The 56,041-nt window shown below is 69.9% G+C and carries 53 protein-coding genes and 2 pseudogenes (2 of these 55 cut by a window edge); 31 read left to right on the forward strand and 24 right to left on the reverse strand.

Annotation, left to right across the window (positions count from 1 at the left end; translation table 11 throughout):
* A protein-coding gene (locus tag ACQEU1_RS38410; protein ID WP_433213425.1) for a hypothetical protein crosses the window boundary here: on the reverse strand, positions 1-40 show its 5' end (the start). It extends 248 nt beyond the left edge of the window; 40 of the gene's 288 nt are visible here — the first part of the coding sequence; the start codon lies at positions 38-40; its stop codon lies off the left edge, out of view.
* A 121-nt stretch (positions 41-161) separates the two neighbouring features.
* On the opposite strand from ACQEU1_RS38410, the gene aspS reads away from it, so the two are divergent.
* The 3 genes from aspS to ACQEU1_RS38425 all read left to right on the forward strand — a co-directional run bounded on the left by aspS (position 162) and on the right by ACQEU1_RS38425 (position 4,498).
* A complete protein-coding gene (gene aspS, locus ACQEU1_RS38415) occupies positions 162-1,961 on the forward strand; it encodes an aspartate--tRNA ligase (protein ID WP_433213428.1) in 1,800 nt (599 codons plus the stop codon).
* A 465-nt stretch (positions 1,962-2,426) separates the two neighbouring features.
* Positions 2,427-3,602 carry a hypothetical protein gene (locus ACQEU1_RS38420; protein WP_433213431.1) on the forward strand — a complete coding sequence of 392 codons (1,176 nt, stop codon included), beginning with the start codon at positions 2,427-2,429 and terminating at the stop codon, positions 3,600-3,602.
* Between the two features lie 53 nt (positions 3,603-3,655).
* A complete protein-coding gene (locus tag ACQEU1_RS38425; protein WP_433213434.1) occupies positions 3,656-4,498 on the forward strand; it encodes an SGNH/GDSL hydrolase family protein in 843 nt (280 codons plus the stop codon).
* Positions 4,499-4,531: 33 nt separating this feature from the next.
* Here ACQEU1_RS38425 and ACQEU1_RS38430 read toward each other — a convergent pair whose 3' ends face one another.
* The 4 genes and pseudogenes from ACQEU1_RS38430 to ACQEU1_RS38445 all read right to left on the reverse strand — a co-directional run bounded on the left by ACQEU1_RS38430 (position 4,532) and on the right by ACQEU1_RS38445 (position 10,163).
* Positions 4,532-6,331, reverse strand: coding sequence for an ArnT family glycosyltransferase (locus ACQEU1_RS38430; RefSeq protein ID WP_433213437.1), 1,800 nt, complete (start codon positions 6,329-6,331; stop codon positions 4,532-4,534).
* Positions 6,328-8,047, reverse strand: a pseudogene (locus tag ACQEU1_RS38435) (ArnT family glycosyltransferase). The gene ACQEU1_RS38430 and the pseudogene ACQEU1_RS38435 overlap by 4 nt, the downstream one beginning before the upstream one ends.
* A gap of 18 nt (positions 8,048-8,065) precedes the next feature.
* A complete protein-coding gene (locus ACQEU1_RS38440) occupies positions 8,066-9,460 on the reverse strand; it encodes a sensor histidine kinase (protein WP_433213440.1) in 1,395 nt (464 codons plus the stop codon).
* Positions 9,438-10,163, reverse strand: coding sequence for a response regulator transcription factor (locus tag ACQEU1_RS38445; RefSeq protein WP_433213443.1), 726 nt, complete (start codon positions 10,161-10,163; stop codon positions 9,438-9,440). The genes ACQEU1_RS38440 and ACQEU1_RS38445 overlap by 23 nt, the downstream gene beginning before the upstream one ends.
* 109 nt (positions 10,164-10,272) lie before the next feature.
* On the opposite strand from ACQEU1_RS38445, the gene ACQEU1_RS38450 reads away from it, so the two are divergent.
* The 4 genes from ACQEU1_RS38450 to ACQEU1_RS38465 all read left to right on the forward strand — a co-directional run bounded on the left by ACQEU1_RS38450 (position 10,273) and on the right by ACQEU1_RS38465 (position 13,358).
* Positions 10,273-10,776 (forward strand): hypothetical protein, encoded by a 504-nt coding sequence (locus ACQEU1_RS38450; protein ID WP_433213446.1) that lies wholly within the window; start codon positions 10,273-10,275, stop codon positions 10,774-10,776.
* Between the two features lie 86 nt (positions 10,777-10,862).
* Positions 10,863-12,515 (forward strand): bifunctional metallophosphatase/5'-nucleotidase, encoded by a 1,653-nt coding sequence (locus ACQEU1_RS38455; RefSeq protein ID WP_433213448.1) that lies wholly within the window; start codon positions 10,863-10,865, stop codon positions 12,513-12,515.
* 74 nt (positions 12,516-12,589) lie between these two features.
* Complete coding sequence (locus tag ACQEU1_RS38460) at positions 12,590-13,039, forward strand: hypothetical protein (RefSeq protein WP_433213451.1); 450 nt, start codon at positions 12,590-12,592, stop codon at positions 13,037-13,039.
* Between the two features lie 10 nt (positions 13,040-13,049).
* Positions 13,050-13,358: a sunset domain-containing protein gene (locus tag ACQEU1_RS38465; protein WP_433213454.1), complete on the forward strand. Its 309-nt coding sequence runs from the start codon at positions 13,050-13,052 to the stop codon at positions 13,356-13,358.
* A 12-nt stretch (positions 13,359-13,370) separates the two neighbouring features.
* Here the strand turns inward: ACQEU1_RS38465 and ACQEU1_RS38470 are convergent, their stop codons facing one another.
* Both ACQEU1_RS38470 and ACQEU1_RS38475 read right to left on the reverse strand, forming a co-directional pair.
* Complete coding sequence (locus ACQEU1_RS38470; RefSeq protein WP_433213457.1) at positions 13,371-13,808, reverse strand: HAD domain-containing protein; 438 nt, start codon at positions 13,806-13,808, stop codon at positions 13,371-13,373.
* A complete protein-coding gene (locus ACQEU1_RS38475) occupies positions 13,805-14,248 on the reverse strand; it encodes a hypothetical protein (RefSeq protein ID WP_433213460.1) in 444 nt (147 codons plus the stop codon). The genes ACQEU1_RS38470 and ACQEU1_RS38475 overlap by 4 nt, the downstream gene beginning before the upstream one ends.
* Positions 14,249-14,286: 38 nt before the next feature.
* Between ACQEU1_RS38475 and mug the strand changes: the two genes are divergently transcribed.
* Both mug and ACQEU1_RS38485 read left to right on the forward strand, forming a co-directional pair.
* Positions 14,287-14,781 (forward strand): G/U mismatch-specific DNA glycosylase, encoded by a 495-nt coding sequence (gene mug, locus ACQEU1_RS38480; protein ID WP_433213463.1) that lies wholly within the window; start codon positions 14,287-14,289, stop codon positions 14,779-14,781.
* A 192-nt stretch (positions 14,782-14,973) separates the two neighbouring features.
* Positions 14,974-17,808 carry a BTAD domain-containing putative transcriptional regulator gene (locus ACQEU1_RS38485; protein WP_433213466.1) on the forward strand — a complete coding sequence of 945 codons (2,835 nt, stop codon included), beginning with the start codon at positions 14,974-14,976 and terminating at the stop codon, positions 17,806-17,808.
* On the opposite strand, the gene ACQEU1_RS38490 is transcribed toward ACQEU1_RS38485, so the two are convergent.
* A complete protein-coding gene (locus ACQEU1_RS38490) occupies positions 17,798-18,346 on the reverse strand; it encodes a hypothetical protein (RefSeq protein ID WP_433213469.1) in 549 nt (182 codons plus the stop codon). The genes ACQEU1_RS38485 and ACQEU1_RS38490 overlap by 11 nt on opposite strands.
* Positions 18,347-18,485: 139 nt before the next feature.
* Between ACQEU1_RS38490 and ACQEU1_RS38495 the strand changes: the two genes are divergently transcribed.
* From ACQEU1_RS38495 to ACQEU1_RS38525, 7 genes and pseudogenes are all read left to right on the forward strand, one after another.
* A complete protein-coding gene (locus tag ACQEU1_RS38495; protein WP_433213472.1) occupies positions 18,486-18,956 on the forward strand; it encodes a hypothetical protein in 471 nt (156 codons plus the stop codon).
* 53 nt (positions 18,957-19,009) lie between these two features.
* Positions 19,010-19,768: an LLM class flavin-dependent oxidoreductase gene (locus tag ACQEU1_RS38500; protein WP_433213475.1), complete on the forward strand. Its 759-nt coding sequence runs from the start codon at positions 19,010-19,012 to the stop codon at positions 19,766-19,768.
* 75 nt (positions 19,769-19,843) lie between these two features.
* Positions 19,844-20,473, forward strand: coding sequence for a DUF4041 domain-containing protein (locus tag ACQEU1_RS38505; RefSeq protein WP_433213478.1), 630 nt, complete (start codon positions 19,844-19,846; stop codon positions 20,471-20,473).
* Positions 20,474-20,897: 424 nt separating this feature from the next.
* Positions 20,898-21,404 (forward strand): annotated as a pseudogene (locus tag ACQEU1_RS38510) (ATP-binding cassette domain-containing protein); the annotation flags it as partial.
* Positions 21,405-21,628: 224 nt separating this feature from the next.
* Complete coding sequence (locus ACQEU1_RS38515; protein ID WP_433213481.1) at positions 21,629-22,600, forward strand: ABC transporter permease; 972 nt, start codon at positions 21,629-21,631, stop codon at positions 22,598-22,600.
* A 31-nt stretch (positions 22,601-22,631) separates the two neighbouring features.
* Entirely contained in the window at positions 22,632-23,009 is a 378-nt protein-coding gene (locus ACQEU1_RS38520) for a GntR family transcriptional regulator (RefSeq protein ID WP_382440614.1), read from the forward strand.
* Positions 23,010-23,034: 25 nt separating this feature from the next.
* Complete coding sequence (locus ACQEU1_RS38525) at positions 23,035-23,904, forward strand: ABC transporter ATP-binding protein (protein WP_433213486.1); 870 nt, start codon at positions 23,035-23,037, stop codon at positions 23,902-23,904.
* Here the strand turns inward: ACQEU1_RS38525 and ACQEU1_RS38530 are convergent.
* The gene (locus tag ACQEU1_RS38530) at positions 23,898-25,436 is read right to left on the reverse strand and encodes a phytoene desaturase family protein (RefSeq protein ID WP_433213489.1); all 1,539 of its coding nucleotides are present in this window, start codon (positions 25,434-25,436) and stop codon (positions 23,898-23,900) included. The genes ACQEU1_RS38525 and ACQEU1_RS38530 overlap by 7 nt on opposite strands.
* A 265-nt stretch (positions 25,437-25,701) precedes the next feature.
* Between ACQEU1_RS38530 and ACQEU1_RS38535 the strand changes: the two genes are divergently transcribed.
* Positions 25,702-26,940, forward strand: coding sequence for an ABC transporter substrate-binding protein (locus ACQEU1_RS38535; protein WP_433213492.1), 1,239 nt, complete (start codon positions 25,702-25,704; stop codon positions 26,938-26,940).
* 137 nt (positions 26,941-27,077) lie between these two features.
* Here the strand turns inward: ACQEU1_RS38535 and ACQEU1_RS38540 are convergent, their stop codons facing one another.
* Positions 27,078-29,408 (reverse strand): Tex family protein, encoded by a 2,331-nt coding sequence (locus ACQEU1_RS38540; RefSeq protein WP_433213495.1) that lies wholly within the window; start codon positions 29,406-29,408, stop codon positions 27,078-27,080.
* A 49-nt stretch (positions 29,409-29,457) separates the two neighbouring features.
* Here ACQEU1_RS38540 and ACQEU1_RS38545 point away from each other — a divergent pair, with 49 nt between their 5' ends.
* The 4 genes from ACQEU1_RS38545 (at position 29,458) to ACQEU1_RS38560 (ending at position 35,648) form a co-directional block, all read left to right on the forward strand.
* Positions 29,458-30,555 (forward strand): alkaline phosphatase family protein, encoded by a 1,098-nt coding sequence (locus ACQEU1_RS38545; RefSeq protein WP_433213498.1) that lies wholly within the window; start codon positions 29,458-29,460, stop codon positions 30,553-30,555.
* 45 nt (positions 30,556-30,600) lie between these two features.
* Complete coding sequence (locus ACQEU1_RS38550; RefSeq protein WP_433213501.1) at positions 30,601-31,461, forward strand: patatin-like phospholipase family protein; 861 nt, start codon at positions 30,601-30,603, stop codon at positions 31,459-31,461.
* A 132-nt stretch (positions 31,462-31,593) separates the two neighbouring features.
* A complete protein-coding gene (locus ACQEU1_RS38555; protein ID WP_433213504.1) occupies positions 31,594-33,771 on the forward strand; it encodes a hypothetical protein in 2,178 nt (725 codons plus the stop codon).
* Positions 33,772-33,980: 209 nt separating this feature from the next.
* The gene (locus ACQEU1_RS38560; protein ID WP_433213507.1) at positions 33,981-35,648 is read left to right on the forward strand and encodes a discoidin domain-containing protein; all 1,668 of its coding nucleotides are present in this window, start codon (positions 33,981-33,983) and stop codon (positions 35,646-35,648) included.
* Here ACQEU1_RS38560 and ACQEU1_RS38565 read toward each other — a convergent pair.
* Complete coding sequence (locus ACQEU1_RS38565) at positions 35,645-36,547, reverse strand: phosphotransferase family protein (protein WP_433213510.1); 903 nt, start codon at positions 36,545-36,547, stop codon at positions 35,645-35,647. The genes ACQEU1_RS38560 and ACQEU1_RS38565 overlap by 4 nt on opposite strands.
* 71 nt (positions 36,548-36,618) lie before the next feature.
* Between ACQEU1_RS38565 and ACQEU1_RS38570 the strand changes: the two genes are divergently transcribed.
* From ACQEU1_RS38570 to ACQEU1_RS38580, 3 genes are read left to right on the forward strand one after another with little or no spacing between them, the layout of a single operon-like run.
* The gene (locus ACQEU1_RS38570) at positions 36,619-37,197 is read left to right on the forward strand and encodes an RNA polymerase sigma factor (RefSeq protein WP_433213513.1); all 579 of its coding nucleotides are present in this window, start codon (positions 36,619-36,621) and stop codon (positions 37,195-37,197) included.
* Complete coding sequence (locus tag ACQEU1_RS38575; RefSeq protein WP_433213516.1) at positions 37,194-38,033, forward strand: hypothetical protein; 840 nt, start codon at positions 37,194-37,196, stop codon at positions 38,031-38,033. Before ACQEU1_RS38570 ends, ACQEU1_RS38575 begins: the two co-directional genes overlap by 4 nt.
* A 43-nt stretch (positions 38,034-38,076) precedes the next feature.
* Complete coding sequence (locus ACQEU1_RS38580) at positions 38,077-38,991, forward strand: alpha/beta fold hydrolase (RefSeq protein WP_433213519.1); 915 nt, start codon at positions 38,077-38,079, stop codon at positions 38,989-38,991.
* On the opposite strand, the gene ACQEU1_RS38585 is transcribed toward ACQEU1_RS38580, so the two are convergent.
* Together ACQEU1_RS38585 and ACQEU1_RS38590 are read right to left on the reverse strand one after the other, a co-directional pair.
* Positions 38,901-39,407 (reverse strand): hypothetical protein, encoded by a 507-nt coding sequence (locus ACQEU1_RS38585; protein WP_433213522.1) that lies wholly within the window; start codon positions 39,405-39,407, stop codon positions 38,901-38,903. The genes ACQEU1_RS38580 and ACQEU1_RS38585 overlap by 91 nt on opposite strands.
* Before the next feature lie 47 nt (positions 39,408-39,454).
* Positions 39,455-40,993 (reverse strand): WS/DGAT/MGAT family O-acyltransferase, encoded by a 1,539-nt coding sequence (locus ACQEU1_RS38590; RefSeq protein ID WP_433213525.1) that lies wholly within the window; start codon positions 40,991-40,993, stop codon positions 39,455-39,457.
* Between the two features lie 222 nt (positions 40,994-41,215).
* Between ACQEU1_RS38590 and ACQEU1_RS38595 the strand changes: the two genes are divergently transcribed.
* Positions 41,216-42,034 carry an esterase/lipase family protein gene (locus tag ACQEU1_RS38595; RefSeq protein WP_433213528.1) on the forward strand — a complete coding sequence of 273 codons (819 nt, stop codon included), beginning with the start codon at positions 41,216-41,218 and terminating at the stop codon, positions 42,032-42,034.
* On the opposite strand, the gene ACQEU1_RS38600 is transcribed toward ACQEU1_RS38595, so the two are convergent.
* The 3 genes from ACQEU1_RS38600 to ACQEU1_RS38610 all read right to left on the reverse strand — a co-directional run bounded on the left by ACQEU1_RS38600 (position 42,031) and on the right by ACQEU1_RS38610 (position 45,355).
* Entirely contained in the window at positions 42,031-43,389 is a 1,359-nt protein-coding gene (locus tag ACQEU1_RS38600; protein WP_433213531.1) for a glycoside hydrolase family 28 protein, read from the reverse strand. The two genes, ACQEU1_RS38595 and ACQEU1_RS38600, sit on opposite strands and share 4 nt — an antisense overlap.
* Before the next feature lie 65 nt (positions 43,390-43,454).
* Positions 43,455-44,372 (reverse strand): hypothetical protein, encoded by a 918-nt coding sequence (locus ACQEU1_RS38605; RefSeq protein ID WP_433213534.1) that lies wholly within the window; start codon positions 44,370-44,372, stop codon positions 43,455-43,457.
* An 11-nt stretch (positions 44,373-44,383) separates the two neighbouring features.
* Positions 44,384-45,355 carry a DUF2332 family protein gene (locus ACQEU1_RS38610; protein ID WP_433213537.1) on the reverse strand — a complete coding sequence of 324 codons (972 nt, stop codon included), beginning with the start codon at positions 45,353-45,355 and terminating at the stop codon, positions 44,384-44,386.
* Between the two features lie 103 nt (positions 45,356-45,458).
* Between ACQEU1_RS38610 and ACQEU1_RS38615 the strand changes: the two genes are divergently transcribed.
* Complete coding sequence (locus ACQEU1_RS38615) at positions 45,459-46,217, forward strand: enoyl-CoA hydratase/isomerase family protein (RefSeq protein ID WP_433213540.1); 759 nt, start codon at positions 45,459-45,461, stop codon at positions 46,215-46,217.
* A gap of 6 nt (positions 46,218-46,223) precedes the next feature.
* Here the strand turns inward: ACQEU1_RS38615 and ACQEU1_RS38620 are convergent, their stop codons facing one another.
* The 8 genes from ACQEU1_RS38620 to trxA all read right to left on the reverse strand — a co-directional run bounded on the left by ACQEU1_RS38620 (position 46,224) and on the right by trxA (position 50,823).
* Positions 46,224-46,823 carry an MBL fold metallo-hydrolase gene (locus ACQEU1_RS38620; RefSeq protein WP_433213543.1) on the reverse strand — a complete coding sequence of 200 codons (600 nt, stop codon included), beginning with the start codon at positions 46,821-46,823 and terminating at the stop codon, positions 46,224-46,226.
* The gene (locus ACQEU1_RS38625; RefSeq protein ID WP_433213546.1) at positions 46,823-47,911 is read right to left on the reverse strand and encodes an S-(hydroxymethyl)mycothiol dehydrogenase; all 1,089 of its coding nucleotides are present in this window, start codon (positions 47,909-47,911) and stop codon (positions 46,823-46,825) included. The genes ACQEU1_RS38620 and ACQEU1_RS38625 overlap by 1 nt, the downstream gene beginning before the upstream one ends.
* Positions 47,912-47,924: 13 nt before the next feature.
* Positions 47,925-48,443, reverse strand: a complete 519-nt coding sequence (locus ACQEU1_RS38630; RefSeq protein WP_433213549.1) for a VOC family protein — start codon at positions 48,441-48,443, stop codon at positions 47,925-47,927.
* A 39-nt stretch (positions 48,444-48,482) separates the two neighbouring features.
* The gene (locus tag ACQEU1_RS38635; protein ID WP_433216991.1) at positions 48,483-49,322 is read right to left on the reverse strand and encodes a hypothetical protein; all 840 of its coding nucleotides are present in this window, start codon (positions 49,320-49,322) and stop codon (positions 48,483-48,485) included.
* Positions 49,323-49,403: 81 nt separating this feature from the next.
* Positions 49,404-49,673: a DUF4235 domain-containing protein gene (locus ACQEU1_RS38640; protein WP_090101560.1), complete on the reverse strand. Its 270-nt coding sequence runs from the start codon at positions 49,671-49,673 to the stop codon at positions 49,404-49,406.
* On the reverse strand, positions 49,670-50,023 hold the full coding sequence (locus ACQEU1_RS38645) for a DUF3618 domain-containing protein (RefSeq protein ID WP_433213553.1): 354 nt from the start codon (positions 50,021-50,023) through the stop codon (positions 49,670-49,672). Before ACQEU1_RS38645 ends, ACQEU1_RS38640 begins: the two co-directional genes overlap by 4 nt.
* Complete coding sequence (locus ACQEU1_RS38650) at positions 50,020-50,409, reverse strand: phage holin family protein (protein WP_433213556.1); 390 nt, start codon at positions 50,407-50,409, stop codon at positions 50,020-50,022. Before ACQEU1_RS38650 ends, ACQEU1_RS38645 begins: the two co-directional genes overlap by 4 nt.
* 33 nt (positions 50,410-50,442) lie before the next feature.
* On the reverse strand, positions 50,443-50,823 hold the full coding sequence (gene trxA, locus ACQEU1_RS38655; RefSeq protein WP_382440647.1) for a thioredoxin: 381 nt from the start codon (positions 50,821-50,823) through the stop codon (positions 50,443-50,445).
* Positions 50,824-51,679: 856 nt separating this feature from the next.
* Between trxA and ACQEU1_RS38660 the strand changes: the two genes are divergently transcribed.
* The 5 genes in view from ACQEU1_RS38660 to ACQEU1_RS38680 are tightly spaced (at most 22 nt apart) and all read left to right on the forward strand, a layout consistent with a single transcriptional unit that may run on beyond the window.
* On the forward strand, positions 51,680-52,582 hold the full coding sequence (locus ACQEU1_RS38660; RefSeq protein WP_433213559.1) for an ABC transporter substrate-binding protein: 903 nt from the start codon (positions 51,680-51,682) through the stop codon (positions 52,580-52,582).
* Positions 52,572-53,378, forward strand: a complete 807-nt coding sequence (locus ACQEU1_RS38665; RefSeq protein WP_433213562.1) for an amino acid ABC transporter permease — start codon at positions 52,572-52,574, stop codon at positions 53,376-53,378. The genes ACQEU1_RS38660 and ACQEU1_RS38665 overlap by 11 nt, the downstream gene beginning before the upstream one ends.
* The gene (locus tag ACQEU1_RS38670) at positions 53,365-54,123 is read left to right on the forward strand and encodes an amino acid ABC transporter ATP-binding protein (protein ID WP_433213565.1); all 759 of its coding nucleotides are present in this window, start codon (positions 53,365-53,367) and stop codon (positions 54,121-54,123) included. The genes ACQEU1_RS38665 and ACQEU1_RS38670 overlap by 14 nt, the downstream gene beginning before the upstream one ends.
* 1 nt (position 54,124) lies before the next feature.
* Positions 54,125-55,789 (forward strand): aminotransferase class V-fold PLP-dependent enzyme, encoded by a 1,665-nt coding sequence (locus ACQEU1_RS38675; RefSeq protein ID WP_433213568.1) that lies wholly within the window; start codon positions 54,125-54,127, stop codon positions 55,787-55,789.
* Positions 55,790-55,811: 22 nt separating this feature from the next.
* A protein-coding gene (locus ACQEU1_RS38680; protein ID WP_433213571.1) for a hypothetical protein crosses the window boundary here: on the forward strand, positions 55,812-56,041 show its 5' portion. It continues 757 nt past the right edge of the window; the window shows 230 of its 987 coding nt (coding positions 1-230); the start codon lies at positions 55,812-55,814; the stop codon falls past the right edge of the window.

Here is a 56,041-nt window from a genome sequence, read left to right on the forward strand (position 1 = left end):
TCATCACCAGCATGCCCACCAGGGCGAACGCGATCCGCATGCTGCGCGACGGTAGCCAACGGAGATCATCCGCGCAGCGAGAAAGCCCTGCTTGAAATTCTGTCGGTGGGTCCGGCTAGCCTTGACGACAAGGTTTACTTCGTCTACAAGGAGCCACCACCGTGTTGCGCACGCACGAGGCCGGGTCACTCCGGGCCGAGCACGCCGGGCAGTCCGTCACCCTCACCGGGTGGGTCGCCCGCCGGCGGGATCACGGCGGTGTCATCTTCATCGACCTGAGGGACGCGAGCGGTGTCGCGCAGGTCGTCTTCCGCGAGGGCGAGATGGCGGAGCGCGCGCACCGGCTGCGCAGCGAGTACGTCGTCAAGGTCACCGGCGAGGTGAGCAAGCGTCCAGAGGGCAGCGAGAACCCCGAGCTGCCGACCGGCGCCATCGAGGTCTACGTGAGCGACCTCGAGGTCCTCAACGAGGCCGCGCCGCTGCCGTTCCAGGTCGAGAGCGAGGTCGAGCCGGGCGAGGAGGCGCGCCTCAAGCACCGCTACCTCGACCTGCGCCGCGCCGCGCCCGCCAAGGCCATCCGGCTGCGCAGCGAGGTCAGCCGCATCGCCCGCGAGGTGCTGCACGGCGAGAAGTTCGTCGAGATCGAGACGCCGACCCTGACCCGGTCGACGCCGGAGGGCGCGCGCGACTTCCTGGTGCCCGCCCGGCTGCGTCCCGGTTCCTGGTACGCGCTGCCGCAGTCGCCGCAGCTGTTCAAGCAGCTGCTCATGGTCGGTGGCCTGGAGCGCTACTACCAGATCGCGCGCTGCTACCGCGACGAGGACTTCCGCGCCGACCGCCAGCCGGAGTTCACCCAGCTCGACGTCGAGATGAGCTTCGTCGAGCAGGACGACGTGATCGCCCTGACCGAGAAGCTGCTCGCCGCGATCTGGAAGGAGACCAAGGGCGTCGACCTCCAGCTGCCGTTCCGCCGGATCTCCTACGCCGACGCGATGGCCAAGTACGGCTCGGACAAGCCGGACCTGCGCTTCGAGCTCGAGCTGACCGAGCTCACCGAGTACTTCAAGGACACGACGTTCCGCGTGTTCCAGGCGCCGTACGTCGGTGCCGTCGTCATGCCCGGCGGTGCCTCGCAGCCGCGCCGCACGCTCGACGCGTGGCAGGAGTTCGCGAAGCAGCGCGGCCACAAGGGCCTCGCGTACGTGCTCGTCGGTGAGGACGGCACGCTCGGCGGCCCGGTCGCGAAGAACCTGACCGACACCGAGCGCGACGGCCTCGCGAAGGCCACCGGCGCCAACCCCGGCGACTGCATCTTCTTCGGCGCGGGCGACCCGAGGGACGCGCGCGCCCTGCTCGGCGCCGCGCGCGTCGAGATCGCGCACCGCGTCGGCCTGATCGACGAGAACGCCTGGGCGTTCGGCTGGGTCGTCGACTTCCCGATGTTCGAGGCGGTCGACAAGCTCGAGGCCGGTGACGTCGCGGTCGGCGGCGGCAACTGGACGGCGCTGCACCACGCGTTCACCTCGCCGACCCCGGAGTGGGTCGACAACTTCGAGTCCGACCCTGGCAACGCGCTGGCCTACGCCTACGACGTGATCCTCAACGGCAACGAGCTCGGCGGTGGCTCGATTCGTATCCACCGCGCGGACGTGCAGCAGCGCGCGTTCAACGTCATGGGCATCGGTGCCGAGGAGGCGCAGGAGAAGTTCGGCTTCCTGCTCGACGCCTTCAAGTACGGCGCCCCGCCCCACGGCGGCATCGCGCTCGGCTGGGACCGCCTCTGCATGCTGCTCGCGGGCGCTGACTCGATCCGCGAGGTCATCGCGTTCCCGAAGTCGGGCGGCGGCTACGACCCGCTGACGGCCGCTCCGGCGCCCATCACGGCGCTGCAGCGCAAGGAGGCCGGTGTGGACGCGAAGCCGCAGGACAAGGGCGAGCCGAAGGCCGCCGAGAAGGCCTGACGACGTTGAGGTGGGTGGCCCGGTCGCCGGGCCACCCACACCTGGGTGCGGTGGGGGCGCGGTTCCGCCCGACCCCACCGTGGCGGGCCCGGCAGCACCCGGAGCGTGCGCCGGCGGGCCGCACACCTGGCGCCCGAAGCCCGGAAAACGGGCGCGGATCGGGCCGCCGGGAAGGCTTGACGATCTTTTCCACGCGGTGAGGCAACCTCCGAGGTGTCTCCCCGCGTCCCAGAACATGAGACCGGTTCGCCCGATCGAGCAGCTACTTGATCGGTATTGACGTGTGCGCCCCGATCGTTCGGCTTGATCGGCGCGTAGTGGGCAACGGAAGGTGTTTCCACACGTCCACACGTCGGAGGGGGATCCGGGAACAGCGCGAGCCGTTATCAACGAGTGGTGGTAGTCGCAGCCTGGCCGGATTAGCGTCGGTCCGGCTCACGGACTTGGGGAGTAGGGTCGGAGGGGATGAGCGTGGAGATCACCGCGGGCCCTCCCGACACGACTTCACCAGAGATCACGGACGCTGTCGGGGCGGCTGAGCGGGTACTGACCAGGCGACTGGGCGCACAGGTGCGCCTCGCGGACCCCGAGGCTCTCGGGGGTACCGGTCGTTCCGTCGTGATCCGCGTGAGAGTGGCCTCGTCGCCGTTCTCCATGCCGCGCACGCTCGTCGTGAAGCGGTATCCGGAGGCGAGCGGCGACCGCGACCCGTGGGCGCACGAGGCCGTCAGCCACCAGCTGCTGACAGCGCTGCCCGCGGAGGAACGCGCCACCCCCGAACTCTTCGCCCACGACGCGGGTTCACGCCTGGTCGTGCTGGAGGACCTGGGCCGGGCACCACGGCTGTCCGAGAAGCTGCACGCCAAGGACGCGCGGGCCGCCGAACGCGGGCTGCTGTCCTGGGCACACGCGATGGGCAGGCTGCACGCCACGACGGCGGGCAGGGACGCGGACTTCGACGCGTTGATGCGGCGGGCCGGCGCGCAGTGCTGCCAGGACCCGATCGCGGTCGACGTGCACGCGGCCATCGCCGGGTTACCGGGGCTGCTGGAGGAAACGCTCGGGGTCGCCACGTCCACGCAGGCCGTCGAGTTCGCCGCCGGTGCGGCGCGGGCGTTCAGCACGTCGCGGCGGCGCGCGTTCAGCCCGTCGACCTCGTGCCCGGACAACCACCTGGTCACCTCGCGCGGGGTGCGGTTCGTCGACTTCGAGGGCGGCTGCGTCCGCGACATCGTGTTCGACGCCGCCGCGCTGCGGGTGCCGTTCCCGTCCTGCTGGTGCGGGTGGGGGCTGCCGCCCGGCATGTCGGAGGCCATGGTCGCCGCCTGGCGGGCCGAGGTCGGGTCGGTGTGGCCCGAGATGGACGACGACGCGGTGCTCTTACCGCGGCTGCTGGAGGCCCAGCTGCTGTGGGTGTGGCTCGCGACGTGGCGGGCGCTGTCCAAGCCGATGCCCGTTCCCGACGCCGGCGCGCCGCCGCGCAGCGTCGTGCTCACCGGCCGCTGGATGAGGTTGCGGTCGGACGCGTTGATCCTCGGCGAGAAGACGGTCGCGTCGCACGCCGACGCGGTGATCGGCGCACTGGCCGACCGCTACGGCCCTGAGGTGCTCGAACTCCCGCTTTACCCAGCATTTCGCTGAACCGTTCCCGCACGGTCATTCCGAGATCACCGGGCCAGCTGATGCTGTTTCGCGTGCTGGTGTTACTCGGTGACTCGACAGCGGTCGGGATCGGCGACCTCGTGCCCGGCGGCTGGCGCGGTTTCGGCCCGATCCTCTCGTCCGCGTACTCGGACAACGGCTATCGCAACTACGCGGCCTCCGGCGCCCGGCTGGCGGACGTCAGACGCACCCAGCTGCCACAGGCGTTGCGGGACAGGCCAACCGCCGCCGTCGTGATCGCCGGCGTCAACGACACGCTCCGGTCCGACTTCTCCGTGCGGCAGATGCACGAGGACCTCGACCACGTGTGCCGCGAGCTGACCGCCGCCGGGGTCTCGGTGGTCACCGTGCGGTTCCACGACCAGGGCCGCGTGTTCAAGCTGCCCGGCCGGTTGCGGCGGGTGCTGAAGGACCGGATCGACGAGTACAACCGCGTGGTCGACGTCGTCGTGGCACGGCACGGGGTTCGCTGCGTCGACCTGCACACCATGCCCGGCGCGTACGAGCTGGACACGTGGGCGGTCGACCGGCTGCACCCGTCCGAGCGCGGGCACCGGATGCTGGCGCGGGCGTTCGCGGCGGAGCTGCGGGCGGTCGGGCACCAGTTCGGCGAGGTCAGCCTGGAGTGCTCGGGCGGGCGGGAACTGACGGTGTGGCACCACATGGCGTGGCTGGTGCTCAAGGGCGTGCCGTGGTTGTTCAAGCGCGGTGCCGACCTGATGCCGTTGCTGTGGGCTGATCAGGAACCGGCCGAGGTCTTCCCGGCGGGCACGGTGTTCCCCGCCGGCACGGTGTTTCCGGCGGGCACGGTGTTCCAGGCAGGCGCGGGGCCGGTGCCGGGGGAGGTTCTCCCCGCCGACACCGGCCGTCTCTGACGGTAGGCCTTGCAGGTCAACGACTGCCTGAGCTCAGCCTCGCAGGTCGTAGAGCGTCTGGCCGCCGACCGTGGTGGCGGTGAAGTTCGCCGCCACCCACTCGCCGATCTCGTTGCCGCCACCGGGACCGCCGCCCCGGCCGCCCTCGACGTAGTAGCGCACCTTCCCGTCGGTGACGAGCTGCTTGAACTCGTCGAGCGTCGGCGCGGGGTCGCTGCCGTTCCAGCCGCCGATCGCGATCACCGGACGGCCCGACGCCAGCTGGAGTCCCGCCGCGCTCTGGGCTCCGGTCGTGGCCGCCGCCCACTCGGTGTCCGTGGACTTGAGCAGCTGCACCACCTCCGTGGACGACGTGCCCTCCCGCATACCGCCGCCCTGCTGGGAACGCGGGCCGGACAACGGGATCGAGCCGCTGTGCGTCGTCGCGGCCGTGGCGAACGCGTACCCGGACGTGCCGAGCAACGCGGCCACGACCAGCACCGCGGCCAGCCGGCGGCGGTCGAGGCCGAACACCAGTGCCAGCACGGCGATCGCGGTCACGGCCAGCAGGAGCCAGCGCAGCCACGGCGCCCAGTCCGGGGTGCGGTCCAGCAGGATGTAGCCCCACACGCCGGTCGCCGCGACCATCGCCGTCAACGCCATCCGCACCGGGAAGTGCGCCCTGCCGCGCCACAGCTCGCGGCCGGTGATCCCGACGACGGCGGCGATCGCGGGAGCCAGCGCCACCGTGTAGTAGGGGTGGGTGATGCCGCTCATGAAGCTGAACACCGCGCCGCTCACGAGCAGCCATCCACCCCACAGCACCAGCGCCGCACGCGTGCGGTCGGTGCGCGGGGCCCTGCGCAGGAACCACAGCCCTGCGGCCAGGCCGATCAGCGCGGCGGGCAGCAGCCAGGAGATCTCCGGGCCCATGCTGGCGCCGAACAACCGGCCGATGCCCGTCGAACCGCCGAAGCCGATGTTGCCGTTGCCGCCCATACCGCCGCCACCGGGACCGGACTCGCCGAAGATGCGGCCGAGGCCGTTGTAGCCGATCGCCAGCTCCCACAACGAGTTGTTGGTCGAGCCGCCGATGTACGGCCGGCTGTCCGCGGGCCAGAGGTCGACCAGCGCGATGAACCAGCCTGCCGAGACGACCACCGCGACACCGGCGCCGAGCAGGTGCAGCAGGCGTTTCCAGACCGACGCCGGTGCGGCGATCAGGTAGGCCAGCGCGAGGGCGGGCAGCACCAGGAACGCCTGCAACATCTTGGTGAGGAACGCGAACCCGATCGCCGAGCCGGCCAGCGCCAGCCACAGCGGGCTCGCCTTGTCGAACGCGCGGACCGTGCAGTAGGCGGCAGCGACCATCAGCAGCACCAGCAGGGCGTCCGGCAGGTTGAACCGGAACATCAGCGCCGCCACCGGGGTGAGCGCGAAGGCGGCTCCCGCGAACAGGGCCGCCCACGGGCCTGAGGTGCGTTTCACCGTCGCGTAGAGGAGTCCGACGGCCGCGATGCCCTCGAACGCCTGCGGGGCCAGCACGGTCCAGCTGGAGAAGCCGAACGCCTTCGCGAACACCCCGCTCACCCACAGGAACGCGGGCGGCTTGTCGACGGTGATCGTGTTGCCCGGGTCGAGCGAGCCGAACAGCAGCGCCTTCCAGCTCTGCGACGCCGCCTGCGTGGCGGCCGCGTAGAACTCGTTGCCGTAGCCGGACGCGGTGAGGTTCCACAGGTACAGCACGGCCGTGCCGGCGAGCAGCGCCAGGAAGGCCAGGCGGTGCAACGGTTTCGGGTCACGCTTCGGAGTGGGCGGTGCCGCGGCGGGCGCGGGGGCGAGGGTGGCGGTCATGACGCGTCCAGGTCGTAGAGGGTGGCACCGGCGACGGTGGTCGCGGTGTGGTTCTGGGCGACCCACTCGGCGATGCGGTGGGCGTCGTCGCTGCCGGTCTCGCCCTGCATCATCCGGCCGGCGGCGACGTAGTAGTGGATCTGTCCACTTCGGACCATCTCCTGGAACTCGGCGAGGGTGGGCGCGGGATCGGTGCCGTTGAAGCCGCCGAGCGCCATGACCGGTTGCCCGCTGGCGAGCTGGAGGCCCGCCGCGTTGTTGGAGCCGATGGTGGCGGCGACCCACTTGTAGCTACTTGCGTTGTCCTGCAAGAGGGCGGTGACCTCGGCGTCGGGGGTGGTGGTCGAGGAGCCCGCCGCCCGTGCCGCCCATCCGGCCGTTCGACGGGCCCGCGACCGGCAACGCGCCGGTGTGCGGGGTGGTGACGGTGGCGAAGGAGTAGGTGGTGGGGCCGAGCAACGCGGCGATGAGCGCGACCGGGATGGCCCAGCGCAACGACAGCACCAGGCCGACGGCGGCGATCAGGCCGGTCATGAGCACGAGCAGCGCGACCGGTGTGGAGAAGCCGTTGATCAGGACGTAGCACTGGAGCGCGGACAGGGCGACCGAGCCGGAGAGCACCGCCGCGGCGACGGGTTCGTGGCGGCGGTCCCAGAGCTCGGCGGCGCCGATGCCGATGATCGCGGCGATCGCCGGGGCGAGCGCGACGGTGTAGTAGGAGTGGATGATGCCGTTCATGTAGCTGAAGACCCCGGCGGTGACGACGAGCCAGCCGCCCCACAGCGCGAGTGCGGTGCGGGCCCGGCCCCGGGACAGCCACAGCCCGGCGACCAGCAGCACCACGGCGGCGGGCAGCAGCCACGCGATCTGACTGCCCATCTCCGCGTTCAGCAGGCGGCTCCAGCCGGCGGAGCCCCAGCCGCGACCGCCGCCGACGCTGCCGACCTCGTCCCCGGTGAGGCGGCCAAAACCGTTGTAGCCCAACGTCAGTTCGAGCACGCTGTTCGTCTGCGAGCCACCGATGTACGGGCGATCGGGCGTGAGCTCCACGGCGACGATCCACCAGCCGCCCGCGACGATCATGGCGCCGAACGCTCCGGTGAGGTGCAGGACCTTCTTGCCGGTGGTCGTCGGTGCGGCGATCAGGTACGCCAACGCGAACGCGGGCAGCACCAGAAAGGCCTGCAGCATCTTGGTGAGGAAGCCGAACCCGACCGCGACCCCGGCGAGAGCGAGCCACAGCGGACTGGCCTTCTCGGCCGCGCGGGTCACGCAGTGGGCGCCCGCGATCATCAGCAGGACCAGCAGCGCGTCGGGGTTGTTGAAGCGGAACATCAGCACGGCGACCGGTGTCAGCGCGAGCACGGCGCCGGAGATCAGCGCGGCGGCGGGGGAGAACCAGCGGCGCACCGTCGCGTACAACAGCCACACGCTGCCGACGCCCATCAACGCCTGCGGCACCAGGATGCTCCACGCGTTGACGCCGAACAGCCGCGCGGACAGGCCCATCACCCACAGCGAGGCGGGCGTCTTGTCGACGGTGATCGCGTTCGAGGCGTCGGAGGAACCGAAGAACCACGCCTTCCAGCTCGTCGCACCGGCCTGCGCGGCGGCCGAGTAGTAGGCGTTGGCCCAGCCCGAGTCCCCCAGCCGCCACAGGTACAGCGCGCCGGTCGCGATCAGCAGGACCGCCAGCGCCAGGCGTTCTCGTCTCATGGCGACGAGCGTCGCGGCCTACGCTGGGTCGGTCGTGTGCTCCCGCTGTGAACGAGCTGTGTGCAGCGAGACCGTGAACGTGGTCGCTCCCGGACGGCTCGCCACGGACACCTCGCCGTCGTGCGCGCCGACGACGGCGGCCACGATCGACAGCCCCAGCCCGGTGCTGCCCGCCGCCCGCGACCGCGAGGAGTCGCCGCGCGCGAACCGTTCGAAGACCTCCAGGCCCGCCGGGATGCCGGGGCCGTCGTCGGTCACGCTCAGGTCGACGCGTCCGTTGTGGACGGACAGGCCGGTGGTCACGGTCGTGCCCGGTGGGGTGTGCGCGCGGGCGTTGGACAGCAGGTTGCCGATGACCTGGTGCAGTCGTTGCACGTCACCGGGAACCGTCACGGGCTCGTCCGGCAGCGCGAGCTTCCAGCTGTGGTCCGGGCCCGCGATGCGCGCGTCGCCCACGACGTCCAGCACCAGCCGGGACAGGTCGACGTCCTTGCTCTCCAACGGCCTGCCGGCGTCGAGGCGGGCGAGCAGCAGCAGGTCCTCGACCAGCGACGTCATCCGCACGGCCTCGGACTCCACCCGGCCCATCGCGTGCGTGACCTCGGGAGGCAGGTCCTCGCCGGTGCGGCGGGTCAGCTCGGCGTACCCGCGGATGGCCGCGAGGGGTGTGCGCAGCTCGTGCGAGGCGTCCGCGACGAACTGCCGGACCCGCGTCTCGCTGTCGTGCCGGGCTTTCAGGGCCTCGTCGACGTGGCCGAGCATCTTGTTCAGCGCCAGGCCGACCTTGCCGACCTCGGTGGCCGGGTCGGTGTCCTCCTCGGGCACGCGTTCGGCGAGCGCGACCTCGCCCTCGTGCAGCGGCAGTTCGGAGACGCGCGTGGCGGTCTCGGCGACCCGGTCCAACGGCACCAGCGCGCGCCGCACGATCACCCGGCCCGCCAACGCCACCACCGCCGCACCCGCGGCTATCAGCGCGGCGAGGATCCAGACCATTTGCCAGACGATGTCGTTGACGGGCTGCATCGACAGGCCCTTGATCTCGCGCTGCGTGGTGACGACGCGGAACTCGCCCGCCTCGCCCAGGTCGACCGTGTGCGGGGTCGACGGCGCGGCCGCGAGGATCTTGATCTCGTCGACGGTGAGCGACCGCGGCGCCCCCGAGCCCGGCGTCTCGATGAAGCCGCGGATGCTGCCGTCGGAGAGGATCCGCGCGTTGATGCCGGGCGGCCCGTAGAGCTGGCCGGGCGGCGGCGGGCGGAACGTCGTGACCTCGTGGTCGAGGTTGTCGATCAGGAACGCGTGCAGCGCGAGCACCGCGACTCCACCGATCACCAGGCTCAGCGCGGTGAGCAGGACGATCTGACCGGAGACGAGCTGGGCCCGCAGGGTTCTAGGTCGCAGGCTTGAGGACATAACCGGCGCCTCGCATCGTGTGGATCATCGGGGTGCGCCCGGCGTCGATCTTCTTGCGCAGGTACGAGATGTAGAGCTCGACGATGTTCGCCTGGCCGCCGAAGTCGTAGCTCCACACTCGGTCGAGGATCTGCGCCTTGCTCAGCACGCGCTTCGGGTTGCGCATGAGGTAGCGCAGCAGCTCGAACTCCGTCGCGGTCAGGTCGATCGACGCGCCCGCGCGTTCGACCTCGCGGGTCTCCTCGTTCAGGGACAGGTCGCCGACGATCAGCCGGGTGCCCGCGTCCGCGTCGGTCACGCCGGTGCGCCGCAGCAGTGCGCGCAACCGCAGCACGACCTCTTCGAGGGAGAACGGCTTGGTGACGTAGTCGTCGCCACCCGCGGTGAGACCGGCGATGCGGTCCTCCACGGCGTCCTTCGCGGTCAGGAACAGCACCGGCAGGATCGGGGCCTCCGCGCGCATCTTGCGCAGCACCTCGAAGCCGTCGAAGTCGGGCAGCATCACGTCGAGCACCACCACGTCCGGGCGGAACTCCCGTGCGGTCTTCACGGCCGTGGTGCCGTCGAGTGCCGTGCGCACGTCCCACTTCTCCATGCGCAGCGCCATCGACATCAACTCGGCCAGGGTGGACTCGTCGTCGACGACGAGCACCCGGACCGGCGTTCCGTCCGGCCTGCGGAGTTCGGTCTTCATCGCGCGCATGGCTCCTATCGTGAACGCGGATCCTGTGTACCAGCTGTGAGCGATCCCCACAGCTCAGGCCTACGGCGCACACAGGTCCGGCACAGGCGCGGCCGCCACGGTTGCCGTCATGACCGAACAACAGCCCCCGGAGTGGGGCGCACCTCAGCCCGTCGAGCAGGCTCGCCCCGCGTGGACCGCGAAGAAGACGGTGGCCGCCGTGGCCATCGCCGTCGCGATCGCCGGTGCCGGAGGCGTCGCGATCTACGCCGCGAGCGGCACGAACCAGCAGAACGACTCGATGGGCTTCGGCGGGCCGGGAGGCATGGGCGGCACCCCGCCGGACGGCGCGGGCGGAGGCATGCGCGGTGGCCCCGGCTTCGGCACCGCCATCCACGGCGAGTTCCAGACCGGTGAGGTGACCGCGATCAGCGACACCTCGGTCGAGGTGAAGTCGACCGATGGCTACACCAAGTCGTACGTGATCGACGCCGACACTGTGGCCGAAGGTGTCGAGAAGGGGGACACCGTGACGGTGATCGCCACCACAGAGGACGGCAAGTCCGTGGCCACCAGCGTCGTCGAACCTGGTCAGCGCGGGCAGCGGAACGGGCAGGCCCCTCCCACGAGGTGATTTGGGGTCAAGTGTGAGCGGTTATGGTCGGGTGATCAGCCCGACCACGACCGGAGGTGAGCGTGCGGACGTTCACGCTGACGGTGATGGGTTCGACAGACCTGCACGGCAACCTGTTCAACTGGGACTACTACCTCAACCGGGAGTTCGACGATTACGCGCACAACGACGTCGGGCTCGCCAAGATCTCGACGTTGGTGAACGACGTGCGTGCGTCCGTGGGGCGCCATCGGACGTTGCTGCTCGACGCCGGTGACACCATCCAGGGCACACCGCTCGCCTACTACTACGCGAAGGTCGAACCGATCACGCGTGGTGTGCACGTGCACCCGATGGCGGCGGCGATGAACGCCATGGGCTACAACGCCGCCGCCCTCGGAAACCACGAGTTCAACTACGGGCTGAAGGTGCTGCGGACGTTCGAGCGGCAGCTGGAGTTCCCGTTGCTGGCGGCGAACGCGGTGGACGTCGCGACCGGCCTGCCCGCGTTCCCGCCGTACGTGGTGAAGACGGTGTGGCGCACCGGCGGGGCGCCGTTGAAGGTCGGGATCCTGGGGCTGACGAACCCCGGGATCGCCGTGTGGGACCGCGCTCACGTCGACGGCGTGCTGACGTTCCCCGGGCTCGTGGAGCAGGCGCTGCACTGGGTTCCGGAGATCCGCCGCAAGTCCGACCTGGTGATCGTGGTGGCGCACTCCGGAGCCGACCTGTCGTCGTCGCTCGGCGACCAGGTGCCGTTCCCGGAGAACTGCGCCGAGCTCGTCGCGGAGACCGTGCCGGGGATCGACGCGATCCTGGTCGGGCACGCGCACGTGGAGATCCCGTCGCGGACCGTGGTGAACAAGGTGACCGGACGGCCCGTGCTGCTGACCGAGCCGTTGTTCTGGGGCAAGCGGTTGTCGGTGATGGAGTTCGACCTGCGGCACGACGGGCGCTGGGAGCTCGCCGAGTCGCGGTCGTCGGTGCTGTCGTCGTCTTCGGTGGATGAGGACCCTCGGATCGTGCGGCTGCTACGGCGTGACCACGAGAAGGTCGTGTCGTACGTCAACGCGCGCGTAGGCACGTGCACGGCCGCGATGTCGGCGGCGCGGTCGCGGTTCGAGGACACGCCCGCGTTGCGGTTCATCAACCACGTGCAGGCGCTGGAGCTCGCGAAGTCCACGTCGTTGCCGGTGCTGTCGTTGTGCGCGCCCTTCAACCGGGCCGCGGCGATCCCGGCGGGGGACGTGTCGATCCGGGACGTGGCCGGGCTCTACATCTTCGACAACACGCTGGTGGGCGTGCGGATGACGGGCGGGCAGCTGCGCGACTTCCTGGAGGAGTCGGCGCGCTACTTCGCGCAGGTCTCGGGGCCGGGCCCGTTCACCGCCGCCGAGGTGTCCGCCGACGTGCCGGACTACAACTTCGACATCGCGTACGGGCTCTCGGCGCCGCTGACCTACGACATCGACATCTCCGCTCCGGCCGGCTCGCGGATCGTGGGGCTCGCGTACGACGGGCGGCCGGTGTCCGAGTCGTGCGAGTTCGCGGTGGCCGTGAACAACTACCGGCAGGCGGGCGGCGGCGACTTCCCACACGTGGCGGCGGCGCCCGTGCTGCACAACCGGCAGCAGGAGATCCGGCAGCTGCTGATCGACTGGGTCAAGGCCGCGGGCTCGCTCGACCCCGCCGAGTTCGCGGGATCGGACTGGCGGCTGGTGGCCGGCGGCGAACCCGTGGTGGTTTCCACCAAAGAGTGAATTCCGGCGGGGTGTCCTGCTGGTTCCCGCTCGGGCGGTGGAAGTCGATCAGCCGGATGAGATAGTCCAAGCGCGTGCAGTTGCCGCAACGCGTTGCCGTCGGCGCATTCGTCGTGCCCGCCCTGCTCGCGTCGGTGGGTCTCGCCGCACACCCCGCTCCGGTCGTGCCGGCCGGACAGCTGGTGATCGCGGTGCGGCCGGCCGAGGTCGTGCTGGCGGGCACCGCCGCGTCCGCAGAGGAACGCCAGCAGGTCGTGGACGCCGTGCGCGCCCTGACGGACCACCGCGTCACCGACGTGATGACGCTCGGGGACCGCCTGCCCGTCCCTCCCGGGGTGGTCACCGCGCTGCTGCGGGCCGTGCTCGACGGCGACGTCACCGAGTTCACCGGCGTCGTCCGCGAAGGACACCTGACCGCGACGGCGCGCGTCGAGGACCAGGAGCGCGCGGGCTCGCTCAGCGACGCGCTGCGCACGGCCGCCCCCGGCCTGCGCGTCGACGAGGACTTCACGACTACGGGCTAGGGAGCTGTCGGTGTTCGGGTTCTTCTTCCAGATGTTCCTGCTGTGCGCGGGCGCGTTCCTCGCCGGCGTCCTGCTGACCTGGCTGACGATGCGCACGCGCGACACGGCGGTCGAGGCAGGGCCGCTGTCGATCATGGAGGAGCCCACGGCCCCGGTGCCCGCGATCAAGGCGAACTCGCGCACGATGATGTTCCACACGCCCGACTCGCCGTACTACAAGCGGATGAAGGGCGACGCGTTCTTCCACTCGCCGGAGGACGCCCGCCGCGCGGGCTACACGATGTGGACGCCGCGCCCACGCGTGCCGGCCGACGCCTAGTGCCGCGCGGCGCTAGCGGGTGCGCAGCCAGGCATCCAGGGTGAGGTAGTCGGCGTCGGTCAGGCCGTGCCGCGGGTTCACCCGGTGCAGCAACGCGTTGCCGTGGTTCGCGGCGACCCAGGCCCGGTCCTCATCGCGGATCTCGTCGTCCACCCAGGCGAACGGCCTCGCGCGCGCGAGCGCGACCAGGCCGCGGGTCTTCCAGTGCAGACCCTCCGCGGGTTCGTCGTCCGGCCAGTTCGCGACCTGGAGCGGCGGCAGACCCAGCAGGGGCGCGATGTGGGTGTTGGCGTCGTCCATCCAGGTCGTGGCCCAGATCAGCTCGCACGGCAGGGCGGCGAGCCACGGGCCGTGCGCGGGGTCGAGGCGCGGGAGGCCGGGCTCGCCGGGGACGCCGTCGCCGAACGGCAGCAGCGGGCCGTCGACGTCGAGGAAGAGGATCGGCGTCACGGCGCGGCCGCCTGGTGCTCGCGCCACGCCGTGCGCAGGCCCGCGAGTTCGTGGTGGGGGAACGGGCGCCGCCACTCGCGTTCGTACTCCGCCGGTGCCAGTGCGTCGAAGCAGCGCACCAGCGTGCGGGCGAGCACGTCGAGTGGCTGCCTGGTCGACCAGACCTCGGTGCCGGGGCGCCGGTGGCCGGGGTGCTCGGTGATCCTCAGGTAGGCCACGCCGCCGTCGCGGCGGAGGTGCCAGCGGTAGACAGTCGGCTCGGCCTCGAACTCGGCGCCGGCCTCGGCGTCGCCGCGCAGCAGCCGGGTCACGGCCCCGAGGAGGTGCTCGGGTGCGGCGGTGACGTACGAGGCGCTGATCGTCACCTCCGCCGCGTGGTCGGCCAGCCGCACGTCCGCCCAGCCCGCGTGCACGGACCAGGTCATCGTCAGGTCGGCCATGGCGGGCAGGTTATGTCGTGCCTCGTAGGCTTGGCGACGTGATTGCCGACGTGATCAAGCCCGGGCTCGACGTGTTGTTCTGCGGGATCAACCCGGGACTCGTGTCGGAGGCGACCGGGCACCACTTCGCCCGGCCCGGAAACCGGTTCTGGCCCGCGCTGCATTTGTCCGGGTTCACGCCGCGCCAGTTCGCGCCCGCCGAGCAGGAGAAGCTGCTCGAACTCGGGCTCGGCATCACGAACGTCGTTGCGCGCGCAAGCGCCCAGGCCGCCGAATTAACAATTGACGAAATGCGGCAAGGCGCGATCGAGCTGACCGAAAAGGTCGAGCGGTATTCACCGAAGGTTCTCGCGGTACTCGGCGTGACGGTGTACCGGGCGGCGTTCGGCCGGAAGAAGGCGCAGGTCGGGGCCCAGCAGGACACCGTGGGCGGGGTGCGGGTGTGGATCCTGCCGAATCCGAGCGGGCTGAACGCTCACTGGCAGTTGCCGGCGCTCGCGGAGGAGTTCGGGCGTCTCAGAACAAGCCTCTAGAAACGGCACAAAAGTTCACATTCATGCCCACTGAAAGTGGGCTGGACGGAGTGGGGCCTGGTCTGGTTGCATCCAGATCTGCGTCCGTTCGAGTGCATTCACCTGGAAGTGGAACCCCGGAATGCCGGGCTGCGTCAGAATTTGGCAATGCCGTGCAGAACTTGGTGAATGTTCAACACTGGTGGGGGCGCAGTGGAGATCAGGATTCTCGGGCCGGTGGAACCGACGGTGCCGCCGAAGCCCGCGCAGATCTTAGCCGTCCTGGCGGTCGAGTGCGGGAAGATCGTGCCCGTCGACCGCCTCATCGACCTCATCTGGGGCGAGGAACCGCCGCCGCAGGCGCGCAAGTCGCTGCAGGTGCACATCTCCAGCCTGCGCCGCACCGGGTTGCCGGTCGAGCACCGGGCGGCGGGCTACGTGCTGAACGCCGACCCCGGGTCCGTCGACCTGCACGCGTTCCGGCGGCTCGTCGTCAGGGCGGGCGAGGAGGCCGAGCTGAAGGTCAAGGCCGAGTGCCTCGACCAGGCGTTGCAGCTGTGGCGCGGCACGCCGGTGGCGTTCGCGCAGACCCTCGACGTGCAACGGCTCGCGGCCGCCGAGGCGTGGGTCGACGCCGAGCTGGCGCTGGGGCGGCACGCCGAGCTGGTCGACCGGCTCGGGGCGTTCGTCGCCGAGTACCCGCTGGCCGAACGGCTGCGCGGCCAGCTCATGACGGCACTCGCGCGGGCGGGCAGGCGGGCCGACGCCATGCGGGTGTTCCGCGAGACGCGCAAGGTCCTCGTGGACGAGCTGGGCGTCGAGCCCGGCGAACAGTTGCAGCAGCTCTACCGGGACGTGCTGGAGGGTTCGCGGGACAGCCGCCGCAACTACCTGCCGCGCGACGCGGGCGACTTCACCGGGCGCGACCGCGAGCTGTCCCGGCTGCTCGACAGCGACGGCGGCGTGTGGTGGATCGAAGGGCCTGCGGGCGTCGGCAAGTCCGCGTTGGCCGTGCACGCGGCGCATCGGCTCGCGGACCGGTACCCCGACGGGCAGCTGTTCGTGGACCTGCACTCGCCGTCCGGGGCGCTGGACGCGTTGCTGCGCGCGATGGACGTGCCGAGCGAACGGATTCCGGAGTCCGCCGAGGAACGCGCGGCGCTGTGGCGGGCCACGGTGAGCGGGCGGCGGGTCGTGATCGTGCTGGACGGCGTCACGAGCGTCTCGCAGGTCAGGCCGCTGCTGCCGGGCAGTCCCGGGTGCCTGACGCTGATCACCAGTCGCAGCAGGCTGTGCGGGCTCGAAGGCGTGCGCCGGGTGCCCCTGGACGTGCTGAGCAGTGACGAGGCGGTGACGTTGCTGCGGCGCATCCTCGGCGACGACCGGGTCGCCGCGGAGCCGGACCAGGCCGACGAGGTCGCGCGGCTGTGCGGGTACCTGCCGCTCGCGGTGCGGATCACCGGCGCCCGGCTCGCCGGACGCGCGCACTGGCCGGTGTCGAAGCTGGTCAGGCGGCTGTCGGACGAACGGTCGCGGCTCGACGAGCTGGTCGCGGACGACCTCGCGGTCAGGGCCGGCCTGGAGCTCACGTACCGGGCGCTGGACGCGAACGCCCGCCGCGCGTACCGGATCTTCGGCTTCCTCGGGCTGCCGGAGGTGCCGAGCTTCCTGTGGGTGCACCTGCTGGACGAGGACGTGCTCGACCAGCTCGTCGACGCGCGGCTGCTCGACGTCATCGGCAGCGCTAGGTACCGGATGCACGAGCTGGTGCGGCTGCACGCCCGCGAGCTCGCCGAGGCCGAGGACGCCAAGAACGACCGGGAGGACGTGGTCCGGCGCGCGGTCGTCGCGGCGTTGTCCACTGTGGACGGCCTGACCGAGCAGCTGTTCCTCGCCGTGCCGCGGATGCAGGACTCGCTGGGCGTGCTGGCCCCGGTCGCGCGGCCCGCGGACAAGGACGCGTGGTTCGCGCGCGAGGAACCGCTGCTGGTGCGTCTCGTGGAACGGGCGGCGGAGCTCGGCCTGGTGGAGATCGCCTCCCAGCTCGCCGAGGTGCTGGTGTTCGCCTGGTTCGGGCTCAGGAACCGTTACGAGGCATGGGAAACGACGCACACGGCCGCGCTGGAGGCGGCGTGGCGGTCCGGTGACCTGCGGCTGGAGGCGGTGCTGCGGTGCAGCCTCGGGCAGATGCACTACAAGCGGGACAACCTGGTCGAGGCGCGGTCGTGGTTCGACACCGCGCAGACGTTGTTCGTGAACCTCGGCGACCAGCGCGGAGAGGCCGTCGCGATGAACGGCATCGGCATGGTGTGCCGGGATCTGGGCCAGTACCCGTGCGCGCTGGAGGCGTTGGACCGGGCCCGCGAGCTGCTGGCGTCCCACGATCTGGAGGGCGAAGCGCACGCGCTGTACGGAATCGGCTCCATCAAACGGGAACTGGCCGACGACGCGGGGGCGTTCGAGACGCTCGAGCAGGCCGCCGCGGTCTACCGGCAGGCGCGCAGCCGCCGGGGCGAGGCGCTGGCGGCGCGCGGCATCGGGCTCGTGCACCGGGCGCGCGGCGAGCTGGACCTCGCGGAGGAGCACATCCGGCGCGCGCACGAGATGGTCGCGGGCACCGGCGACGAGCTGCTCGGCTGCTACACCGCGCAGGCGTTGGCGAAGGTGTTGCTGCGCAAGGGTTTCCTCGATCCGGCCGAGGAGCTGATCGGGCAGGCGCTGGACGGGTGCCGCGACGTCGGGGACCGGTTCGGCGAGGCACTGGTCCGCCGCACGCTGGGGGAGTGGCGGCTCGCGGCGGGGGACCACGAGGGCGCGCGGGTCGTGCTGACGGATCTGCTGCCGGTGTGGAACGACCTGAGCCTGCCGTTGTGGCGTGCGCGCACGTTGCGCGACCTCGGAGCGGTCCACGCCCGTCTGGGGGACGTCGAAGGCGCGGACCGCTCCTGGGACGAGGCCGCCGGCCTGTTCACGCGGCTGGGCACCAGGGAGAAGGGAGAGGTGCACCAGTGGCCGGCTCGGTGGGGCCTCGCGTCTGTCAGCCCGTGATCTTCTTGTACTTCCACGGTGCGTAGCCGCCGCTCTTCAGCGACGAGATCGTCACGGTCTCGTGGTCCATGTCCGTGGCGGTGCTGCCCTCCTCGTAGATCCACGCGGAGGTCTTGGCCGAGTTGGCCCACTTCTCGAACAGCTTCACGTGGCCGTTGCGCAGGATCATGTCGCCCGGCTTGAGGTTCGCCCACGAGATCTTGGTGGCGACGCTGTCCAAAGTGGACGTGTTGAGGCTCGACGTGAGCTTCCACGTCATGGATACGAAGCCCGAGCAGTCGGTGCGGTACTTCTTGCCCTTGTTGACGTCCCAGGCGTAGGCCGTCTGGCTGTACGGGACCTTGCGGTCCCACCAGTCCTTGGCGCGCTTGATGACCTCGGTGCGGCTGATCGAGCCGCCGTACCCGGCCGCGGCCTCCACCTGCGAGGCCCTCGCCTGCTCCGAGGGACCCTCCGGCGCGGCCTGGGCGATGCCGCTCATGCCGCCCAGCAGCCCCAGCGAGATGGCGGTCGCCGCTACGGCGTGGCGAATGCGCATGGTGTTGCTCCGATCGTTGGTGACGACCGGAACTGTCCACGGAGGCGCCAAAGATCGGCCAAAGACCGATTTAGGCCTTCCTTTACCGCTCCTTCCTAGGTTTCGCGGCACCTTGCTTTGGGCTTGAAGGAGAGAGCACATGTTCGTTCGCACGATCGCAGCCGTGATCGCGACTTTCGCCGCTCTGATCATGGGCGCGTCCGTCGCGTCGGCGGCCCCTGCCAAGTACACCCACTCCCAGGCGACCGCGCAGCTCAGCGCGGCCGGCATCGGCTGGACGTCGAGCGGTGGGTGCAGTGACCGCAACCGTCCCAACTGCACGTCGTTCGAGCAGATCAACCAGACGACGATCGCGGGCGCGAAGACGTTCAAGAGCGCGTCGGGCTGCGCGCTGACCATCACCGGCGGGACGGAGACCGGCCACGCGTCGGGCACCTACTCGCACTGGAACGGCTACAAGGTCGACTACCGGCTGAGCACCTGCGTCACGAACTACATCAAGGGCAGCTTCACCTCCATCGGTGGCAACAAGTGGCGTTCCAACGCCGGCAACGTCTACTACCTGGAGTCGAACCACTGGGACGTCACGTACCACAACTGCGGGTGCTGACGGCGTCGTTCTGACGGCGTGGTTCTGTCGGGGGCCGGTAGTAGGTTGGCCGGGTGACCTCACTCGGCGTTGTCTACCGGCCCCAGCTCCCACCCGAGAACCTGCGTTCCGTCGTCCTCGCCGCGGAGGAGTCCGGAGTGGACTCCCTGTGGCTGTGGGAGGACTGCTTCCTGGAGAGCGGCATCGCCTGCGCCTCCGCCGCGCTGGCCTGGACCTCGCGGTTGCACGTCGGCGTCGGGCTGCTGCCGGTGCCGTTGCGCAACGTGGCCCTTACCGCGATGGAGACCGCGACCCTGGAGCGGCTGTTCCCCGGCCGCGTGACCCTCGCCGTCGGCCACGGCGTGCAGGACTGGATGGGCCAGGTGGGAGCGCGGGTGGCGTCCCCGCTGACGTTGCTGCGCGAGTACACCCTCGCTCTGAAGGCCCTGCTGGCGGGCGAGCGCGTCACCGTCTCCGGCCGGTACGTGAACCTGACCGGCGTGGCCCTGGACTGGCCGCCCGCCGCGCCGATGCCGATCTACGTGGGCGGACTCGGCCAGAAGACCCTCGACCTCGCCGGCGAGGTGGGCGACGGCACGGTCCTCGACGCCTCGGCCGACCTGGCCCGCGTCCGTGCGATCAGCTCGACCCGCACGCACCCCGTCGTCGTCTACGTGGAGACGGACTCGCGCGACCGTGCGTTCGTCACGGACCTGGTTTTGCAGGTGGCCGACGCGGGCGCGACCAGCGTGATCTTGCAGCAGTCCGCCACGAGTGAGGACCCGGAAGGGTTCGTTCGTTTCGTGGGATCACTCGATGGTGTGAGTGCGTAGCGCGAGAGATAACGGCGGATTCCCCCTTGCGATGGAACGGTCATGGGCCTTTCGTCGCTGATCGGGGAGGTAAGCATGCTCGGGCGCAAAGACCGCCGGATCGCTGAGCTGGAGCGGGCCGTGGAGGGCCTGCAAGAGCTCCTCTCCAGGATCGGCGAAGCCCGGACGGCGCAGACCAGCGCGTTGGAAGAGGTGGACAGAGCCGGTGCCGAACTAGTAGCGCTGCGGCACCGGATCACCAACGCGAAAGCCGAACTCCAGCCGCTGAAGGACGAACTCACCCTCCAGCGAGCCGGCGTGTTCCGCACCGACGCCGCGGCGGACCACCAGGCACAGCTGGACCTGGTCCACGACGAGATGAAGACCCTGATCAAGACCGGCACGGCGATCGAAGGTGGCGGGCAGGTCACCTACAACGGATCGGACGCGACCGGCCGCAGGCTCGTCGAGGACTGGTCGGCGCTGATGCTCCGCTCGTACAACTGCGAGGCGGAGAACTGCCTGCGCATGCTGCGCGCGGGCGGCCTGGACGCGGCGAGAAGGCGCCTGGATCGCGCGGCGTCGGCGATCGAACGCCTGAGCGGAACCTTCGGCCTCCGCATCTCGCCGCGCTACCAGGCCCTGCGGGCCTACGAACTGGAACTCACCGCCGACCACCTGCAGCGCAGGCTGGAGTCGAGGCGCACGCGCCGCATCGCCTCCTGAGGGGAGGCAGGGGGCGCGGGATGTGGTGGGGCCGGGCCGCGTTGGGCAGGCGCACCGGGGGTGGGCGGCGTCGGGCGAGCCGGGTCTCAGGCGAGCCGGGTTGAGGCAAGACGGGTCAAGGATGGCTTTGGGGCCTGGCGATGCCGAAGGCGAGCCCGTATGAGCGCGAGCTTCGCGATGGCGTAGCCGAGCTCGGCCAAGACCCAACGCAATGCCGATGGCGAGGCGTCCTTGCCCTCGACGCGCCGTGCAAGCGGCATCGGCAACGTGCCCGTCCAACTCAGCCAATCTCTATCGTCGCGAAGCGGCGATGACTCAACCATGCTCGTCAAAGTCTTTGCGCCCCAACACACCCACCTCCCAAGGCGACCCGACAACCACCCTTTCACTAGATAACTAGTGAAAGGGTGCTACGGTAGGTCCCATGACGCAGAGGGAGCATCTCCCGGTCCTAGCGGAGGACCTGGGGAAGAAGTACTCACGGGGCTGGGCGTTACGAGACTACACGCTGGACATCCCGCCAGGCCGCACCGTGGCCCTGGTCGGTCCGAACGGCGCCGGCAAGAGCACCCTCATGGGCCTGATCACCGGCCTCCTGCGCCCCACCACGGGCAAGATCGAGGTGTTCGGCGAAGCGCCGACCGGCCGCGGCATGCACCGGGCGGTGGCGTTCCTGACCCAGGCCAAACCGCTCTACCCGCAGTTCACCGTCACCGAGACGCTCAAGTACGGCAGGCACGCCAACCCGACCTGGGACCAGCGGTACGCCGAGTCCCTGATCGAAAAAGCGCAGGTCCCGCCAGCGGCGAAAATAGGAACCCTGTCCGGCGGACAGCGGACCCGAGTGGCCCTGGCGCTGGCACTGGGGAAGCGCCCGAGCCTCCTGATGCTCGACGAGCCGCTGGCGGACCTGGACCCGCTGGCACGGGAGAACGTCCTGCAGACCCTGGTGCAGGAGTGCCGGGAACAGGGCATCACGGTCCTGCTGTCCTCGCACGTGCTGGCCGAGTTGGAAGACGTGTGCGACCACCTGGTGCTGCTGGCGGACGGCCGGGTCAGGCTGGCCGGGGACGTCAAGGACCTGCTCGCGGAACACCCGCAACATCGGACGCTCAGCCGGCTCGCGCTCGCGCACATGCGGATGGAGGTGGCGGCATGACGTGGGTCGTGTGGCGTCAGCAGCGGGCCGTGTTCCTCACGCTCACCATCGGGCTGGCGGTGAGCGTGGTCGCGATCCTGTTGCTCAAAGCGGGAATGGTCGCGGATCTGGCCGCGCGCGACATCGTGGACTGCGTGCCGAAGGGGTTGCCCGGCTGCATGGGCACGCCGGCCGCCGAGTTCCAGAACATCTGGTTCGACCGGCTGCACATCGCCCAGGGGACGGTGATGGTGGCGCCCGTGCTGATCGGGGTGTTCGTCGGCGCGCCGTTGTTCGCGCGGGAGTTCGAGCAGGGCACGCACGCGCTCGCGTTCACGCAGTCGGTCAGCAGGACTCGGTGGATGACGACCAAGTTCCTGGTCGCCGCGCTGCCCGCGCTGGTCGTGGTGGCGGTCTACCAGGTCGTGGTGCACAGCTGGCTGGACGCGGCGGGGAAGCTCGGGCCGCTCGCCACGGGGCCGTTCTACGTCACGACGTTCGACGCGCAGGGGGTTTCGCCGGTCGCCTACACGCTGTTCGCCTACACGCTCGGGATGTTCGCCGGTGCGCTGTTCCGGCGGACGCTCGTGGCGATGACGCTGACGCTCGGCCTGTTCGTCGTCGCGCGGGTGGTGCTGGCCGTGACCAGGGAGTTCCTGGTCACGCCGACCAGGGTGCTGTCCGACGACCTCGACGACCACTCGCCCTACGAACGCGGGCCGCTGGTGGTGGAGTCGGGGTACCTCGACGCCAAGGGGGCGGTGATCGCGGACCCGGCGCCGCTGATGAACTGCGCCGGCAGGACCAACGCGCAGGGGGTCACGGACTTCGAGGTCTGCTACCGGGAGAACGGTCTCGCGCAGAAGTTCACCGACGTCATCCCGATCGACAAGGCCGCGACGCTGCACCTGCTGGAGGCGTCGGTCTTCGCCGGGTTCGCGGTGCTGTTCGTGCTGGGCTCGGTGTGGGCCGTGCGCAGGCAGGCGTGAGGCGGGCGGGTGGGCACCTATGCTGAGCGGCGTGATCGAGTTTCGCATCGATCGGCACTCCGGGGTGTCCACCTATCTCCAGATCGCCGCGCAGGTCAAGCAGGCCATGCGGATGGGGCTGCTCGGACCCGGCGACAAGCTGCCGACGGCACGGGAGGTGGTGGAGGCCACCAGGGTCAACCCCAACACCGTGCTGAAGGCCTACCGCGAGCTCGAGCACGAGGGGCTCGTGGAGGGCAGGCGGGGCATGGGCACGTTCGTCACGGCCTCGCTCGCCACCGACGCGGCGAAGGCGGACGCGCCGCTGCGGCAGGACCTGGAGAGCTGGATGGACCGCGCCGTCGGCGAGGGGCTGTCCGGTGACGAGGTCGACGCGATCTACACCGACGTGCGGGACACGCACTACTGAGGTCCACTGTGGACGTGGGAGCACCATGAACGCCAGTCCGGTGCGGGCGGAGAACGTCGCGAAGCACTTCGGGCGCACCATTGCCCTCGACGAGTGCTCGTTCGAACTGCCGGAGGGCAGCGTCACGGGCCTCGTCGGGCCGAACGGCGCGGGCAAGAGCACGCTGCTGTCGCTGATCGCCGGGCTCCTGCGGCCCACCGCAGGGGAGATCACCGTGCACGGCACGGCGGTGCGCGGCCGGATGCACCCCGACGTGTCGTTGCTGACCCAGAAAAGGCCGCTGTACGACCAGTTCACGGTCCGCGAGCTGATGCGGGCGGGCGCCGCGATGAACGAACGGTGGTCCGCCGAGCGCGCCGACGAGGTGCTCGATCTCCTCGCGGGCGTGGACAAAGAGGCGAAGGTGCGCACGTTGTCGGCCGGCGCGCGCACGCAGGTCGCGATCGCGCTGGCGTTGGGGCGCCTGCCGAAGGTGCTGCTGCTGGACGAACCGATGTCCGACCTCGACCCGTTGGCGCGCGACGAGACGTTGCGGATCCTCATGACCGAGGTCGCCGAACGCGGCACGACGGTCCTGCTGTCGTCGCACCTGCTCACCGACCTCGGCGACGTCTGCGACCACCTGCTGCTGCTCGACGAGGGCCGCGTGCAGGTGTGCGGTGAGATCGACGAGATCCTGCACGAGCACCACGTCGCGGTCGGGCCCGCCGGACAGGTCCTGGAGGCGGACGGCGTGATCGACTCCTCGCACACCTCCCGCCAGACCACGGCATTGGTGCGCGGGAGCGCGCCGAAAGGTTGGGAGACAACGCATCCCGACCTCGAAGCGCTCGTGATGGGCTACCTGCGGGCGTCCCGCACCCGCAAGCACACCGGCGTCACCCGCGTTCAGTAGAGGGCTTTGTGCAGGCCCTGGACGAGGGTCCGGTAGAGCTCGCCGGCCGCGCCCCAGCGGGCCAGCGCGGCGCGGGCGGCGTTCGCACCGGCCGCTCCGTGCACGCCACCGCCCGGCCAGGCCGACGAACCCGCGAGGTAGAGGCGGTCGAACGGCGTGTCCGCGCGGCCGAGGCCCGGCAGCGGGCGGAACACCAGTTGCTGGTGGATCGCGCCGGTGCCGCCGTTGACCGAGCCGATCTCGCCGGGGCCGAGCACCGAACGGCCGAGGACGCGCGAGCGGAAGCCGGGGGCGCGTTCCTCGATCATCACCTCGAGGCGGTCGGCACGGCGCTTCAGCCGGTCCGGCGTCCAGTTCCCGCCCAGCGGCACGTGCGTGTACGCCCACGCGGCCTCGGTGCCCGCGGGGGACCGGGTCGGGTCGGTCGTCGTCATCTGGCCCATGACCATGAACGGCGTGCGCGGCACCTTGCCGCAGGCGAGCTCGTGCGCGACGCCCGCCAGGCCGTTCACGTCGCCGCCGAGGTGGACCGTGCCGGCCTGCGCGGCCTCCGGGTTCGTCCACGGGATCGGACCCGACAACGCCCAGTCGACCTTGATCGTGTCGCTGTCCCACTGGAAGTTGCGGAGGTCCTCGGCGAGCTTCGCCGGCAACGCGTCGGGGCCGAGGAGGTCCAGGTAGAGCGACGGGGCCGGGATGTCCGCGATGACGGCACGGCGTGCGCGCACGACCGAGCCATCGGCCAGACGCACGCCCACGGCCACACCGCGCGCGTGCAGCACGCCGGTCACCTCGGCGTTCGTCTCGACGCGGCCCCCGAACCGGCGCACCAACGACGCCGTCAGCTCTCGCGCGCCGCCGCGGGGGACCGGGTTGCCGAGCTCCTGGCCCAGCATCGCGAGCAGCCAGCCGAAACCGGCGCCGCCCGCCTGGTCGGGGCCGAGGTCCGTGTGCATCGTGTTGCCCGCCAACAACACACGGGCGCCTTCGCCGTCGAACAGCTCTTCGCCCAGCCGTCGCACCGGCATCGTCAGCAGCCGGGTCAGCCGCAGCGCCTCACCGATCCCGGCCGAGCGCAGCAGCGAAAGGCCGCCGCGCACCGGTGGAAACGGTTGCAACAGAGAGTGAAGGACCCCTTCGCGCACCTGGAGCCACTTCGCGTACTCCGTCTGCCAGCGGTCGCTGTCCGCGTGGGCAAAGGTGCCGACGGACTTGGCCGTCACCTCGACGTCGCGGGAGAGCAACGCGACTCGGTCATCCGGCAGCACGTGCGCTAGGACGGCTGGAGCGTGCTCCCACCGCACGTCGAGGTTCAGCGCGCCGAGCACGGGAGAGCCGAGACCCAGCGGGTAGAAGGCGCTGTACACGTCGTTGGTGAAGCCCGGCGCGGTCATCTCCGCCGAGGTCACGGCGCCACCAGGGCTGTCGCGCCGTTCCAGCACCAGGACGTCCCAGCCTGCGTCCGCGAGCAGTGCGGCGGCCACCAGCCCGTTCGGTCCTGACCCGATGACGATCGCGTCGGCCTCGTTCACGCACGCCTCCCGATAACCGTGTGGGAGCAACCATTTCAGATCTTCACGCGTTCGGATGCGTCCGTACGGAGGTGTGAAATGTGACCGAACACGCCGTATCTCATTTCGTTCGGCACCGAAGAGCTAGCACACTCCGTAGTCGAGCGGTAGTCACATGAACCTTACGTCTTTGTGTTCCGTACCACATAAGGGGGCGCTGTGTGACCCTCATGTCAATACTGAGCTACCGCTTAGTATGTGTCGATCAGTTGACAAGGACTGCTGCATGCCCCTCCGCCGAGTACTGCCCACCGCCGCCTTGGCACTCGCCGTCCTCGCGGCCGGCTGCGGTGCTGAGACAGCTGAGAAGCCCCAGGTCAAGACGGGGCCGGGCGTTACCGACGACACGATCTCGCTCGGCATCCTCACGGACATGACAGGTCCGTTCAAAGGCTCGGCGCTGACCCGCCTGAAGGGCTACGACCTCTACGTGAAGCAGGTCAACGACCGCGGCGGCATCTGCGGCCGCAAGATCGAGCTCAAGCAGAAGGACCACGCGTACGACGTGCAGAAGGCGCTCGACGCCTACTTCGACCTGGAGCCGCAGGTCCTCGGCCTGCTGGAGCTCGCAGGCACGCCGATGACCGCCGCCATCGAGCCCGACATCATGCAGACCCGCACGCTGACGGCCCCGGCCTCGTGGGCGGCGTCCCTGCTCGGCAACCCGCACATGATGATCGTGGGCACGACGTACGACCTCGACGTCATCAACGGGCTTGATCACTACAAGCGCCGCGGCGTGATCAAGGAAGGCGACACCGTCGGGCACATCTTCGCCCAGGGCAGCTACGGCGACAACGCGGTCGAGGGCAGCCGGTTCGTCGGCACGCAGTGGAACATGAAGATCGCGGAGCAGCCGATCAGCGAGGTCGCCGCCGACCTCAGCCAGCAGGTCGCCGCGCTGAAGGCCCAGGGCGCCAAGGCCGTCGTGCTGAGCACCACCCCGCCGCAGACCGCCGCCGCCGTGGGCGTCGCCGCCGCCCTGAAGTGGGACGTGCCGTTCCTGGTCAACGTGGTCGGCTTCGACACCGCCATCCTCGACTCACCGGTCGGCCCGGCCGTCGAGAAGCAGGTCACCGTGGTGACGTCGGTGGCGCCGTTCACCGGCACGCAGCAGGGCCCGCGCGAGGTCGCGGCGGCGTTCAACAAGTACTACCCGAACGACAAGCCCGCGATCTACGTCGACCACGGCTACACCGTCGCGAAGGTGTTCCTGTCGGTCATCGAGAAGGCCTGCCAGAAGGGCGACCTCACGCGTGACGGCGTGCTGGACGCGTTCCACGACACCAACGGCCTGGATACGCAGGGCCTGACCGGCGCGCTGCACTACTCGCTCGTCGGACGGCCGTCGGCCACGCAGTCCTACATCGCCAAGGTCGACTCGAAGGTGCCGGGCGGTCTGACGACCGTGGAGGAGCTGTTCGAGTCGGAACTGGTGAAGGCGAAGGGCACCCGCGCCAAGTAACGGCACGGCGCCTCCGCGGCTCCGCCACCGGCTGCCAGCGCCACGAGGCTTGGCTTCTGCCGCCTCCGGCAGGCCCCCACCCGCCACATGAGAAACGGGCCCGTCCTGTTGCCAGGAGGGCCCGTTTCTCGTCCGTTCTACTTGCCGAACCCGGCCTTGCGGAGTGCGTCCGCCATCGAGCCGCTCGCGGGCGGCGGCGAGGTGCGCTGCTGCTGCCCGCCGCGCTGCTGCCCACCACCGCGCTGCTGCGGGCGGCCACCGCGGTCCCGGCCACCGCCGCCCTGCTGCTTCGGCGCGGGCTTGCCCGGCTCGTCGGTCAGCCGCAGCGTGAGGCCGATGCGCTTGCGGGCCTCGTCGACCTCCAGCACCTTCACCCGCACCACGTCACCGGACTTCACGACGTCGCGCGGGTCCTTCACGTAGTTGTTGGACAGCGCCGAGATGTGCACGAGGCCGTCCTGGTGCACGCCGATGTCCACGAACGCGCCGAACGCGGCCACGTTCGTCACGACGCCTTCCAGCACCATGCCGGGCTTGAGGTCGGCGATCTTCTCGACGCCGTCCGCGAAGGTCGCCGTCTTGAACGCCGGGCGCGGGTCGCGGCCCGGCTTCTCCAGCTCGCGCAGGATGTCCGTGACCGTCGGCAGACCGAACTTCTCGTCCACGAACTGCTCGGGCCGCACCTTCGTGAGCACCGTGGTGTTGCCGATGAGCTCGGCGCCCGCGGCCTCCTGGATGCGGCGCACGACCGGGTACGCCTCGGGGTGCACCGAGGACGCGTCGAGCGGCTCGTCGCCCCCGCGGATCTTGAGGAAGCCCGCGCACTGCTCGAACGCCTTCGGGCCGAGCCGCGCGACCTCCATCAGCGCCTTGCGGGTCCTGAACGGGCCGTTCGAGTCGCGGTGCAGCACGATGTTCTCCGCGAGGCCGGCGGTGATGCCGGAGACGCGGGTCAGCAGCGGCACGGACGCGGTGTTGAGGTCCACGCCGACCGCGTTCACGCAGTCCTCGACCACCGCGTCGAGCGAGCGCGACAGCTTCGACTCGGCGAGGTCGTGCTGGTACTGACCGACGCCGATCGACTTGGGGTCGATCTTCACGAGCTCGGCCAGCGGGTCCTGCAGGCGGCGCGCGATCGACACGGCGCCGCGGATCGAGACGTCGAGGCCGGGCAGTTCGGACGACGCGTAGGCCGACGCCGAGTACACCGACGCGCCCGCCTCGGACACCACGATCTTGGTGAGCTTGAGGTCGGGGTGGCGCTTGATCAGGTCGGCGGCGAGCTTGTCGGTCTCGCGAGAGGCCGTGCCGTTGCCGATGGCGATCAGGTCGACGTTGTGCTGCTTGGCCAGGGCAGCGAGCTTGGCGATCGACTCGTCCCAGCGGTTCGCGGGCACGTGCGGCTGGATGACGCCGTGCGCGACGACCTTGCCGGTGGCGTCGACGACCGCGACCTTCACGCCGGTGCGGTAGCCGGGGTCGAGGCCCATGGTGGCGCGGGTGCCGGCCGGGGCGGCGAGCAGCAGGTCGCGCAGGTTCGACGCGAAGACCTTGACGGCCTCGTCCTCGGCGAACGAGCGCAGCCGGCCGCGCAGGTCGATGCCGAGGTGCACGAGGATGCGGGTCCGCCACGCCCAGCGCACGGTGTCGGTGAGCCACTTGTCGCCGGGACGGCCGCGGTCGTCGATGCCGAACCGCGACGCGATGCGCACCTCGAACGTGGACGGGCCCTCCTCCTGGGGCTCCTCCGGCTCCAGGACGAGGTCGAGGACCTCCTCCTTCTCGCCGCGGAACAGCGCCAGGATGCGGTGCGACGGCAGCTTCGCGAACGGCTCGTCGAACTCGAAGTAGTCCGAGAACTTGGCGCCGTCGGTCTCCTTGCCCTCGCGGACCTTGGAGACGACCCGGCCGCGCGTCCACATCTGCTCGCGCAGGTCGCCGATCAGGTCGCCGTCCTCGCCGAACCGCTCGACCAGGATGGCCCGCGCGCCCTGCAGGGCGGCCGCGGCGTCCGCGACCTCCTTGGCCGGGTCGACGAACTTCGCGGCCTCTTCCTGGGGGTTCAGGCCAGGATCACCCAGAAGTGCGTCGGCGAGGGGCTCCAGGCCCGCCTCCTTCGCGATCTGGGCCTTGGTGCGGCGCTTCTGCTTGTACGGCAGGTAGAGGTCCTCCAGCCGCGCCTTGGACTCGGCGGCGAGGATCTGCGCTTCGAGGGCTTCGGTGAGCTTGCCCTGCTCGCTGATCGAGTTGAGGACGGCCGCCCGGCGCTCTTCCAGCTCGCGCAGGTAGCCGAGGCGTTCCTCGAGCGTGCGCAGCTGGGCGTCGTCGAGACCGCCGGTCGCCTCCTTGCGGTAGCGGGCGACGAACGGGACGGTCGCGCCACCGTCGAGCAGTTCGACAGCAGAGCCGACCTGGCCAGCGGCCACGCCGAGCTCGTCAGCGATCTTCTGGTGGATGAGCGTTGTCACAGCGCGCCATTCTGCCCGCTGTCCGATTCGACGTGGCACGGTGTCCTTCATGACCATCGCCGAGGTCGTTCCCTCACTGCTGTCGGGCCTGGACGTTCCGGGTGCCGACAACACGCTCGGGCTGCCCGCGGCCCGGCGTGTCGTCCTGCTGCTCGTCGACGGCCTGGGCCACGAGCTGCTGCGCGCGCACGCCGCGCACGCGCCGTTCCTGTCGTCGCTGCCGGACCGCTCCATCGACGCGGGGTTCCCGTCCTCGACGGCCACGAGCATCGCCTCGATCGGCACCGGGCTGCACTCCGGTGAGCACGGCATCGTCGGCTACACGTTCGCCGTCGGCGACGAGGTGCTGAACTCGCTGACCTGGTCACGGGCCGCCGAGCACGGCCACGACCTGCGCAAGGCGCTCGTGCCGGAGGTCGTGCAGCCGCACCCGACGCTGTTCGAGCGCGCGGCCGCCGCCGGGGTCGCGGTGAGCGCCGTCGCGCCCCTGCTGCACCGCTCGTCCGGGCTGACCAGGGCGGTGCTGCGCGGATCGTGGTTCCGCGGCGTGGCGGGCTTCGGCGACCTGGCGCTCGGGGCCGTGGCGGCGGTGCGGCAGGACCGGTCGTTCTGCTACGCCTACCACGCTGATCTCGACACGATCGGGCACTTCTACGGGCCGGGGTCCGAGGAGTGGCTGGTCCAGCTGGAGTTCGTGGACTCGCTGGCCGAGCGGATCGCCGCGCGGATGCCGGCGGGCTCGCAGCTCGTGGTCACGGCGGACCACGGCATGGTCACCGTGGGCGAGCGGATCGACTTCGACACGGAACCGTTGCTGTGGCAGGGGGTCCGGGTGATCGCGGGCGAGCCGCGGGTGCGGTACCTGCACGTCGAGAGCGACGAGGTGCTGCCGACGTGGCGGGAGTTCCTCGGTGACCGCGCGGACGTGCTGAGCCGCGACGACGCCGTGGAGGCCGGGTGGTTCGGGCCGGTGAGCCCTCTCGCGGCCGACCGGATCGGGGACGTCGTGGTGGCGATGCGGGACGAGCACGTGGTGGTGCGCAGCCAGGCGGAGCCGTCGCTGAGCGGGCTGACCGGCATGCACGGCTCGCGGACGCGGGCAGAACTGGCGATCCCGCTGCTCGTGCACTCAGTAGCTTCAGTGTAGACCGAACCCAGCTGGAACCGTTGGCTCGCTTTAGGATCACCGGACGTGACGATCGAACTGCCAGGACCAGTCGGGTTCGTGCTCGGCGGCGGGGGAAGCCTCGGCGCCGCGCAGGTGGGCATGCTGCGGGCGTTGCACGAGCACGGCGTGCGCCCGGACCTGGTGGTGGGCACGTCGGTCGGGTCGGTCAACGGCTCGCTGCTCGCGCTCGACCCGGACAAGGCGTTCGAACGGCTCGCGCTGCTGTGGGAGGGCATGACCCGGCCGCGGGTGTTCCCGGGCGGGCCGATCGCGCAGCTGAGGTCGTTGCGCACCAACAAGACCTACCTCTTCCCGAACACCGGGCTGGAGTCCGTGCTGGCGGACGGCCTGGACGGCAGCACGTCGTTCGCGGACCTGACGCTGCCGTTCGGCGCGGTGTCGGTGGACTGCGTGACGGGCGAGGCGGTGAACATCACCGAGGGCGAGCTGATCCCGGCGATCCTCGCCAGCGCGGCGATCCCCGGCGTGTACCCGCCGGTGCGGATCGGCGACCGCGTGCTCTACGACGGCGGCGTGCTGGCGAACGTGCCGATCCGCCAGGCGCTGGCGATGGGCGCGAAGTCGTTGGTGGTGCTGGACTGCGCGTTCCCCGGCCACCTGCCGACGGTGCCGGAGACGCTGGCCGAGACGTTGCTGTTCTGGGCGACCCTGGGCATGCGCAACCAGGCCGTGCTGGAGGTCGAGCTGGCGTCGCGCGACGTGCCGGTGCTGTACCTGCCGGGTGCGCCGGTGCAGGCCGTGACGCCGCTGGACTTTTCACACACCGCGGAGCTGGTCGAGGCCTCGTACCAGGCGTCGACGACGTTCCTCACGACGCTGGAGATCGCGGGCGTAGGGCTGTACGGGCACCCGTCGCACGGGTGAGACATCGGTTCGGACACGTGGTCTGAACAGGTGAACGTTCGCCTTCCGGCTAACAACCGGCGGACTGTGGCGGACTAACCCGACACACAGATCGCGCTTGGCGGACGCGGTCGCGGCAGAGGAGCGCGCGACATGACGCCTGCGGAGACTGAGCTGTTCGACGCCCTGGAACGGCTCGGCAGGGTCGAGTTCGCCGGAGCGGGCAGGGAGATCGGCGCGGGGTTCCTCGGCGAGCAACTGTTGCGCGGCATCGGTTCTCGCCCGCGCAAGCTGACCCTGCACGACGTGGTCGTCGTGGGCGAGCTCGACCTCGAGGCGGGCGAGGTCGGCTTTCCCGTCGAGTTCGAGCGGTGCACGTTCGACGAACCGCCGAACGTCGAGCAGGCAGCCGTGGCCGGCCTCTACTTCACGTGCTGCCGGTTGCCAGGCCTGCGCGCCTCGCAGGTGCGGCTCCAGGACGGGCTCGCGTTGAGAGGTTGCACGATCGACGGGTGCGTGCAGCTCACCGGCGCCCACGTGTCCGGACAACTGGACATGGACGACTGCGTGATCAACGGACCGCGCGAGGGTGCGTTGAAGGCGGACGGTCTGCGGGTGGAGCTGGACGTCTACTGTTCAGGCCGGTTCGCGGTGACGGGTCTGACACACATGATCGGTGCCCATTTCGGTGGCCAGTTCGTGTGCGAGGGTGCGACCTTCCGCAATCCAGGAGCGGAGAAGGTGCTCGAACTGAGCGGCCTGGTCGTGGGCGAACACGTCTTCTGGCGCAGCGGGTTCACGGCCGAAGGCGACGTACTTCTGAGTGGAGCGTCCATCGCCGGGCGCCTCATCTGCGAAGGGGCCCGGTTCATCAATCCCGGGAGGAAGGCGCTGCACGCGGCCGGAATGACCGTGCGGCAGGAGGCCGAGCTGTCCTCGGGCTGCGTCTTCGACGGCGAGTTGAACCTCGTCGGCAGTCACATCGGTGGCTGGCTGAAGCTAACTGGCGGCGAGTTCTCCAATCCCGGCGGAGTGGCGATCGACCTGACGCGTGTGGTGACCTCGCTGAACCTCGTACTGCGCGAGGGCACGACGGTGCGCGGCGAGCTTCGCCTGGCCGGAGCACGGGTCGACGGGTTGCTGGGTGCTCAGGGCGCGCGTTTGGAGAACACGAACGGCATAGCGCTCAACGCCTCCGGGCTGAAGGTCAACAGCGATCTCGTCCTGGGCGTCCGAGGTGCCGTGAGGTTCCACGCGCAGGGTGAGGTGGTGCTCGCCGACGCGCAGGTCGGAGGCAATTTCGACTGCAGCGGCGGACTGTTCGAGAACGAGGACGGAGACGCCCTGGTCGCTCGTGGCATCAGGGTGGGCATGGACGCGGTGCTGGGCGAGCAGTTCACCGCGCGAGGACGAGTCGACTTCGCGGGCGCCAGGATTGACGGCAAGCTCGACTTCACCGGTGCCAGGCTGAAGAACACGGGTGACGCTGTGCGGTGCGACAGCGTGCGGGTCGGTCACGCGGTGGTGTTCACCGACGCGCTGGCCACGGGTTGCGTGCGGATGTGCGACGCCAGGATCGGATCCGAGATCAGTTTCGTGGGGGCGGTGCTCAACGGAGTGCCGGCGGTGAAGCTCAAGGGGACCCAGGTCCGCGGAGTGCTGCGACTCAAGTTCGCCGAGAAGCCTGCCGGCTGGCTGGACCTCCGCAGGGTGCGGGCGGGGTCGCTCGCGGACAGCGAGGGTGACTGGGCGAACGGGAGTCGTCTCGACGAGTTCGTCTACGGTGCTCTGCTCGACGGCTCGACACCACTGCACCGGCGCCTGCGCTGGCTGCGTGACCAGGTCTACGTTCCGCAGGTCTACCTGCAGCTCTCGTCCGTCTACGCCAAGGCGGGTCTCCACGCCGCGGCCACCGACGTGCTGATGGCGAAGGAAGATGCCAAGCGGCGGAAGCTGGAGGGGGTCACGGGCAGGCTGCGCCGGATGGTGTGGTGGTTGCTCAACCCGACCGTCGGGTACGGGTACCGCCCGTTGCGCATCCTGTGGTGTCTCGGAGTGCTCACGGTGGCGGGCGGGCTGATCTTCCACCTGCTCAGGCAGGACGAGCGCAACTTCGCCATCGCCAGGCCCCACCTGAACGTCCAATGGTTCGATCCGTGGCTCTACACGATCGACCTGCTGCTGCCGATCATGAGTCTGGAGCACAGCCAGCTCTGGGTGCCTTTGCACGGCGCGCGGTGGGCGTCGCTCGCGTTCACCGTCCTGGGCTGGGTGCTCGCGGTCTGTCTCGTCACAGGGATAGGTCGACTCTTCAAGCGCGACGAACGGTAGACATCGGTTCATTCGGGCAGAATCCGCCGCTTTCGTCCATGTAACACCATCAGACCTCCGATGAACCCTTGAAGTGCGGGCGGGAACGGCGTAGACCTGGGCACGTCTTCCTTCCGCCGCGGGGAGCCCGTCCGTCAGGAGGCTCGCTCGTGCGGAGAACGTTGCGTCGGCTCGGCGTGGTGATGACCGCCGTCCTTCTCGTTGCAGGCGTGAGCCTTCCGGCGCGCGCCGAGGTGCTGCACCCCCGCCAGGACTGGCTGCGGGCGGCCACGTCCGGGCTGTTCCTGCACTGGGGGATGCGGACCAGTCCCGGCTACACCAGTTGTGCCGCTTGGGAAGCCGCCGTCACGGGTGGCGGGTGGAGCGCGCGGTACTGGGTGGACGAGGCGAAGAAGCTGCACGCGCAGTACATCGTGCTCGCGTCGTTCCACAGCAGGCTCGGCTACGCGCGGGCGTGGCCGTCGGCGATCCCCGGCAGCTGCGCCACCAAGCGGGACTTCCTCGGCGAGCTGATCGACGCCGCCGCGGCGCAGGGGGTGAAGGTCATCAACTACATGACCGACGACCCGCAGTGGCACGACGAGGGCGGGCACGAGTGGCTCGACTCGGCCGGGTACTCGAAGTACAAGGGCAGGACGGTGAACCTCCAGGAACGGCCCGGTTTCGGGCAGTTCGGCTACGACAACTTCGTCGAGGTCATGCAGCGCTACCCGAAGCTCGCCGGGTTCTGGATCGACAACGACAACGCCTACTGGGAGCAGAACGGCCTGTACGAACGGATCCGGCGGGAGAGGCCGGACATGGTCCTCAGCAACAACAACGAGGACACGCCGATCATGGACACCATCAGCAACGAGCAGAAGACCGGCATGACGCCGAACTACGACTACCCGCAGGCGGTCTACACGGCGGCACCGCGGCTCATCGAGGCGTGTTTCAAGCTGCCGAGCACCGGCGCGTGGTGGTACTCCGGCTCGAACTCGTCCGTCGACCACAAGCTCACGCTCGGCAGGCTGATCACCAACGCCGGCAGCGACGTCAAGGCGTTGATGGCGGAGACCGCGATGGTCAACGGGAGGTTCCCCTCGAACCAGGCCTCCTTCAACGACTTCGCGAACACCTACCTGGGTGACGTCTGGGAGTCGATCGGCGGCACCTACGGCGGCGGTTACCTGCACGGCGGGCTCAAGCCGGGGTTCTGGAACGACGGCGCGCACGGCGTCACGACCGTCTCGAAGTCCAATCCGGACAACCACTACGTGCACGTCGTCACCAAGCCGTCCGGCAGCACGTTGAAGGTGCGCGACAACGGTTACAGGGTCAGCCGCGTCACGAACCTGCGCACCGGCGCGGCCGTGCAGTGGACGCAGGCGGCGGGCACGATCACGCTCACCGGCATCACGAGCTGGGACCAGTACGACACGGTGTTCAAGGTCGAGACCGCCGGTCGCGAGGGGATCATCCCGCCGTCGACCTACGCGATGAGCGCGTCGGCGTCCGGCTCCGGCCACCCGGCGTCCCACGCTGCCGACGGCGACTACCAGACCTATTGGGACGCAACGGGTGCGGGCACGGTGTCGCTCAGGTTCGACCTCGGCAGCGCGCAGAAGGTCTCGTACGTCGCGCTGAACCAGCGCGAGGACTCCACCACCTATCCGGCGTCGAACTCGGCGCGCGTCAAGAACTACACCCTCTACACGTCCGACAACGGCACCACCTGGACCAAGGTCAGGTCGGGCTCGCTGCCCAACCACCGGGGCGTCCAGTTCCTCGACCTGCCCGCGAACACGACCGCGCGGCACGTCCGGGTGGAGAAGACCTCCAGCCAGGGCAAGGCGCAGCTGCGGATCGACGAGGCGTGGCTGGGCAGCTACTAGCAGGCGAGCACGCGCTCGATGTTGTGCTCGGCGATCTCCCGCATCGCGTCGCGGTGCGGGAAGTCGCCGTCCAGCAACCGGAGCGGACCCTCCACGAGGGACAGGTGCTGGGCCAGCCGGTACAGCGAGAGCCGGGCGGGGTCGAGGCCGGGAGCGAGCCGGTAGTGCGGGCCGAACCGCAGCTCCAGGAACGCGTGCTCCCACTCGACGTCGAAGAACATCACGCCCTCGATGTCGATCAGCACCGGCCGGGAGTCCGCCACCAGCACGTGGTCGGGGCCGAGCTCGCCGTGGATCAGGCCGTACGACGTGCGCGGCTCGACCACCGCATGTCGTTCGCGCAGGCGGGTTTCCAGGCGGGCGCGGTCGGCGGCGATCCGCGGCACCCGTTCGCAGCACGCCTCCAGGTGGCCGAGAGCCCGGTGCGGCACCACGTCCGGCACCGGCGGCGCGTCCGGCGGTTGCAACGAGCCGGGACGGCCGTAGCGCGGGCTGGTGCGCCGGTGCACGCCCGCGAGGTCGTCCCACAGCCGGTCGAGGACCTCGTCCTGGTCGAGCAGCTTCTCGAGGAACTCACCGCCGAGGTCCTCGACCACGATCACGTCGCGGTCCACCAGCACGAGCCGCGGCACGCACGCACCCGCCTCCGACAGCGCGGTGTGCGCGTGCAGGAACAGGTCGCGCCCGCTCGCGTTGCCGAACAACGGGTCCGGCTCGTGCGCGGGCCAGTAGTCCTCGTCGGCGCGCCACACGTAGGCGACGCCCGTCGTGCCGTCGTCGAGCGTCAGCCGGTAGACGCCCTTCTTGCTGCCGCCGTGCAGCCGAGCCACGTCGCGCAGGTCCCTGCCGTACGCCGCCTGCGCGATGCCCGCGAGGTCGGCCACCCCCAGATGTGCCACGCTCGGCGACGTTAGCGGCGGGCGCGTGAAGCCGGTGCCAACACAAGTGCGGCGGGCGGACACGAACAGGCATGACGACCGAAGACCCTGACGACCGCGCGCTGTGGTCGCAGGCCGCTGGGGGCGGTGCGCACGCCTTCGGGGTGCTGTTCGACCGGCACGCGAAGGCGGTCTACAACCACTGCTTCCGGTTGACGGCCTCGTGGGCCGAGGCGGAGGACCACCTGCAGGCCACGTTCCTGCTGGCCTGGCGCAAGCGGAGCGACGTGCGGCTCGAACGCGAGTCGGCGCTGCCGTGGCTGCTCACCGTGGCGACCAACGTCGTGCGCAACGAGCAGCGCTCGCTGACCAGGCGGCTGCGGAACCTCAAGCGCGCTGCCCACGACCAGACGGTGCCCGACCACGCCGACCTCGTGGCCGAACGGCTCGACGACCAGCGGCGGATGCGCGACCTGCTCGACGCCGTGCGGAAGCTGCCGCGCAACGAACGTGAAGCGCTCGCGCTGTGCGTGTGGTCCGGGGTGTCGTACGCCGACGCGGCCGCCGTCTTCGGCATCACCGAGGGCAGCGTCCGCGCACGCGTCAGCAAGGCCAAGTCGAAGCTCCAGCAGCACCACCAGGTGCTCGTGCCCGCAGGGGAGGACCGATGACCAGCATGCTCCCGCCCACCCGCGACCTGCCGCCCGGCCGGCACGCCCGGATCCGCGCCGAGGTCGAACGCGCCGTCACCGGACGGCGCAGGCGCCGGCTGCTGTTCCCGGTACTCGCGGGCGTGGCCTCGGTCGTGACGCTGGCTGTCAGCGTCGCGCTTCTCCCGCCGGCCCCGGGCCCGCCCGCGCCGGCCGTCCAGGTCACCACCTCGCCACCGCCGGAGGAACCGGGCTTCGGGGTGCCGGTGGACACCGTCAAGGCGATCGAGGAGGGCTGCGCGAGGATCGCCGGGGTGGGAGAGGCGAAGCTCTACCAGCTGCTCGAGCAGGAGACCCGGTGGGCGTTGCTCTACACCGACAAGGAGGAGCTGGGCTGCACCCTTGGGCAGGGCGGCATGGAGTACAACTCCGGCTTCTCCGGCACCGAGGTGCGCTGGCTGCCCGGACACCTCGCGGTCGACGAGAACAGCGCGCGGGCAGGCGGTGACCTGAACCCGAAGCCGGTCTACGCGGGCATGCCCGGCAGCCGCACCATCGCCGGCAGGGTCGACGACCAGGTCGCGCGGGTGACGTACACGATCGACGGCAGGACCGTCGAGGGCACGATCGCCCACGGCACGTTCGCCGTGCGGATCCACTACCCGCCGAACTGGACCATCCCGAACGACGACGCGCGCGGCGTGCTGAACGCCTACGCCGCCGACGGCACCCTGCTCCTCACCGGCGACGGCTACCAGCCGGGCTGCTGGGTCGACCCCGCGGGCAAGATCGTCCAGGGCGACACCCGCGCGGACCCGCTGACCTGCAAGCCCGCCACTCCGTGGGTGCCGCGGTGAACGTCACTACCGGTGAGTCACCTCCGGCGACATACTGGTTGGTATGACGACTGCGGCGCACTTCGGCGGGACCAGCCACCACGCGGACCTCGGCGGGCCCGTGCACTGGGTCGACTTCGGCGGACCGGCGGACGCCCCCCGCGTCGTGCTCGTGCACGGGCTCGGCGGCTCGCACCTCAACTGGGTGCTGCTGGCGCCGTTGCTCGCGCAGAGGGCCCGCGTCGTGGCCGTCGACCTGGCCGGGCACGGTCTCACGAACCCGGAGGGGCGGGAGACCACCGTCCAGGCCAACACGAAGCTGCTCGGCCGGTTCCTGCGCGAGGTCGTCGAGGAGCCCGTCGTCCTCGTCGGCAACTCGATGGGCGGGCTGATCTCGCTCTTCCAGACCGCCTACGACCCCGAGCTGGTCAAGGGCCTGGTGCTGGTCGACCCCGCGCTGCCGATGGTGCTCGGGACGCGGCCGGACCCGACGATGCTCGGCACGTTCTTCATGTACTCGGTGCCGGGCCTGGGGGAGCGGTTCCTCGCGAAGTCACGCGCGGTGCCCGCCCGCCGGCAGGTCGAGAGGCTGCTGGAACTGGTCTGCGTCGACCCGTCCGGCATCCCCGAGGAGCTCAAGCAGGCCAGTGAGCACCTGATCGGCGAACGGGCCAAGGTCGAAGGGCTCGACACGGCGTTCCTCGCGGCCGCCCGCAGCACCGTGTTCACGACGTCGAAGCGCGGCGCCTACTACGCGGCGATGGACAGGATCCGGGTGCCGGTGTTCCTGATGAGCGGCGACAAGGACCGCCTCGTCAACGTCGCCGCCGCCCGGTACGTGGCGAGGAAGTACCCGCACTGGCGCTACGACGAGTTCGCCAACATCGGTCACGTGCCCCAGATGGAGATCCCCGAGGTCGTGTCCGAGAGGGTCCTGGCCTGGATGGACGCCAACCGCCTGAGCACGTCCGCGAGCTGACCGAGGGTGAGCCGCTCCCGCAGCACGGGGGCGGCCCCGGTCAGCACGAAGTGGTCGTCGTGCTGCTCGACGCCGGTGAGCTCGATGCCGCGCGGCAGCTCCGGCACGGCGAACACCTTCGCCGGCAGCCACCTGTGCGGCCTGACGTGCAGTTCCGCACCGACCAACCGGACGGTCAGCGGCAACCAGCCGAACGGTTGCAACTCGGGGATGTCGGCCTTGTCGACCTCGACGCGGAACTCGACCGGCGACGCCACCAGGACGGCCGGCGGGTTCACGTGCACGTCCCGGCACACGACGGTGGCACGGCGGGCCCGCCAGCGCGACCACCGCACGTCCTCCAGCTCGATCCGCACGTCGTCGAGCTGACCGAGCGCCAGTCCCAGGGCGCCCAGCCGTGCGTCGAGCCCGACCACGGTCAGGTGCGCCTCGTGCGCACCCGCCTGGATCGTCAGGTCGTGCCTCAGGTCGTCGTCTCCGGCTTCACGCCGTTCGTGGCGGCCTTGGAGGTCGCCCGCACGGCACGGGGCTTGGGAGCGGGCTTCCTGGCCGCGGGCTTCGCGGGGGCCGGCTTGGCGGGGGCGGCGTCCACGACCTTCTCCGCGACCTCGGTCTTCTCCGCGGCCTCGGCGGCGAGCGCCACCATCTCGTCGAAACCGGTGCGGATGCCGTCCGCGAGCAGCTGGACGTCCGGCACGCCGTCGAAGTCGGCGTTGATGCCGAACGTGAACCGGTCGAGGTAGGAGAAGATGCCGACGGTGATCCGGATCGTCGAGGCGACCGGCACGTACGGGAACATCTCCACCAGCGGGCGGCCGAGCATGTAGAGCGGGATCCGCGGGCCCGGCACGTTCGTGGTGACGGTCTGCAGGATCTGCTGCGGGAACCGCATCGCGGTGCGCGACCCGAGCGCCATCAACGTCGGCGCGGCGAAGTTCGACAGGTTCGTGATGACGTCGGCGCCCGCGGCCTGGCGCGAGCTCTTCAGGTCGTCCATCTGCGCGCGGATCGACGCGAGCCGCCTCACCGGATCCGCCTCGCCCACGGGCAGGTTCACCAGCACGGCGCTGACGCGGTTGTTGAGCTCGTTGTGCTGGTCCGCCTTGCGCATCGACACCGGCACCATGGTCCGCACGACCATGCCCTCGGTCAGTTCGCCGCGCTTCTCCAGCAGATCCCGGAACCCGCGGGTGATCGCCGTCAGGATCACGTCGTTGACCGTGCCACCCGCGGCGGCGCGGATCTGTTTGATCTCAGCCAGGTTCGCGCGCGCCCACACCCAGCGGCGGTGCGGCCCGATGGGACCGTTGAGCGACGTCGCGGCGCGCGTGACCAGACGCTTCGCCGTACCGGGAAGAGAACCGAGAACGGTCTTGCCGAAGTCCAGGATCTCGCTCAGCGAACGGACGTTGCGCGCCACGGCGGGCAACGCGGACAGGTGCGCCACCGGCGTCACCACGGCGTCGCGCACGCCGTCGATCACCAGGTCCAGGGTGGACGGTTGCTTCTCCGGCGTCCACTCCTTCGGTTCCGGCAACACGCTCTCGGACTTGAAGTCGAGGATGAGCTGGAGCATGTCCGTTCCGGACACTCCGTCGATCATGCAGTGGTGGACCTTGGAGATGATCGCCCAGCGGCCGCCTTCGAGACCCTCGACGAGCCACGCCTCCCACATCGGCTTCTTGTCGTCGAGCTTCTGCGCGAAGATCCGGCCGGCGAGGTTGCGCAGCTGGTCCTCCCCGCCCGGCGACGGCACGGCGGTGTGGCGCACGTGGTACAGGATGTTGAAGTGGTCGTCGTCGACCCACACCGGGCGGCCGACGTGGAACGGCAGCGCCTTCACCTTCTGCCGGTAGCGCGGCACCTGGTCCATGCGCGCCAGGAAGAGCCGGATCACGTCGCCGTACGACGGGACCGGTCCCTCGAAGACCAGGACGGAACCCACGTGCATCGGCACGTTCTCGTCCTCGATGAAGTAGAAGCTGGCGTCCAAAGAGCTCATGCGATCCACTCGAAAAAGACTAGAGCAGCAGCGCAACCGAAACGACGTCCATGCAGGTGAGAGGCACTGCACAGCTGTGAGGTTGCCAACGCGTTACCTCCGCGTGGCGAATCGAGACTCGAAAGTACTGGCGAAAAGATCGATCAGGAAACATCATGGACTCACTGGGCAGCGCCGCCCAGGGGCGCCGGCTCGGGGTTGTCGACGTGTGGGGAGGCTCCTATGTCCGCCGTACCTTCGGACGAGGTCTTCGAAGTTCCTGCTGCCTCTCGCCTCCAGCTCGTCAGAGGCTCCGCACCCGGTCTGTTCTGGTACCTCACCGAGCCCACCCGCTGCGCTCTCGACGTCAGCGAGTTCGTGGCCACCAGGTCGATGCTGCGCGGTGCCCCGTCGGGTGACGGCCACCCCGTCCTCGTCTTCCCCGGCCTCGGCGCCGCCGACTCCTCGACGGTGATGCTGCGCCGCTTCCTGACCGGCCTGGGCTACCAGGTGAACCCGTGGGGCCTCGGCCGCAACATCGGGCCGACGCGCAAGGCCGTGGACGGCATGCACGCGTTGGTGAAGAAGGTCTCCGACGACTACGGCAAGCCGGTGTCCATTGTGGGCTGGTCGCTCGGCGGCATCTTCGCGCGCGAGATGGCGCGCGACCACCCGCACCGCGTGCGCCAGGTGATCACCATGGGCTCGCCGTACAACATGTGCGATCCCGTGCAGTCGCGGGCGATGCCGGCGTTCGCGTTGTTCTCGCGCCTGCACATCCCGAAGGACGAGTTCCCGCCGCCGGAGTCGACGCGGCCGCCGATCCCGGTGCCCGCCACGTCGATCTACTCCAAGACGGACGGCATCGTCTCGTGGGAGTCGTGCGTCGAGGAACCGGGACCGCGCAGGGAGAACGTGCAGGTGTCGTCGTCACACCTGGGGTACGGCTTCAACTCCAGCGTGCTGTGGGTGGTGGCGGACCGCTTGGCGCAGGCGGAGGGCACGTGGGCACCCTTCGCCGCGCCTCCCGGCATGCAGCGCCTGTATCCCCGCGCCGCCTAGTTCGTCATCGGCTTGCCGTTCGCCGTGACGTTGGTGAACTTCAAGCCGTCGACGAACTTCACGGTGTTGGTGGTGGAGCTGACGGTGAACTTCGAGTCCCGCAGCTCCAGCCCCTTCACGTGCTCCTGGCTCAGGCCTGACACGTCGAGGACCTTGGAAGCCTTGGTGCTGCTGGAGTTCGAGACCGTGAACGGGCCGAATTTCGGGACGTTGCCGCCCGTCTGCGAGTTGTAGGTCGTGGTGACGTAGACGAAGGCGCGTTCGAACGTGCCGGAGACGCTGTCCAGGTTGATGTTCTGCGAGAAGCCGCCGCGTTTGGTGTTCGACTTGACGTACAAGGCGAACTTGGTGGCGTTGACGCAGTTCAGCTGGTAGCCGTAGACGTTGCGGATGCCGCCGGTCTGCTCGGAGCCGCACGTGATGGCGCCCCAGTTGCCGTTCATGCGGCAGTTGACGACGACGATGTTCTGACACGGCACGTTGACCCTGCGGCCGTCCTCGTCGCGACCTGACTTGATGGCCACGTTGTCGTCGTGCGCGCCCAGGTCGCTGTTGGAGATCACGACGTGGTCGCACGATTCGGGGTCGCACGCGTCCGTGTTGTTGGCGGACGTCGTGGGGTCCGTGTGCACGTCATCGACCGTGACGTTCTTGCAGAGCGTGGGGTGGATCTGCCAGAACTTGGGGTTCTTCAACGTGATGCCCTGGATGAGCACGGTGTCGCAGTCGTAGGGTTCGATGAACGTCGACCGCATGTTCTTGCCCGATCCGGGAACCACGCGCTTCTCCGGCGGGGTTCCCTTGGCCACCAACGACTCCAGGTAACCGCGGTCGCTGCCCTTGTTCCAGCTGCCGGTCGCTCCCGCGTCGAGCGTGCCCTTGCCGGTGAGGGCGATGTTGGTCTGGCGGTGCGCGTAGACCATGGGGGAGCGGTTCATGCACTCGATGCCCTCGTAGCGGGTGAGCACGGTCGGGAACTTCGAGGCGTCGCTCGAGAACTTCAGCAGCACGCCGTCTTCGAGGTGGAAGTCGACGTTGCTGAGCAGGTGGATCGCGCCGGTGACGTAGGTGCCCTTCGGCACCGTGACGTGACCACCGCCGGCGGCGTTGCACGCGGCGATGGCGCGTTTGAACGCCTCGGTGTTGTCGGTCTTGTTGTCGCCCTTGGCGCCGTACGCGGTGACGTCGAAATTCCGGTCGGGGAACTGCGGCAGCCGTGTGGTGCGCACGATGTCGTTCGCGGCGGGCCAGGGCAGCACCGGGACCGCGATCGCCCTGGCGCTGAGTGCGGGGAGGGCGATCGCGGCCACGACGGTGGACTTCATCAGCAGCCTGCGGTTGATCCTGCCGTCCATGCGTTCCTCATCTCGGGAGAGGAGTCACGGCGGCGGTGAAACACACTGTAAACGTTTGCGGTGGGTCAGCGGAAGGCGTTTCGCGTGTACGTCAGGCTGAAGGTGCCCTTGTTCGCGAAGTAGCGGTCGATGACGGCGGCCGGGTCGGTGGCCAGGTAGCCGCGGTAGATCGGGCCGTCGTTCTGGTCGTCCCAGCCCCACGGCGCGTGCGCGGCGTTGTCCTTGCCGTTGTCACCGCGGAAGGTGCCGAACGACGCGAACGTCTCCGTGTTGTTGCGGCGCGCCCACATGCCGCCCGCGTCGAGGATGTTCACCAACCGGTAGTTCACGCTGCGGTCGTTGCCGCCCGACGGCACCTCGCCGGTGGTGGCCGGCTGGTAGACCACGCCGTCGCCGCCGGGGAACTCGGCGCCGTTCCAGCGGTACAGGCCGTGGCCCTTGGCCTCCTGGAACGTCGTGGGACGGCCGTTGGTCAGCAGCAGCGTGCCGTCGATGGTCTCCGAGCCGTTGGTGTACGGCGAGCCGGCGGGGGTGTAGGAGTAGAAGTCGCTGTGCGCCACCGTGACCGCGGCTTCGAGCTTGCCGAACCCGGCGTCCTTGCGAATGGCGAGCAGGATCCCCTCCAGGTCGTTCTCGTGGGTCCTGGTGCCGAACGGGTCGGGCTGGTCGTCCCAGTCGCGCGGGTGGTAGAAGCCGTAGACGAGGAACCAGTGCGTCGAGGTCTCCGTGACGCTGTAGTAGGCGGCGCCGGTGAGCTTCGCGAGCTGGGGCTGGTTCTCCCAGTTGTTCAGCGTGTTCCAGTCGCCGTCGAAGTCCACAGTGGACAGGTAGTCGGCGTCGTAGTCGGACGAGTCGGTGTCCTGGTGGTGGACCGGGGCCCAGTGGAACGCGAGGTCGTGGTCCGACACAGCGGCGTTCGCCGGGGCGGTCAGGGCCGTGGTGAAGAGAGCGACGGCCAGCAGGGAGGCGCGGATCGTTTTCACGCCGCCGGAGGCTAGCTGTAGATGGTGACCGTCAGGCGGGGGTTTGAGCGAAAGTCTGTCGACTCGTAGGCGACGCGCGCGAGCGGCATCGAGCCGGCGGCGGCGGTCAGCGTCGTCTCGATCTCGTTGCGCTCGTCCTCGGTCAGGTACGCCCAGAACGAGCTGTGCCAGATCACCGTGTACGTGCCGCGCTCGTCCGGCGGCACGAGGTTCTCCCGCAGCCAGCGGCCGGCGGGGGAGCGCGCCACCTTCACGCCGACCGTGCTCGCGAGCTCGATGGCGTCGTCGAGGTCCCAGCGCAGCGCGTCGTGCTCGGGCGGGATGAACGACTGCAGGATCATCGCGTGCTTGGGGTCTGCGGGGTCGCGCGGCTGCAGGTCGCAGCCCGCCCGGTCGACGATCTCCAGCTGGGGCGGCGGCTGCGGCCCGACGGCGGCCAGGCGCACCGGCGAGTCCTTGTCGCCCCACTCCCAGCCGAGGCCGAACCAGCGGTAGTGGTCGAGGATGAGGTTCAGCCCGGCGCACGCGCCCAGTTCGAGCAGCCTGACCTTCGGCGCGCCGATCATCGTGAGGCCCCTGAGCAGGAACCCGGCCGTCTTGGGCTGGTGCTGCTGCACGGTCCGGTCCAGCGCGGCGAGGATGTCGCCCGCGTTCTCGACGATCGCCCGCCGGGCCGCGAGCCACGCCAGCAACGCCGTCGAGTCGGACTCCCCGGCCATCGCCGCCGCGTGCGCGCTGGCGAACCGCTGGCTGAGCTCCGGCGCCTTGCCCGACAGCATCAGCAACCGCACGCCCGCGAGCGCCTGGATGCCGAACAGCGGGCTGTGCACGGCGCTGTGCGAGCACAGCAGGTCCGCCACCGGCCCGCCCCGGTCGAGCTCGCTCGCCAGCTCGGAGAGGATGCGCGCGGACACCGGCGCGCTGGTGCGCAGGCGCACCGCGAGCGTGCGCAGCGTCGATGCCCCGATAGCGGCCGCGGTCACGTTCCCTCCCTCTATCGGCAACGCACTTTACAAGGGCGTGAACGCGTTCCTACCCCCGTGTGACCGCGCGTGCTGCCAGCGGTCGATCGGTATCGTGCGGCGGGTGAGCGAGTTCCTGGACCTGACCGCGGCCGGCCCGGTCGCGACGTTGACGATCAACCGCCCGGCCAAGCGCAACGCCATGTCGTTCGACATGTGGTCGGCTTTGCCAGGTCTGATGGCCCGCGTCGCCGCCGACGACGACGTCCGCGTGCTGGTCATCCGGGGTGGCGAGCACTTCTCGGCGGGCGCCGACATCGCCGAGTTCGGCACGCTGCGACGAGGCCCGGAAGGCGCCGCGCACTACGGCGAGGCCGTGCACCTGGGCGAGCGCGCGATCTCCCAGCTCGGCAAGCCCACGATCGCCGCCGTGTCGGGCTTCTGCGTCGGCGGCGGCTGCGAGATCGCTCTCGCCTGCGACATCCGGGTGGCGTCCGCCGACGCCCGGTTCGGCATCACGCCCGCGAAGCTCGGCATCGTCTACAACTTCACCTCCACCAAGGCCCTGGTGGACGCGGTGGGTCCGGCGTGGGCGAAGCAGATCCTGTTCTCGGCCGACCTGATCGACTCGGCCACGGCGTTGCGGATCGGCCTGGTGAACGAGGTCGTGGAGTCGCTGGACGCCCGCGTGAAGGAGCTGTCCGAGCAGATCGCCGGCCGCGCGCAGGTGTCGGTGCGGGGCGCCAAGAAGATCATCAACTCGATCACGGACGGCGGGCACGAGGACGACTTCGTGCGCGCCCTGTACGCGGAGGCCGCCTCCAGCGCCGACTACGCCGAGGGCGTGACGGCGTTCCTGGAGAAGCGGCCTCCGCGGTTCTAGAGGGCTCTAGAAGACCTCGGCGGCGATCGTGGTGTCGTCGCCGTGGCCCGTGTGCACCACGGTGTCGCCGGGCAGCGTCAGCAGCTTCTCCCGGATGGACGCCTCGATCGTGGGCCGGTCCGAGAACGACCGGCCCGTGGCGCCCGGCCCGCCCTGGAACAGGGTGTCGCCGGTGAACACCGCGCCGAGCGACGGCACGTAGAAGCACACGGCGCCCGGCGAGTGGCCCGGCGTGTGCAGCACGTGGATCTCCTCGCCGGCGACCGTGAGCACCTGGCCGTCTTCCAGCGCCTGGTGCGGGATCACGCCGGTGTGCGTCAGGTTCCAGACCACGTGGTCGGCCTGGTGCAACGCCATCGGCGCGTTGGTCGCGTGCGCCAGGTCGGGCGCCACCCGCACGTGGTCGTCGTGGGCGTGGGTCAGCAGGATCGCGACGACCTTGCGACCGTCCACGGCCTTGAGGATCGCGTCCACGTCGTGCGGGGCGTCGATGACGACGCACTCGCTGTCGTCGCCGATGACCCAGACGTTGTTGTCGACGTCGAAGGTCTCGCCGTCGAGCGAGAACGTGCCGGACGTGACGGTGTGGTCGACGCGCAACGCCATCAGAACACCACCACCGAGCGCAGCACGTCGCCGTGGTGCATCTTCTCGAACGCGGCCTCGACGCCGTCGAGCGCGATCTCCTCGGTGACGAACGCGTCCAGGTCGAAGCGGCCCTGCTGGTAGAGGTCCACCAGCATCGGGAAGTCGCGCGACGGCAGGCAGTCGCCGTACCACGAGGACTTCAGCGAGCCGCCGCGGCTGAAGAAGTCGATCAGCGGCATCTCCAGCTTCATGTCCGGCGTCGGAACACCCACCAGGACAACGGTTCCGGCGAGGTCGCGGGCGTAGAACGCCTGCTTCCACGTCTCCGGGCGGCCGACCGCGTCGATCACGACGTCCGCGCCGAACGAGTCCGTCAGGTCCTGGATCGCGGTGACGATGTCGTCGACCTCGCGTGCGTTGATGGTGTGCGTGGCGCCGAAACCCTTGGCCCACTCCAGCTTCCGCGGGTCGGTGTCGACGGCGATGATCTTCGCGGCGCCTGCGATGCGCGCGCCCGCGATGGCGCCGTCACCGACACCGCCGCAGCCGATCACGGCCACCGAGTCGCCGCGACCAACGCCACCGGTGTTCACCGCGGCGCCGACACCGGCCATCACGCCGCAGCCCAGCAGGCCGACGGCCGCGGCGCGCGCGGCCGGGTCGACCTTCGTGCACTGTCCGGAGTGGACCAGCGTCTTCTCGACGAACGCGCCGATGCCCAGCGCGGGCGAGAGCTTCGTGCCGTCCGCCAGCGTCATCGGCTGCGAGGCGTTGAACGTCGAGAAGCAGTACCAGGGCTTGCCGCGCTTGCAGGCGCGGCACGTCCCGCAGACCGCGCGCCAGTTCAGCACGACGAAGTCGCCGGGCTCCAGATCCGTGACGCCGGCGCCGACCGACTCCACGACACCCGCGGCCTCGTGGCCCAGCAGGAACGGGAAGTCGTCGTTGATGCCGCCCTCGCGGTAGTGCAGGTCGGTGTGGCACACGCCGCACGCCTGGATCTTCACCACGGCCTCGCCGGGGCCGGGATCGGGCACCAGCACCGAGGTGAGCTCGACGGGTTGACCTTTGCCCCGGGCGACGATGCCCTTGACCTCTTGCGCCACTGCGACTCCGTCCTCAGTTGATCAGCGTCGTGCCTTCGAACTCGCCGAGAACTTCCCGGTAGAACTCAATCCCTACACCGTTGGGGTCGCGGATGTACAGGCTGTCCTCGACGCCGCGGTCGGGGCCCAGGTACTCGATCCCCGCCTCGTCCAGCTTGGACTTGATCTCGTCGAACCGCTCGGGCGACGTCGAGAGGGCCAGGTGCTGAACGGCACCGATCGTCTCGGAGAACGCCGGGTGGTCGTGGCCGGGGAAGTCGAAGAACCCCAGCAGGTTCTTCGCGCCCAGGTCGAAGAAGAAGTGGCTGGAGCCGTTGTAGTCGCGGTTCTCCACGAGCTCGACCAGCGGGAAGCCGAGGAACTCCTGGTAGAACTCGATCGTCTCCTCGACGTCCTTGCAGATCAACGCGATGTGGTGCACACCGCGCGTCGGTGAGCCGCCCCGTTCGGCGAGTGGCTTCACGTACCGTTCGCGCAGCTCGTCGCGCTTGGCCCGGATGGCGGCGAGCTCTTCACCCTCTGGCTGTGGCATGAGGCCCAGAGTAGTTGAGGGTTCAAAGATCCGCAGGCCTCAGCCGGCGACGCCCTCGAACTCCGTCGCGTGCTCCTCGCCGAGCAGGGTGGCCTGCACGAACGCCACGCTCGTCTCGGGGGCCAGACGGGGGTCGCGCCGCGCCGGCGGCTGCCGCGAGTAGACCTTCAGCGACGTCACGTCGTGCAGCCCGAACCCGTCGCCGACACCCCACTGCGCGAGGCTGCGGGCGCTCATGAGCTCCTCCGCGTCGTCCAGCGACGGCGCCGAGAAGTACAGCCGCCCGTTCAGGTAGACGCCGCGCGCGCCGTTCGCCGAGATGATCGTGACGGGCTCGCCGGTGCGGCAGGCGAGGAAGTGGAACGCGATGCCGCCGCCGAGCGAGCCGACGACCGTGGCCGCCGTGAGCCCGCTCCACGTCACCGGCCTGCGCGCGAACGCCTCGGCCTGGCCCAGCAGGAACTCGCGGTAGACCTGCGGGCTGAGGTCCTGCAGGTAGTTCCACATCCGGAACACGTGGTGGTAGCCGAGCTTGCCGGCCAGTTCGAGTGCCGCGCGGAACGCCAGCCGGCCCGCGTAGGTGTGCTCGTCGCACGGCGGGATCCGACCGGCGCAGAACAGGTACTCGCCGTCGTGCGCGTACGCGATCGCCTTGTGCTCGCCGGATTCGACGCCGTGCGCGCTCGTCCAGACCTCGGCGAACCCGCCGCGGTCGTCCGCGAGGTGCACGGTCAGTTCCGGACAGCCGTTCTTCACCACCGGGTTGAAGGACGTGCCGGCGAACCGCACGACGCCCAGCCGGTGCCGCTGTCCGTCCTGGTCTGCTTCGAGCGGTTCGAACGTCGAAGAAATTGCACGGGACCGCACCTGACGAGTCATCACTGGCCTTTCCCGGGGGACCGGGTCAGGTTAATTCGCTCCAGGTGCGGTCGTGAACCACCGCGTCTCGTTTCGCCGCGCTCAATCCTCTTCGTCGCCGGGCCATTCCCCGGTGAGCTTCTGGAAACCCTTGGCGCCACCGCGGTCGATCGCGGCCTTGACCAGGCCGAAGATCGCGCCCTGCAACGCCGCTGCCAGCAACACCTCGGTCCACGCCCGGTTGCGCATCGTGGCGCTGGGCGCTTCTTTGTCGCCCGCGACGAGTTTCCAGATCTGGCCGAAGATGGCGGTGGCGAGGAACCCGCCGAGCGCGCCGAACAGCATTCCCAGCGGCCGGTACAGGAGTTTCATCGGTTCCTCCGGGAAATCGCCCAGATCGCCACGATCAACGCGATCAGCGCGGCCGCGATCGCACCGGGGTGCCGGCGCGCCTTCTCGACCTGCGCGGCCACGGGCTCCGGCAAGGAGTCGATCGCGTTGTTGGTCGCCGCGGTGGCCGAGTCGATCGCCTTGGCCGCCGCCGTGGTGGCCGAGTCGATCGCGTCGTTCGTGGCGGCGGTGACCTTGAGCTTGGTCTCCTGCGCCTGCTCCTTCACGCGGGCGGGCACGTCCACCTTGTGCGCCAAGGCTTCCACGGTCTCGCCCAGCTCGCGCCGGGCCCGTTCGACCTCCGCCTGCAGCTGCTTCTTCTCGTCGCTCATCGGTGCGCGCTCTCCTTGATCGTCGCGATGTCCTGCTGGACGTTGTCCATCGCCTGCCGCGGCATCGGTGGGGTCGCCTGCTTCACCTGGCCCTTGCCCACGAGCGCGAAGACGCCCGCGAACAGCAGAAGGGCGGCCGCGACGATCAACGCGGCCGCCCAGGGCGGAACTACGAGAGCCAGCAGCAGGATCAGGCCCGCGACGACGCTGAGCCCGCCCCACCACGCGAACACGCCGGCCGCGCCGAACATCCCGGCGCCGACACCGGCGTGCTTGCCCTTGTCCTTCAGCTCGGCCACGGCGAGACGGATCTCATCGCGTGCGAGCGTGCTCACCTGCTCGGACAGCTGGTGCACCAGCTGAGCGGTCGACGTGTCGCTCTTCATGCACGTCGGCTACCCACAGGTGCGTTGAGCCAATCAGCCCTGCTGGGCCTGGGCCTCCGCGACCTTGGCGCGCACGTCGTCCATGTCCACCTTCCGAGCCTGCTCGATCAGGTCGTCCAGAGCCGGCCCGGGCAGCGCACCCGGCTGCGAGAACAGCACGACGCCTTCGCGCACGATCATCAGCGTCGGGATCGACCGGATGCCGAACGTGGCCGCGAGCTCCTGCTGCGCCTCCGTGTCGACCTTGCCGAACACGACGTCCTCGTTCTTGTCCGACGCGGCCTCGTACGTGGGCCCGAACGCGCGGCACGGACCGCACCACTCGGCCCAGAAGTCGACCAGGACGATGCCGGAGCCCTCGGAGCCGCCGACCACCTCGTCGAAGTTCTCCTTGGTCAGCTCGACCGTCGCCATGTTGGTCCTCCTCGTTCGCTTGGGGCTTCCCGTCCAACGAAACGGGGGCCGATGGAATTCCCCGCGCGGTGGAGGGGGTGCTGCCGGTCACGCCTGAGAGGGCGGGGAGGCGAGGAGGGAGGGAGAGAAGGCGGGGAGGCGAGGGAGAGAGAGGGAGGGAGGCGGAGAGGGGAGGCGGGGGAGGGGAGGCGGAGAGGCGGAGAGGCGGGGAGGCGGAGAGGCGGGGAGGGGGAGAGGCGGGGAGGGGAGTCAGGAAGAGCGGGAGGGAGGGAAGGAGGGAGGGCTGTGGGTTGGTGAGTGCGGCGGAGGTGGTGGGGCCGGCAGAGGTGGTGAGTGGGCCTGAGGTGGTGAGCGGGCCGGAGGTGGCGAGTGGCGCGAAGTGGCCGGGGCGAGCCCGCTGGGTGGGGTGGCGAGGGGAGCGGGGTGGCCAGGTGCCGGGCAGACGGCGCGAGCCCGCAAGCGAGTGGGGGCACCGGCGAGCCCTCCAGGTGGGTGTGGCCGGCTGTGGGAGCGAGCCCGCTACGTGGGGTGTGGCTGGTTGCGGGAGCGAGCCCGGTACGTGTGTGCGGCTGGCTGCGGGAGCGAGCCTGCTGAAAGGCGGGTAGTCGTGGGCGCGGGCCCGTCTCGTAACGGTTCGGCAGCGCTTCAACTTTTTGTGGAGGCCTTCAACAGGGTGTTCACCCGAAGCCCCTGCCCGCCCTCTGCTCCGAATCCACGCAGCTCAGCCGCCCTCCCGTCGCCCGCCCAGCCAGGCGGTCCGACACCTCGGCCCGCTCCAGGGGCCCGGCAAGTGCCGGGAAAGTCTGGTTCAACTTTTTGTGGACGTCTTCAACTCGGCGTTGTACGGTTCCCGGCCATGAAGCCGCGCCTGCTCGTGACCTCGCTGCTCGTACTGGGGCTCGCCGCCTGCGGGTCCACGTCTGAGTCGACTCAGACGTCCACTCCGCCGTCGTCCGACCTGTCGTCGGTCCAGAAGGACGACAAGCTCGCCGCGCTGCTGCCGCCCGAGATCGCGTCGGCCGGCACGTTGAAGGTCGGGTCGAACATCCAGAACCCGCCGAACAACTTCTACGACCAGGACGGCAAGACCCCGATGGGGTCCGAGGTCGACCTGATCAAGGCGATCGCCGCCAAGCTCGGGCTCAAGGCCGAGCACAGCGACATGGCGTTCAGCTCGCTCATCACGAGTCTGGAGACCGGCCGCGTCGACGTGACGATGGCGGCGATGAACGACACCGCCGAGCGCCAGCAGAAGATCGACTTCGTCGACTACTTCACCTCCGGCATCACGATCATGGTGCAGAAGGGGAACCCGCAGGGCGTCAAGACGCCGGAAGACCTGTGCGGCAAGGGCATCGCGGTGAACCTGGGCAGCTCGCAGGAGCAGTTCGGCAAGGAGCAGAGCGAGAAGTGCAAGGCGGCGGGCAAACCGGAGGTGCAGCTCAGCGTCACCGACAGCGACACCGGCAACCAGAACCAGCTGCGCACCGGCCGTGTCGCCGCGATCCTCAACGACCTGCCGACCGCGGTGTACGTCGCGAAGACCGCGGGTGACGGCCAGTACTTCGAGGTCGTGCCGCTCGCCCCGATCAACGGCGGTCCGTACGGCATCGGCGTCGCGAAGAAGAACGCCAAGCTCTCCGAGGCGATCAAGGCCGCGCTGCAGGCCCTGATCGACGACGGCACCTACGAGAAGATCGTCACCACCTGGGACATCAAGCAGGGTGCGATCACGAAGGCCCAGATCAATGGCAAGTGAGAACCTGGTGGTCGTGCCGCTGCGCCACCCCTGGCGGTGGGTCAGCGGCGCGGTCATCGTCCTGGTCATCGCGGGGCTGGGCTGGGCGATGTCCGAGGCCCAGATCCAGTGGGAGGACGTGCCGGGGTTCTTCACGCACCCCGTCATGCTCGAAGGCCTGCTCAACACGATCGTGCTCGCCATCGCCGCGCAGGGTGGCGCGATCGTGCTCGGCGTCGTCATCGCCCTCATGAGGCTGTCGGCGAACCCCGTCGCGCGGTGGTTCGCGGTCGGCTACATCTGGCTGTTCCGCGGCCTGCCGGTGCTGCTGCAGATCCTGATCTGGTTCAACCTGGCGCTGATCTTCAAGAACATCAGCATCCCGATGCTGTTCTCCGTGCCCACCAACGTGGTCATGACGGCGTTCGTGGCGGCGTTGCTCGGGCTCGGGCTGAACGAGAGCGCCTACATGGCCGAGATCGTCCGCGCGGGCCTGAGCAGCGTGGACGAAGGGCAGACCGAGGCGGCCAAGTCGATCGGCATGACGCCGCTCAAGACGCTCAGCAGAGTCGTGCTGCCGCAGGCGATGCGCGTGATCATCCCGCCTACGGGCAACAACTTCATCAACATGATCAAGGGCACCTCGATGGCGTCGGTGATCGCCTTCCTGGAGCTCATCCACGCCGCGAACAACATCTCGTCGCGCAACCTGGAGATCATGGAAACCCTGTTCGCCGCCGCGGCCTGGTACCTCGTGATGGTGTCCCTCGCGTCGATCGGGCAGCACTACCTGGAGCGTGCTTATGGCCCTCGTTGAGGCGGTTGGGGTCCGCAAGTCGTTCGGCCACACCGAGGTCCTCAAGGGCATCGACATGGAGGTCGATCGCGGCGAGGTCGTGTGCCTGCTCGGGCCGTCCGGTGCCGGCAAGTCGACGTTCCTGCGGTGCGTGAACCACCTGGAGACCATCGACGCCGGACGGATCTGGGTCGACGGCGTGCCGGTCGGGTTCCGGGCGCACCAGGGCAAGCTGTACGAGCTGAGGGAGAAGGACGTCGCCCGGCAGCGGCGGGACGTCGGCATGGTGTTCCAGCGGTTCAACCTCTTCCCGCACCGCACGGCGCTCGAGAACGTCATGGAGGGCCCGGTCCAGGTGCTGGGGCGCTCCCGTGCCGAGGTGCGCGCGGAGGCGGTGCGGCTGCTGGACCGGGTGGGACTGGGCGAGAAGGCCGGTTCGTACCCCGGCCAGCTGTCCGGCGGTCAGCAGCAACGTGTTGCGATCGCGCGTGCTCTGGCGATGAAGCCCAAGCTGATGCTGTTCGACGAGCCCACGTCCGCGTTGGACCCGGAGCTGGTCGGCGAGGTGCTCGACGTGATGACCTCGCTCGCCCGCGACGGCATGACGATGATCGTGGTCACTCACGAGATCGGCTTCGCCCGCTCGGTCGCCGACCGCGTGGTGTTCCTGGTCGACGGCGCGGTGGTGGAGTCCGGCACGCCCGCCGACGTCCTGGACAATCCGCAGCAGCCGCGCACGCAACAGTTCCTCGCAAAGGTGCTCTGAGTTGATCGACGCCTCGTACCTCTCCCAGTTCCGCGAACCCGAGGGGTATCTCGACTTCGCCCGCTTCGGCCCGCCGTCCCTGCCGGTGGTCACCGCGACCTCGCGGCTGATGGAACAGGCCTCGCTGGCCGGTCCCTCCACTGTGGACACCCTGATGCGCGAGGAGCAACGGGTGAAGGCGGCCGTGGCACGCCTGTGCCGCACGGACACCGACCACGTGGCGCTCGTGCCGAACACGTCGGTCGGCCTGTTCCAGGCGGCGTTCGGGCTGTCCGGCACGGTCATGTACTCGGCGGCGGAGTTCCCGTCCAACACCTACCCGTGGGTGCGGGCGGGCCTCCCGTCGGTCGTGCTGGACGGCCCGGTGCACCCGGCCGCCGTCTCCGTTGCCCTGACCGCCGAGGTGTCGGCACTGTCGGTGTCCGCTGTGGACTTCCGCACCGGCTACCGCGCGGACCTGGCGGCGTTGCGCGAGACCGTCGGCGACCGGCTGCTGATCGTGGACGGCATCCAGGGCTTCGGCGTGGTGGACGAGCCGTGGGAGGTCGCCGACGTGCTCGTGGTCGGCGGCCAGAAGTGGCTGCGGGCGGGCTGGAGCACCGGTTTCGCCGTGCTGTCGGACCGCGCCCTGGAACGGTTGTCGCCCGTGCTGTCGGGCTGGACGGGCGCGCTCGACGCGGGCCTGTTCGACGACTCAGTGCACGACGCGGCCCCGGACGCCGCCTCCTGGAACATCACGAACCTCTCGCCGGTCGTGTCCGGAGCGTTCGCCGAAGCGTTGGAACTCGTGGAACTGGCCGGGGTGTCCGCTTTGGACGCCGCCGTGAGCGAGATCGTCGGCGAGGTCGAGGAGATCGTGCTGTCGGCCGGCGGCAAGATCGTGTCGGCGCGCGACCGCAGGGCCGGCATCCTCGCCTTCACCATGCCCGAGGCGGCCTCGGTGGTCGGGGAGGCGTTGAACGCCTTCGGCGTCACCGCCACCGTGCGCCCGGAGCACGTCCGGCTGTCCCCGCACGCCACCACCTCGCGCGGCACGCTGGAACGGGTGCGCGCGGCGCTGAAGTCGTTGTCCGGCACGGCGACCTCACCGATTCCCGCGGCTCTGTCGGCGCTGGTCCCGACGATCGACAGCCTCGCCTCGGCGCTGGGCCCGGACACCGAGGTCGTCGTGCACGACCTGTCCCGGCTGCCGAACTCGATCATCGCGATCGCCGGTTCGCTGACCGGCCGCCAGGTGGGCGGCCCGATGACGGACCTGCTGCTGGGTCTCGTCCGGCGTGGCACCACCACCGACATGCCCGGCTACGAGACCTACGCCCCGGACGGCAGGGCCATCTGGTCCTCCACCACCTTCGTCCGCGACGCGGCGGGCGTCGCCGTGGGATGCCTGTGCGTCAACAAACTCGCGGCCCACGAGGCCTCGGGCCCGGTCGAGTCGTTCCCGCAGGACGTGGACACGCTGCAACGCGTCCTGGTCGAGAAGGCCATCGCCGACGTGGGCGTGCCGGTCGAACTGATGAAGAAGGTGCACAAGTCGCAGGTCGTCCGCGTGCTGGACGAGGCGGGCTACTTCCTCATCCGCGACGCGGTGGACGCGCTGGCGGCCGACCTCGGGGTCACCCGCTACACGATCTACAACTACCTCAACGAGAACCGCGGCACCTGACCCCGCGGCTACGATCACCGCCATGGTCCGCACCACCCCGCCGCGCCCGGTCGACATCGCGGCGCTGATCCCCGGCCTGGCCCCGCTCGCACGCACCACCGTGCGCCTGCACCCCAGGCCGGGCGAGCCGACGGCCGCGGACAGCTCGATCGGCGGCCCACTCCTGTGGCCGTCGGACGAGCCGTGGCCGACGTGTCCCGAGCACGCCGGCCCAGTGCTCGAAGGCGCTTCCGTGCCGGACGTGCTGGCACG

This window comes from Lentzea sp. CA-135723 (assembly GCF_050936595.1).
GTDB lineage: Bacteria > Actinomycetota > Actinomycetes > Mycobacteriales > Pseudonocardiaceae > Lentzea.

Bases quoted from the DNA above. Each gene is read 5' to 3' on its own strand.
- ACQEU1_RS38445 (WP_433213443.1), bottom strand. From the start codon at position 10,163: ATGCGCGCGATGAAGACCGAACTCCGCAGGCCGGACGGAACGCCGGTC.
- ACQEU1_RS38535 (WP_433213492.1), top strand. From the start codon at position 25,702: ATGCCCCTCCGCCGAGTACTGCCCACCGCCGCCTTGGCACTCGCCGTC.
- ACQEU1_RS38475 (WP_433213460.1), bottom strand. From the start codon at position 14,248: ATGGCCGACCTGACGATGACCTGGTCCGTGCACGCGGGCTGGGCGGAC.
- ACQEU1_RS38440 (WP_433213440.1), bottom strand. From the start codon at position 9,460: ATGTCCTCAAGCCTGCGACCTAGAACCCTGCGGGCCCAGCTCGTCTCC.
- trxA (WP_382440647.1), bottom strand. From the start codon at position 50,823: ATGGCGACGGTCGAGCTGACCAAGGAGAACTTCGACGAGGTGGTCGGC.
- ACQEU1_RS38650 (WP_433213556.1), bottom strand. From the start codon at position 50,409: ATGAAGAGCGACACGTCGACCGCTCAGCTGGTGCACCAGCTGTCCGAG.
- ACQEU1_RS38600 (WP_433213531.1), bottom strand. From the start codon at position 43,389: ATGGACGGCAGGATCAACCGCAGGCTGCTGATGAAGTCCACCGTCGTG.
- ACQEU1_RS38515 (WP_433213481.1), top strand. From the start codon at position 21,629: ATGACGTGGGTCGTGTGGCGTCAGCAGCGGGCCGTGTTCCTCACGCTC.
- ACQEU1_RS38505 (WP_433213478.1), top strand. From the start codon at position 19,844: ATGCTCGGGCGCAAAGACCGCCGGATCGCTGAGCTGGAGCGGGCCGTG.
- ACQEU1_RS38620 (WP_433213543.1), bottom strand. From the start codon at position 46,823: ATGGCGTTGCGCGTCGACCACACCGTCACGTCCGGCACGTTCTCGCTC.
- ACQEU1_RS38420 (WP_433213431.1), top strand. From the start codon at position 2,427: ATGAGCGTGGAGATCACCGCGGGCCCTCCCGACACGACTTCACCAGAG.
- ACQEU1_RS38640 (WP_090101560.1), bottom strand. From the start codon at position 49,673: ATGAAACTCCTGTACCGGCCGCTGGGAATGCTGTTCGGCGCGCTCGGC.
- ACQEU1_RS38450 (WP_433213446.1), top strand. From the start codon at position 10,273: ATGACCGAACAACAGCCCCCGGAGTGGGGCGCACCTCAGCCCGTCGAG.
- ACQEU1_RS38630 (WP_433213549.1), bottom strand. From the start codon at position 48,443: ATGCCACAGCCAGAGGGTGAAGAGCTCGCCGCCATCCGGGCCAAGCGC.
- ACQEU1_RS38455 (WP_433213448.1), top strand. From the start codon at position 10,863: ATGGGTTCGACAGACCTGCACGGCAACCTGTTCAACTGGGACTACTAC.
- ACQEU1_RS38635 (WP_433216991.1), bottom strand. From the start codon at position 49,322: ATGACTCGTCAGGTGCGGTCCCGTGCAATTTCTTCGACGTTCGAACCG.
- ACQEU1_RS38665 (WP_433213562.1), top strand. From the start codon at position 52,572: ATGGCAAGTGAGAACCTGGTGGTCGTGCCGCTGCGCCACCCCTGGCGG.
- ACQEU1_RS38575 (WP_433213516.1), top strand. From the start codon at position 37,194: ATGACCAGCATGCTCCCGCCCACCCGCGACCTGCCGCCCGGCCGGCAC.
- ACQEU1_RS38525 (WP_433213486.1), top strand. From the start codon at position 23,035: ATGAACGCCAGTCCGGTGCGGGCGGAGAACGTCGCGAAGCACTTCGGG.
- ACQEU1_RS38490 (WP_433213469.1), bottom strand. From the start codon at position 18,346: ATGCGCATTCGCCACGCCGTAGCGGCGACCGCCATCTCGCTGGGGCTG.
- ACQEU1_RS38555 (WP_433213504.1), top strand. From the start codon at position 31,594: ATGACGCCTGCGGAGACTGAGCTGTTCGACGCCCTGGAACGGCTCGGC.
- ACQEU1_RS38570 (WP_433213513.1), top strand. From the start codon at position 36,619: ATGACGACCGAAGACCCTGACGACCGCGCGCTGTGGTCGCAGGCCGCT.
- ACQEU1_RS38590 (WP_433213525.1), bottom strand. From the start codon at position 40,993: ATGAGCTCTTTGGACGCCAGCTTCTACTTCATCGAGGACGAGAACGTG.
- ACQEU1_RS38580 (WP_433213519.1), top strand. From the start codon at position 38,077: ATGACGACTGCGGCGCACTTCGGCGGGACCAGCCACCACGCGGACCTC.
- ACQEU1_RS38660 (WP_433213559.1), top strand. From the start codon at position 51,680: ATGAAGCCGCGCCTGCTCGTGACCTCGCTGCTCGTACTGGGGCTCGCC.
- ACQEU1_RS38495 (WP_433213472.1), top strand. From the start codon at position 18,486: ATGTTCGTTCGCACGATCGCAGCCGTGATCGCGACTTTCGCCGCTCTG.
- ACQEU1_RS38670 (WP_433213565.1), top strand. From the start codon at position 53,365: ATGGCCCTCGTTGAGGCGGTTGGGGTCCGCAAGTCGTTCGGCCACACC.
- ACQEU1_RS38430 (WP_433213437.1), bottom strand. From the start codon at position 6,331: ATGACCGCCACCCTCGCCCCCGCGCCCGCCGCGGCACCGCCCACTCCG.
- ACQEU1_RS38595 (WP_433213528.1), top strand. From the start codon at position 41,216: ATGTCCGCCGTACCTTCGGACGAGGTCTTCGAAGTTCCTGCTGCCTCT.
- ACQEU1_RS38645 (WP_433213553.1), bottom strand. From the start codon at position 50,023: ATGAGCGACGAGAAGAAGCAGCTGCAGGCGGAGGTCGAACGGGCCCGG.
- ACQEU1_RS38545 (WP_433213498.1), top strand. From the start codon at position 29,458: ATGACCATCGCCGAGGTCGTTCCCTCACTGCTGTCGGGCCTGGACGTT.